General features: G+C 63.5%; 54 protein-coding genes, 1 pseudogene and 1 riboswitch (2 of these 56 running past the window's edge). Of the genes and pseudogenes, 33 read left to right on the forward strand and 22 right to left on the reverse strand.

Annotation, left to right across the window (positions count from 1 at the left end; genetic code table 11):
- The 5 genes from QAZ22_RS17290 to QAZ22_RS17310 all read right to left on the reverse strand — a co-directional run.
- Positions 1–525: the start of an MFS transporter gene (locus QAZ22_RS17290; protein WP_278201972.1), read on the reverse strand. 918 nt of this gene lie to the left of the window's left edge; 525 of the gene's 1,443 nt are visible here — the first part of the coding sequence; the start codon lies at positions 523–525; its stop codon lies off the left edge, out of view.
- Between the two features lie 147 nt (positions 526–672).
- The gene (locus QAZ22_RS17295) at positions 673–1,260 is read right to left on the reverse strand and encodes a sarcosine oxidase subunit gamma (protein WP_278201973.1); all 588 of its coding nucleotides are present in this window, start codon (positions 1,258–1,260) and stop codon (positions 673–675) included.
- Entirely contained in the window at positions 1,253–4,246 is a 2,994-nt protein-coding gene (locus QAZ22_RS17300) for a sarcosine oxidase subunit alpha (RefSeq protein ID WP_278201974.1), read from the reverse strand. The genes QAZ22_RS17295 and QAZ22_RS17300 overlap by 8 nt, the downstream gene beginning before the upstream one ends.
- Positions 4,243–4,536, reverse strand: a complete 294-nt coding sequence (locus QAZ22_RS17305) for a sarcosine oxidase subunit delta (RefSeq protein WP_278201975.1) — start codon at positions 4,534–4,536, stop codon at positions 4,243–4,245. Before QAZ22_RS17305 ends, QAZ22_RS17300 begins: the two co-directional genes overlap by 4 nt.
- Positions 4,537–4,548: 12 nt before the next feature.
- The gene (locus tag QAZ22_RS17310) at positions 4,549–5,808 is read right to left on the reverse strand and encodes a sarcosine oxidase subunit beta (RefSeq protein WP_278201976.1); all 1,260 of its coding nucleotides are present in this window, start codon (positions 5,806–5,808) and stop codon (positions 4,549–4,551) included.
- A gap of 205 nt (positions 5,809–6,013) precedes the next feature.
- Here QAZ22_RS17310 and QAZ22_RS17315 point away from each other — a divergent pair, with 205 nt between their 5' ends.
- The 22 genes from QAZ22_RS17315 (at position 6,014) to QAZ22_RS17420 (ending at position 30,321) form a co-directional block, all read left to right on the forward strand.
- Positions 6,014–8,500 (forward strand): mechanosensitive ion channel family protein, encoded by a 2,487-nt coding sequence (locus QAZ22_RS17315; protein ID WP_278201977.1) that lies wholly within the window; start codon positions 6,014–6,016, stop codon positions 8,498–8,500.
- A gap of 154 nt (positions 8,501–8,654) precedes the next feature.
- A complete protein-coding gene (locus QAZ22_RS17320) occupies positions 8,655–8,918 on the forward strand; it encodes a hypothetical protein (protein ID WP_278072907.1) in 264 nt (87 codons plus the stop codon).
- 198 nt (positions 8,919–9,116) lie between these two features.
- Positions 9,117–10,556: a UbiA family prenyltransferase gene (locus QAZ22_RS17325; RefSeq protein ID WP_278201978.1), complete on the forward strand. Its 1,440-nt coding sequence runs from the start codon at positions 9,117–9,119 to the stop codon at positions 10,554–10,556.
- Complete coding sequence (locus QAZ22_RS17330) at positions 10,553–11,911, forward strand: FAD-binding oxidoreductase (RefSeq protein ID WP_278201980.1); 1,359 nt, start codon at positions 10,553–10,555, stop codon at positions 11,909–11,911. The genes QAZ22_RS17325 and QAZ22_RS17330 overlap by 4 nt, the downstream gene beginning before the upstream one ends.
- 125 nt (positions 11,912–12,036) lie before the next feature.
- Positions 12,037–12,471: an EamA family transporter gene (locus tag QAZ22_RS17335; protein ID WP_278201981.1), complete on the forward strand. Its 435-nt coding sequence runs from the start codon at positions 12,037–12,039 to the stop codon at positions 12,469–12,471.
- A complete protein-coding gene (locus tag QAZ22_RS17340; protein WP_278201982.1) occupies positions 12,468–13,475 on the forward strand; it encodes an NAD(P)-dependent oxidoreductase in 1,008 nt (335 codons plus the stop codon). The genes QAZ22_RS17335 and QAZ22_RS17340 overlap by 4 nt, the downstream gene beginning before the upstream one ends.
- 22 nt (positions 13,476–13,497) lie before the next feature.
- Positions 13,498–14,967, forward strand: coding sequence for an aspartate aminotransferase family protein (locus QAZ22_RS17345; RefSeq protein ID WP_278201983.1), 1,470 nt, complete (start codon positions 13,498–13,500; stop codon positions 14,965–14,967).
- An 8-nt stretch (positions 14,968–14,975) separates the two neighbouring features.
- A complete protein-coding gene (locus tag QAZ22_RS17350; protein ID WP_278201984.1) occupies positions 14,976–16,208 on the forward strand; it encodes a hypothetical protein in 1,233 nt (410 codons plus the stop codon).
- Positions 16,205–16,960, forward strand: coding sequence for an FkbM family methyltransferase (locus tag QAZ22_RS17355; protein ID WP_278201985.1), 756 nt, complete (start codon positions 16,205–16,207; stop codon positions 16,958–16,960). Before QAZ22_RS17350 ends, QAZ22_RS17355 begins: the two co-directional genes overlap by 4 nt.
- Positions 16,961–17,052: 92 nt before the next feature.
- Positions 17,053–17,169: riboswitch (TPP riboswitch) on the forward strand.
- Between the two features lie 104 nt (positions 17,170–17,273).
- Entirely contained in the window at positions 17,274–19,118 is a 1,845-nt protein-coding gene (thiC, locus tag QAZ22_RS17360) for a phosphomethylpyrimidine synthase ThiC (RefSeq protein ID WP_278201986.1), read from the forward strand.
- A 3-nt stretch (positions 19,119–19,121) separates the two neighbouring features.
- Complete coding sequence (thiO, locus tag QAZ22_RS17365) at positions 19,122–20,129, forward strand: glycine oxidase ThiO (protein WP_278201987.1); 1,008 nt, start codon at positions 19,122–19,124, stop codon at positions 20,127–20,129.
- Positions 20,098–20,295, forward strand: a complete 198-nt coding sequence (gene thiS / locus QAZ22_RS17370; RefSeq protein ID WP_278072910.1) for a sulfur carrier protein ThiS — start codon at positions 20,098–20,100, stop codon at positions 20,293–20,295. The genes thiO and thiS overlap by 32 nt, the downstream gene beginning before the upstream one ends.
- 3 nt (positions 20,296–20,298) lie before the next feature.
- On the forward strand, positions 20,299–21,072 hold the full coding sequence (locus QAZ22_RS17375) for a thiazole synthase (protein WP_278201988.1): 774 nt from the start codon (positions 20,299–20,301) through the stop codon (positions 21,070–21,072).
- Positions 21,069–21,674: a thiamine phosphate synthase gene (locus QAZ22_RS17380; protein ID WP_278201989.1), complete on the forward strand. Its 606-nt coding sequence runs from the start codon at positions 21,069–21,071 to the stop codon at positions 21,672–21,674. Before QAZ22_RS17375 ends, QAZ22_RS17380 begins: the two co-directional genes overlap by 4 nt.
- The gene (locus QAZ22_RS17385) at positions 21,665–22,444 is read left to right on the forward strand and encodes a hydroxymethylpyrimidine/phosphomethylpyrimidine kinase (protein ID WP_278201990.1); all 780 of its coding nucleotides are present in this window, start codon (positions 21,665–21,667) and stop codon (positions 22,442–22,444) included. Before QAZ22_RS17380 ends, QAZ22_RS17385 begins: the two co-directional genes overlap by 10 nt.
- Positions 22,445–22,589: 145 nt before the next feature.
- Positions 22,590–25,151 (forward strand): FAD-dependent oxidoreductase, encoded by a 2,562-nt coding sequence (locus QAZ22_RS17390; protein ID WP_278201991.1) that lies wholly within the window; start codon positions 22,590–22,592, stop codon positions 25,149–25,151.
- 88 nt (positions 25,152–25,239) lie between these two features.
- The gene (locus tag QAZ22_RS17395) at positions 25,240–26,088 is read left to right on the forward strand and encodes a DUF1194 domain-containing protein (protein WP_278201992.1); all 849 of its coding nucleotides are present in this window, start codon (positions 25,240–25,242) and stop codon (positions 26,086–26,088) included.
- Between the two features lie 142 nt (positions 26,089–26,230).
- Entirely contained in the window at positions 26,231–26,851 is a 621-nt protein-coding gene (locus tag QAZ22_RS17400) for a class I SAM-dependent methyltransferase (protein ID WP_278201993.1), read from the forward strand.
- 278 nt (positions 26,852–27,129) lie between these two features.
- A complete protein-coding gene (locus tag QAZ22_RS17405; protein ID WP_278201994.1) occupies positions 27,130–27,471 on the forward strand; it encodes a beta/gamma crystallin-related protein in 342 nt (113 codons plus the stop codon).
- A gap of 168 nt (positions 27,472–27,639) precedes the next feature.
- Entirely contained in the window at positions 27,640–28,590 is a 951-nt protein-coding gene (locus QAZ22_RS17410; RefSeq protein ID WP_278201995.1) for an ABC transporter substrate-binding protein, read from the forward strand.
- Positions 28,591–28,756: 166 nt separating this feature from the next.
- Positions 28,757–29,533 carry an ABC transporter permease gene (locus tag QAZ22_RS17415; protein ID WP_278201996.1) on the forward strand — a complete coding sequence of 259 codons (777 nt, stop codon included), beginning with the start codon at positions 28,757–28,759 and terminating at the stop codon, positions 29,531–29,533.
- The gene (locus QAZ22_RS17420) at positions 29,530–30,321 is read left to right on the forward strand and encodes an ABC transporter ATP-binding protein (protein WP_278201997.1); all 792 of its coding nucleotides are present in this window, start codon (positions 29,530–29,532) and stop codon (positions 30,319–30,321) included. The genes QAZ22_RS17415 and QAZ22_RS17420 overlap by 4 nt, the downstream gene beginning before the upstream one ends.
- A 13-nt stretch (positions 30,322–30,334) precedes the next feature.
- On the opposite strand, the gene QAZ22_RS17425 is transcribed toward QAZ22_RS17420, so the two are convergent.
- The 3 genes from QAZ22_RS17425 to QAZ22_RS17435 form a co-directional block, all read right to left on the reverse strand.
- Positions 30,335–31,336 (reverse strand): GlxA family transcriptional regulator, encoded by a 1,002-nt coding sequence (locus QAZ22_RS17425; protein ID WP_278072920.1) that lies wholly within the window; start codon positions 31,334–31,336, stop codon positions 30,335–30,337.
- Positions 31,337–31,614: 278 nt separating this feature from the next.
- On the reverse strand, positions 31,615–31,749 hold the full coding sequence (locus tag QAZ22_RS17430; RefSeq protein WP_082980636.1) for a hypothetical protein: 135 nt from the start codon (positions 31,747–31,749) through the stop codon (positions 31,615–31,617).
- 337 nt (positions 31,750–32,086) lie between these two features.
- Complete coding sequence (locus tag QAZ22_RS17435) at positions 32,087–32,272, reverse strand: hypothetical protein (protein WP_126093284.1); 186 nt, start codon at positions 32,270–32,272, stop codon at positions 32,087–32,089.
- 220 nt (positions 32,273–32,492) lie between these two features.
- Between QAZ22_RS17435 and QAZ22_RS17440 the strand changes: the two genes are divergently transcribed.
- Positions 32,493–33,392 (forward strand): LysR substrate-binding domain-containing protein, encoded by a 900-nt coding sequence (locus QAZ22_RS17440; RefSeq protein ID WP_278201998.1) that lies wholly within the window; start codon positions 32,493–32,495, stop codon positions 33,390–33,392.
- A 2-nt stretch (positions 33,393–33,394) separates the two neighbouring features.
- Here the strand turns inward: QAZ22_RS17440 and QAZ22_RS17445 are convergent, their stop codons facing one another.
- The 9 genes and pseudogenes from QAZ22_RS17445 to QAZ22_RS17485 all read right to left on the reverse strand — a co-directional run bounded on the left by QAZ22_RS17445 (position 33,395) and on the right by QAZ22_RS17485 (position 41,743).
- Positions 33,395–34,360: an alpha/beta hydrolase gene (locus tag QAZ22_RS17445; protein WP_278201999.1), complete on the reverse strand. Its 966-nt coding sequence runs from the start codon at positions 34,358–34,360 to the stop codon at positions 33,395–33,397.
- A gap of 244 nt (positions 34,361–34,604) precedes the next feature.
- On the reverse strand, positions 34,605–34,790 hold the full coding sequence (locus QAZ22_RS17450; RefSeq protein ID WP_278202000.1) for a hypothetical protein: 186 nt from the start codon (positions 34,788–34,790) through the stop codon (positions 34,605–34,607).
- A 184-nt stretch (positions 34,791–34,974) separates the two neighbouring features.
- Positions 34,975–37,148, reverse strand: a pseudogene (locus QAZ22_RS17455) (ASKHA domain-containing protein).
- Positions 37,087–38,061 carry a methyltetrahydrofolate cobalamin methyltransferase gene (locus QAZ22_RS17460; RefSeq protein ID WP_278072923.1) on the reverse strand — a complete coding sequence of 325 codons (975 nt, stop codon included), beginning with the start codon at positions 38,059–38,061 and terminating at the stop codon, positions 37,087–37,089. Before QAZ22_RS17460 ends, QAZ22_RS17455 begins: the two are co-directional and overlap by 62 nt.
- A gap of 143 nt (positions 38,062–38,204) precedes the next feature.
- Complete coding sequence (locus QAZ22_RS17465) at positions 38,205–39,296, reverse strand: methylenetetrahydrofolate reductase (RefSeq protein ID WP_278072924.1); 1,092 nt, start codon at positions 39,294–39,296, stop codon at positions 38,205–38,207.
- Positions 39,293–39,892 (reverse strand): methylenetetrahydrofolate reductase C-terminal domain-containing protein, encoded by a 600-nt coding sequence (locus QAZ22_RS17470; RefSeq protein ID WP_278202001.1) that lies wholly within the window; start codon positions 39,890–39,892, stop codon positions 39,293–39,295. Before QAZ22_RS17470 ends, QAZ22_RS17465 begins: the two co-directional genes overlap by 4 nt.
- Positions 39,885–40,187 (reverse strand): virulence factor, encoded by a 303-nt coding sequence (locus tag QAZ22_RS17475; protein ID WP_041003951.1) that lies wholly within the window; start codon positions 40,185–40,187, stop codon positions 39,885–39,887. The genes QAZ22_RS17470 and QAZ22_RS17475 overlap by 8 nt, the downstream gene beginning before the upstream one ends.
- Before the next feature lie 134 nt (positions 40,188–40,321).
- On the reverse strand, positions 40,322–41,104 hold the full coding sequence (locus QAZ22_RS17480; RefSeq protein ID WP_278202002.1) for a formyl transferase: 783 nt from the start codon (positions 41,102–41,104) through the stop codon (positions 40,322–40,324).
- Positions 41,105–41,167: 63 nt separating this feature from the next.
- Positions 41,168–41,743: a DUF4893 domain-containing protein gene (locus QAZ22_RS17485; protein WP_278202003.1), complete on the reverse strand. Its 576-nt coding sequence runs from the start codon at positions 41,741–41,743 to the stop codon at positions 41,168–41,170.
- Positions 41,744–41,863: 120 nt separating this feature from the next.
- Here QAZ22_RS17485 and QAZ22_RS17490 point away from each other — a divergent pair, with 120 nt between their 5' ends.
- Complete coding sequence (locus QAZ22_RS17490) at positions 41,864–42,778, forward strand: NAD(P)-dependent oxidoreductase (protein ID WP_278202004.1); 915 nt, start codon at positions 41,864–41,866, stop codon at positions 42,776–42,778.
- 5 nt (positions 42,779–42,783) lie between these two features.
- Here QAZ22_RS17490 and QAZ22_RS17495 read toward each other — a convergent pair whose 3' ends face one another.
- Positions 42,784–43,413 carry a DUF1638 domain-containing protein gene (locus tag QAZ22_RS17495; protein ID WP_278202005.1) on the reverse strand — a complete coding sequence of 210 codons (630 nt, stop codon included), beginning with the start codon at positions 43,411–43,413 and terminating at the stop codon, positions 42,784–42,786.
- 52 nt (positions 43,414–43,465) lie between these two features.
- On the opposite strand from QAZ22_RS17495, the gene QAZ22_RS17500 reads away from it, so the two are divergent.
- A complete protein-coding gene (locus QAZ22_RS17500; RefSeq protein ID WP_081296086.1) occupies positions 43,466–43,603 on the forward strand; it encodes an entericidin A/B family lipoprotein in 138 nt (45 codons plus the stop codon).
- 81 nt (positions 43,604–43,684) lie between these two features.
- Here QAZ22_RS17500 and QAZ22_RS17505 read toward each other — a convergent pair whose 3' ends face one another.
- Positions 43,685–44,383: a B12-binding domain-containing protein gene (locus QAZ22_RS17505; protein ID WP_278072931.1), complete on the reverse strand. Its 699-nt coding sequence runs from the start codon at positions 44,381–44,383 to the stop codon at positions 43,685–43,687.
- Between the two features lie 270 nt (positions 44,384–44,653).
- On the opposite strand from QAZ22_RS17505, the gene QAZ22_RS17510 reads away from it, so the two are divergent.
- From QAZ22_RS17510 to QAZ22_RS17530, 5 genes are all read left to right on the forward strand, one after another.
- A complete protein-coding gene (locus tag QAZ22_RS17510) occupies positions 44,654–46,228 on the forward strand; it encodes a trimethylamine methyltransferase family protein (protein WP_278072932.1) in 1,575 nt (524 codons plus the stop codon).
- Between the two features lie 89 nt (positions 46,229–46,317).
- Complete coding sequence (locus tag QAZ22_RS17515; protein ID WP_278202006.1) at positions 46,318–47,007, forward strand: 4Fe-4S dicluster domain-containing protein; 690 nt, start codon at positions 46,318–46,320, stop codon at positions 47,005–47,007.
- Between the two features lie 103 nt (positions 47,008–47,110).
- On the forward strand, positions 47,111–47,842 hold the full coding sequence (locus QAZ22_RS17520) for a dienelactone hydrolase family protein (protein ID WP_278202007.1): 732 nt from the start codon (positions 47,111–47,113) through the stop codon (positions 47,840–47,842).
- Positions 47,843–48,021: 179 nt separating this feature from the next.
- Positions 48,022–48,585 (forward strand): RNA polymerase sigma factor, encoded by a 564-nt coding sequence (locus QAZ22_RS17525; RefSeq protein ID WP_278202008.1) that lies wholly within the window; start codon positions 48,022–48,024, stop codon positions 48,583–48,585.
- Positions 48,586–48,587: 2 nt separating this feature from the next.
- On the forward strand, positions 48,588–50,729 hold the full coding sequence (locus QAZ22_RS17530) for a VWA domain-containing protein (RefSeq protein ID WP_278202009.1): 2,142 nt from the start codon (positions 48,588–48,590) through the stop codon (positions 50,727–50,729).
- A gap of 155 nt (positions 50,730–50,884) precedes the next feature.
- Here the strand turns inward: QAZ22_RS17530 and QAZ22_RS17535 are convergent, their stop codons facing one another.
- Entirely contained in the window at positions 50,885–52,345 is a 1,461-nt protein-coding gene (locus QAZ22_RS17535; RefSeq protein ID WP_278202010.1) for a winged helix-turn-helix domain-containing protein, read from the reverse strand.
- A 169-nt stretch (positions 52,346–52,514) separates the two neighbouring features.
- Between QAZ22_RS17535 and QAZ22_RS17540 the strand changes: the two genes are divergently transcribed.
- Both QAZ22_RS17540 and QAZ22_RS17545 read left to right on the forward strand, forming a co-directional pair.
- On the forward strand, positions 52,515–52,733 hold the full coding sequence (locus tag QAZ22_RS17540; protein ID WP_278202012.1) for a hypothetical protein: 219 nt from the start codon (positions 52,515–52,517) through the stop codon (positions 52,731–52,733).
- A gap of 177 nt (positions 52,734–52,910) precedes the next feature.
- Positions 52,911–53,189, forward strand: coding sequence for a hypothetical protein (locus tag QAZ22_RS17545; protein ID WP_278202013.1), 279 nt, complete (start codon positions 52,911–52,913; stop codon positions 53,187–53,189).
- Between the two features lie 9 nt (positions 53,190–53,198).
- Here QAZ22_RS17545 and bmt read toward each other — a convergent pair whose 3' ends face one another.
- On the reverse strand, positions 53,199–54,221 hold the full coding sequence (bmt, locus tag QAZ22_RS17550; RefSeq protein WP_278207870.1) for a betaine--homocysteine S-methyltransferase: 1,023 nt from the start codon (positions 54,219–54,221) through the stop codon (positions 53,199–53,201).
- A gap of 115 nt (positions 54,222–54,336) precedes the next feature.
- Positions 54,337–55,194, reverse strand: coding sequence for a helix-turn-helix transcriptional regulator (locus tag QAZ22_RS17555; RefSeq protein WP_278202015.1), 858 nt, complete (start codon positions 55,192–55,194; stop codon positions 54,337–54,339).
- A 229-nt stretch (positions 55,195–55,423) separates the two neighbouring features.
- Between QAZ22_RS17555 and QAZ22_RS17560 the strand changes: the two genes are divergently transcribed.
- Positions 55,424–56,425 carry the 5' portion of a fatty acid desaturase gene (locus QAZ22_RS17560; protein ID WP_278202016.1) on the forward strand. The gene runs 9 nt beyond the window's last position, so the window shows 1,002 of its 1,011 coding nt (coding positions 1–1,002); the start codon lies at positions 55,424–55,426; its stop codon lies beyond the right edge, outside the window.

Consider the following 56,425-nt stretch of genomic DNA (forward strand, 5'->3'; position numbering starts at 1 on the left):
CCACGACACGTAGGTGGTCAGCGCGCCGCCGACGAGCGGCCCGACCAGGGGGCCTGACTGGCCGGCGAGCGAGATATACATGTTGATCTTGAGCGTGCGGTCGCGCGGGAAGCTCGACAGGATCACGACCTGGCCGAGCGTGCCCATCAGCGCGCCGCCGAAACCCTGCAGCGCGCGCGAGCCGACCAGCATCCAGATGTTTTCCGACAGGCCGCAGAGCGCCGAGGCGCTGGCGAAGACGAGCAGCGCAAAGCAGTAGACGTTGCGCAGCCCGAAGCGATCGGCCAGCCAGCCGCCGAGAGGCATCGTGATGATCAGGCTCGCGACATAGACGGTGATCAAAAGACCGAGCTGGCTCGGCGGACGGTTCAGGCTTTGGCCGATGCCTGGCAGCGCGGTCACAATGACGTTCTGGTCGAGGCTGGTCATGAACACGCCGCAGGCAACGGTTGCCGGCAACAGCAGCGACGGGTCGCCCGCCGGAGCAAAGCGGGTCGTGGCTGTCGCCGTAGTCTCTGCGGTCATGGAAGGAATTGTCGAACTGGTTGCCTGAGCGGGCTCCGACCAGAGCCCGTTCCTTATCTATCGTCTTCGCTGGTCCAAGGCTCAAGCAGCAGTTGTAGCCGTCGATAGTGAGGCACCTGCTGGACCAGTCGACTGGTCCTATTTGCTCTACTGAACCTCGTAGCCGACTTCCTCGCCGGCGTGGCACAAGGCTTTCCAGAACGACCGAGCAAACGATCGGAAGACGTAGATGTCGAACTGATCCGCGCCGGTGCGCTGGATCTGGGCGAAAACATCGTGATGGTTGGTCGAGCGGCCTGCGCCCAACGGGAAGGCCGGCAAGGCAAAATCGATGGCGAAGAATTTCGCCAGCACCCATTCCGCTTTCGGTCCGGCGACGCGGATCGCCGTGCGGCCGTGCGACAGGTCGGTGAGCGTGCCGACCGAAGGCGTGATCACTCCCGTAAACGCGGCGGCCAAGCCCTCCGCCTCGTCGACCACGGTGAACTTGCCCGGCGCGAAGCCGAACGCCGACTTCGCGCCATTGCTGACGCCGCCGCCGGCGCCGTCCGGAAGGGCAAGGCCCGTCACCTTGTATATGCCCGACATCAGGCGCTTCTCCTCGCCTGGCCACGCGGCAAGCTGCAGGATCGAGCCTGGCCGCGTTTCGGACAGGATGACATCGACGCCATGTTCGAAATTGCCATGCGAGCCTGGATGGTAGACGGGCTCCAGCGGCGATTGACGTTCAAGCATGCATGCGGCTCCCGTCCGGATCGTAGAAATGGTTGGAGACGATCTCGACCGGCCCGAACCGGTTGCGCAGCGGGTCGGAAACGAAGGCGCGCGTGCCGTGGCGCGCCTTGCCGCCCCTGACCAGCGCCAGAGCGATGTATTTGCCGAGCGCCGGCGAATAGCAGCAGGCGGTGATGTGGCCGATCGAATCGTGCGGGTTCTCTTGGTCCAGTTCATCGACGATATGTCCGCCACCGTTGAGCGCGCGGTTGTCGAGAGCGATCACGCCGACCAGTTCCAGCCGGTCCGGAGCGATCAGCCCCTCGCGGTCCATCATGGCGGAACCGATGAAGGGTTTCTTCTTCGACAGCATCCAGTCGAGATGGAGGTCGCGCGCGGTGGTGCGGCCGTCGATCTCGGCGCCGGTGACGTGACCCTTCTCGATGCGCATGGTGCCCAGCGCCTCGAGCCCGTAGGTGACAAGGCCGAACGGCTTGCCGGCCTCGATGAGCGCTTCCCACACCCGTGTGCCGTAACCGGCGCCGGAATAGACCTCGAAGGCCATTTCGCCGGAGAAAGAGAGGCGGCAGATCATCACCGGCACGCCGGCGATCTGGCCATGGACGATGCCCATGAAGGGAAGCGTGGCGTTGTCGACGGCTGTGCCTTTGACACAAGAGGCAAGGATGGCGCGGGCCTTCGGGCCGCCGATCGCGGCACCAGCCCATTCGTCGGTGACCGAGGTGACGGTGACCTTCAGTTCCGGCCAGATGACGTCGAGGAAATATTCCAGATGCTGCATCACCTTGCCGGCATTGGCGGTGGTGGTGGTCATCAGGAATTCCTGCTCCCCGAGCCGCCAGGTGGTGCCGTCGTCGAAGGCAAGACCGTCCTCGCGCAGCATCAGGCCGTAGCGGGCCTTGCCGACGGCGAGGGTGGAAAACATATTGGTGTAGACGCGGTCGAGGAATTCGGCCGCGTCCGGTCCTTGCACGGCGATCTTGCCGAGTGTCGAGACATCGACGATGCCGGCGCTCTCGCGTGTCGCCTGGGCTTCGCGTACGTAGGCCTGCTCTACGGTCTCGCCGGCGAGGCCGTAGATCATCGGGCGATACCAGAGTCCGGCCGCATACATGGTCGCGCCGTTGGCGATGTGCCAGTCATGCATCGGCGTCAGCCGCTCCGGCTTCAAATCGCCGAAGCGCTCGGCCGCCAGCGAGCCGATCGAGACCGCCGTGTAGGGCGGGCGGAAGCGTGTCGTGCCGACTTCCGGTATCGGTTTGCCGAGCGCCTCGGCCATGATGGCTAAGCCCGGCACGTTGGAGTTCTTGCCCTGGTCGGTCGCCATGCCGAGCGTGGTGTAGCGTTTCAGATGCTCGACCGAAACGAAGCCCTCGCGATGCGCGAGCCGAACGTCCTCGGCGGTCACGTCGTGCTGGAAGTCGACGAAACTCTTGCCCTTGGCCTTGATCTCGAAGACCGGCGCCGGGTCGGGATCGCCAGGAACAGCCTCGACAACGGGCAGGGGCGCCGAGGACGGCGTTCCGCCGGCGGCCTGGAGGCCGGCCGCGCGGCCCTCGGCGATGGCTTCGGCAGTGGAAAAACTGCCGGTGAAGGCGCCGGCGCCGATCCAGCGCTGCGTCGGCTGCGGCGGCAGGAAGGCCTGCCTGGCAGTGTCCCATATGGCCTTTGCACCGGCCTGGCTGGCGAGATGGATTGTCGGCGACCATCCGCCCGACATAGCCAGGCAGTCGGCATGGATGCTGCGTTCTTCGCCGCTGAGCGCACCGCTCATCATGTCGAAGCGTTGCACCTTGAGGCCGGTGAGCGCCTTGCCGCCTTCGGTCGCGATTACGGCATGGCCCGCAAACAATTCGGCCTCGGCTTCGCTCGCCAGCCTGCGCATCTCGTTCGAGACGTCGCCGCGGACATCGATGACGGCGACGACGGCAGCGCCTGCCTTCTTCAGGGCGACCGCCGAGCGATAGGCGCTGTCGTTGTTGGTGAACATTGCGATCCGTTCGCCAGGCAGCACGCCATATTCGTTGGCGTAGCGTTCGGCCGCATGTGCCAGCATGACACCCGGACGATCGTTGCCCGGAAACACCAGCGGCCGCTCGAAGGAGCCGGTGGCGAGAACCGCTGTCTTGGCGCGGATCGCCCAGTAGCGCTGGCGCGGCTCGCCTTTCGCCGGCACTTCCTTATGGTCGGTCACCCGTTCGAGGGCGGCCAAAGTGTTGCCGTCGTAGTAGCCCCAGACGGTCGTGCGCGGCAGCAGGCGGACATTGTCGTTGCCTTCGAGCTGGCCGACGACGCGCGCCGCCCAGTCGGCGGCCGGCGCGCCGTCGATGGTTTCGCCAGACCAGTTGGCCGAGCCGCCGAACTTTGCCTCGAGATCGGCCAGGATCACGCGCGCACCCTGGTCGGCGGCGGCCTTCGCTGCCATCAGGCCGGCCGGGCCGGAGCCGACGACCAGCACGTCGCAAAAGGCGTTCATGCGCTCGTAGCGCGCAGTGTCGGGCGCAACACCCGCCTTGCCGAGGCCGGCGGCGCGACGGATGAAATGCTCGCAGAACATCCAGAACCGCGTGCCCTTCAGCGGGCCGAATACCGGTCCCATGAAGGTCTTGTAGTAAAAACCGGCCGACAGGATCTTGCCGCCGAGCTGGTTGAGCGCGCCGATATCCAAAGCGAGCGAGGGGGAGCGGTTCTGGCTGACAGCGACCAGCCCGTCATAGATCTCGACCATGGTGGCGGGGATGTTGGGCTCGCGCACTTCACCGCGCAGCACCGTCAACAGGGCATTCGGCTCCTCGACGCCGGCGGCGAGCAGGCCGCGCGGGCGGTGGTACTTGAACGAACGACCGAACAGCGTCACGCCATTGGCGAGCAGCGCCGAAGCCAGCGTGTCGCCGGCATGGCCGGTATAGGGCGCGCCGTCGAAGGTGAAGCGGATGGTGCGCAGCCGGTCGATGCGGCCGCCGGTTTCCGTGCGGCGAGGGCTCACTGGTTGCCTCCCGCTTTATGGCCCGCGGATTTGTGTCCGCCACGGGCGAACGCCGTACTCAGGATTTCATGGGTCAGGGTATTGCGCACGACCCGCAGATGCGCGCGGCAGCCGCCGGAATGCTGCCAGATCTCATTGTGGTCTCCGGCCGGGTTCAACCGGTCGTAGACATAGGCATTCCAGGCATCGAGATCCTGCGAGGCCGGCTGCGGCCGCTCGCGGTTGCCGTCGCCCTGGTAGGTGAATTCGACGACGTCGCGCGGGCCGCAATAGGGACAAGTGATCAGCATATGATTGAAACCCTAATGCAGCCGCGGATTCGCGCCCTGGCCTTTGTCGTCGATGATCAGGCCACGATAAAAACGGTCGAGCGTGAAGGGGGCGTTGAACTCGTGCGGCTCGTCCTTGGCGATGGTCCAGGCGAAGCACCAGCCCGAGGCTGGCGTAGCCTTGAAGCCGCCGTAGCACCAACCGCAATTGAGATACATGCCGGGCAGCGGGCCGGTGGTGATGATCGGCGAGCCGTCCATCGTCATGTCGCAAAGCCCACCCCAGGAACGCAGCATGCGCACCCGCGCAAGGCCCGGGAACAGCGCCAGCATCTCGCTCATCACCTCATCGACGATCGGCAGGCTGCCGCGCTGGGCGTAGCTGTTGTAGCCGTCGAGGTCGCCGCCATAGACGAGGCCGCCCTTGTCGGACTGCGAGATGTAGAAGTGGCCCATGCCGAAGGTGAGAACGGTGTCGACGATCGGCTTCAGCGATTCCGAGACGAAGGCCTGCAGAACGTGGCTTTCGATCGGCATGTGCGAAATGCCGGCAAGCTGCATGACATGGCCGGTGCTGCCGGCGACGGCAAGCGCCACTTTCCTGGCGCGGATATCGCCGCGTGTCGTCGTCACGCCAATGACCTGGTCGCCGTCGCGCAGGAAGCCGGTGACCTCGCAATTCTCGATGATGTCGACGCCGCGCCGGTCGGCGCCGCGCGCATAACCCCAGGCGACCGCGTCGTGCCGGGCGGTGCCGGCACGTGGCTGCATCAGCCCGCCAAGGACGGGAAAGCGCGCCGAGCCCGAGACGTCCAGCGCGGGGACTAGCCGCTTGATCTGGTTGACGGTCATCAACTCGGCATCGACGCCGAGATGGCGCATCGCGTTGCCGCGCCTTGCATAGTCGTCGAGCTGGGCCGGCGTGTGCGCGAGATTGAGGCAGCCGCGCTGCGAGAACATGACGTTGTAGTTGAGGTCGTGCGAGAGGTTCTCCCACAGCTTCATCGAATGCTCGTAGAAGCGGGTGTTTTGCGGCAAAAGATAGTTGGAGCGCACCGCCGTGGTGTTGCGGCCGACATTGCCCGAGCCCAGCCAGCCTTTTTCCAGCACCGCGACATTGGTGATGCCGTGTTCCTTGGCAAGGTAATAGGCGGTCGAGAGTCCGTGGCCGCCGCCACCGATGACGATCACATCATAGGACGCCTTCGGGTCCGGCTTGCGCCACGCCGGCTTCCAGTCCTTGTTGCCGTTCAGCGCGTTCTTGAGCAGCGAAAAGGCCGAATATTCCGCCATTCTTCCTGTCGTCCTGTTGGTGCGAGGCGGCACACTATAGAGCAGCCCACAACCGCAAAGCCAAGATTGCGCCATCGCTTTTCGACAGGCCGACTTCGATCCATGCCATCGCTCCACGGATCGGGACGGCTTGCCGCCTGATATGGCGGTCTTTATCAAGGATGGAATTTTCGAAGATTTTTCGGCCGCGAGTCGCCCGTCCGTCATGATTTCCCGACTGCTACGCCTGATCCTGGTCGCCATCGTCGTCGTCGCGACGCAGCCGTCGTCCCACGCCATGGCGCAGGCGATTGGCCAGGGCTCCGCACAGCTCATCGCCGATCAAACCAAGGCCATGCAGGACCTGACGGCCAAGACCGACGGCCTGGAGAAGAAGATAAGCGATCCCGATGAAGACGATGCCGGGCTCGTCGATATCCGCCTGCAGCTCGAGGATATATCGCGAGCGGCGCTGAACAGCGCGCTGGCGTTCCGTTCGCGCCTCAACGACATCAACGATCGCGTCGAGGTTCTGGGGCCGCCACCCGCGCAAGGACAGCAAGAGCCCGCGATCGTCGCCAATGAGCGCGCGGCGCTCACGGCCGAGAAGGCCGAGATCAACGCGGTGGTCGCCAGCGCGCAGAACCTGTCGATCCGCATCAGCGGCCTGGTCGACAATATCGCCATCAAGCGCAGCGAGCTTTTCCGCAGCGTTCTGACGAAACGCTACGAATTGACCGATGTGCTGAGCCCGCAGGGCTTTTCCGACGCGCATGACCAGTTCACCGGCCTCTACAAGGCAGTGGCGTCCTGGCTGACCTTCGCGTTCAAGTTCAAATTTCAGGCAATCCTTGCCGCGACGCTGATGGCGCTGGCGCTGGCGGCCGTGCTCCTGATAGGCGGGCGGCGGCTGTTCGGCCGCATTTTCGAGCCCAATCCATCCGTGGAGGATCCATCCTACCTCAGCCGGCTGTCCGTGGCGTTCTGGTCGACGCTGCTGCCGACTGCGGCGCTCGGCGCGTTCTTGGCCTCCGCAGTGTTCTTCTTCAACTATTACAACGTGCTGCGCGGCGATATCGGCACATTCCTCAATGCGCTGCTCGCCGTAATCGCAGTGGTGTTCTGCGTCAACCGGCTGACCAATGCGGCGCTCGAGCCGCGGCTGCCTAACTGGCGGCTCATTCCAGTTGCAACCGGCCCTGCGCGCTGGCTGGTGAGGCTGACCACCGCCATGGCCGTGGTTCTCGGCATCAATTACTTCCTGTCGGTCGTCAACGAGAAGATGGGTTCCCCGCTTTCGCTGACGATCGCCAGGGGTTTTGTCGCCACCATCATCGTCGGCGTCATCCTGATCCTGATGGGGCTGCTGAGACCATTCAGGACGGCTGACGGCGCATGGCGTCCTTGGCCGGCATGGCTTCGCTTCATCGCGATCGGGCTCGGCCTGTTCACCATCGCTGCGGCGCTGCTCGGTTATATCGGCCTCGCGCTGTTCGTCTCGTCCCAGGTCGTGGTCACCGGCACCATCCTGGTCACCGCCTATATCGGCTTCCTGTCGGCGCGGGCGATCGGCGAGGAGGGCGGGTTCGCTGATACGTCGGTCGGGCGATGGCTGTCCGCCAATTCCAGCTACGAGGACACCGCGCTCGATCAGCTCGGCCTGGTGGCCAGCATCGCAATCAACCTGATGATCGTGCTGGTGTTCCTGCCGCTGATCCTTCTGATGTGGGGCTTCCAGCCCGGCGACATCGAGGCCTGGGCCTACAAGCTGGCAACGGGCGTCACCATCGGCTCCGTCACCATCTCGGTGCTCGGCATCCTCACCGGCATCGTCGTCTTCGTCATCGGCTATTTCCTCACGCGCTGGTTCCAGGGCTGGCTCGACGGGTCGGTGATGGCGCGCGGCAAGGTCGACACCGGCGTGCGCAACTCGATCCGGCTGGCCGTGGGCTATGCAGGCGTGGCGCTCGCGGCACTTATCGGCATATCGGCGGCTGGTATCGATCTTTCCAATCTGGCGCTCGTTGCCGGTGCGCTGTCACTTGGTATCGGCTTCGGCCTGCAGAACGTGGTCTCGAACTTCGTCTCCGGCCTGATCCTGCTTGCCGAACGCCCGTTCAAGGTGGGCGACTGGATCGTCGCCGGCGACATCAGCGGCACGGTGAAGAAGATCAGCGTGCGTGCGACGGAAATCGAGACGTTCCAGCGGCAGTCGGTGATCCTGCCCAATTCGAACCTCATCAACAATGCGGTCGGCAATTGGACGCATCGCAACAAGCTCGGCCGCGTCGACATCAGGGTCGGCGTCGCCTATGGCAGCGACGTCAAGCGGGTGCACACGCTTCTGCTCGATATCGCCCGCGCCCATCCGATGGTGCTCAAGAACCCCGAGCCCTTCGTGCTCTTCGCCAATTTCGGGACGGCCGCGCTCGAATTCGAAATCCGCGTGTTCGTGGCCGACGTGATGAACGGCAGCATCGTCCAGAACGACATACGCTTCGCGATCTTCGATATCTTCGAGGACGAGCACATCGAGATCCCGTCGACGCCGCGCGCCGTGGTCGAGACAACGAAGCACGAGTCGTGGCCGATCGACGACGACAAGATCGAGGCGGAATTTGCCGAGCGCGAGCGGCTGGAAGCGGAAGCAGCGGCCGAACGCGAACGGCTCGCCAAGATGAAGCGAAGGGGCCGCAAGCCCGATCCAGGCTAGACGTTGCGCCATTTTCCGGTCGGTGAAACCAATTGCGGCATGAATGCGGCATTCAGTTGCGGTTCAGCTTGCATCTCATATAAGCTCTCATGCAAAGGGCGAGAATGCCTTGCGAAAATGCAACAGAGGCGGTGTGGAAACACCGGAAATTGCAATGTGGAAGTCTGTCGTTACCGCCATCGCTTTCTTGGCCCTGGGCGGTTCGGCTTTTGCCGCCAGCGCGGTCAACAAGGACGCTCAGACGCGGACGTTGATCGTGACCGAAGGCGGCGGCAAGACCGAGCTGGCGCTGGCCGCCGGCGAGACGGTGGAGTTCTGCCCGAATGGCTGCTTCGTCACCCTGCCCAATGGTGACCTCGAAGCGCTGACCGGTTCAGAAACGGTCGAGATCTCGGGCGGCGTTGCCCGGATCAAGTAAAATCCTTAGACGCGATCGGCGAAGGCCGGGCGAACGCCCGGCCTTTTATCGTTTCCGGTAGCCGCTGCTTAACGATAACACCGGAAATACCCCCGCACAGCGCGCCGCAACCGGGCGTTTTAACGTTCGCTCCGTCATGCCCCGTTATATCCATCGCGTAGGCGCCGAAATGCGGCGCGGGGTGAGCAGGGCGGGGCAATGGACGCGCGGTCGGACGGGAACGCAATTCCGCTTGCGGTCGATCTCGACGGCACGCTGATTGCAACGGACCTTCTGTGGGAAGGCCTGTTCATCCTGCTCAAGAAGAATCCGCTCTATCTCTTTGTCCTGCCGCTCTGGCTGACCGGCGGTCCGGCGCGGCTCAAGCAGGAAATCGCAGCGCGCATCGACATCGATCCGGCATCGCTGCCTTACCGGGTTGAATTGCTCGAGCGGCTTCGCGGCGAACACGAGGACGGCCGCAGGATCGTGCTGGCGACGGGCACGCCGCGCAAATTCGCCGAGGCGATCGCGGCGTATCTCGGCATCTTCGAGCGCGTGCTGGCGACCGACGGACCGCACAATTTGACTTCGGCCAGGAAGCGCGCCTCGCTGGTCGCCGCCTATGGCGATGCCGGTTTCGACTATGCCGGCAACAGCCGCCATGATCTCAATGTGTTCGATGCCGCGCGCAACGCCATCGTGGTGGCGCCGGACCGCAGCGCGCAGCGCTGGCAGGCGGCGCGCGGCGCCGAGACGATGCCGGCGCCGAAGCGAACGCTCAAGACCTACGTCAAGATGCTGAGGGCGCATCAGTGGCTGAAGAATTCACTGATCGCGGTGCCGATGGTGCTGTCGCACGAGTATTTCAACATCGGCATGATCTGGCAGTGCCTCCTGGCCTTCGTTTCGTTCAGCGCCGTGGCCTCCGCCATCTACATCGTCAACGACTTCTTCGACCTCGCGCTCGACCGTAAGCATCCGACCAAGCGCAACCGCCCGTTCGCCAGCGGTGTTCTGTCGATCCCGTTCGGCCTCGGCGCCGTCTTTGTGCTGCTCGCGATCGGCATCGCCACCGGCTGCCTGCTGCCGATCGAGTTCCTCGGCGCGCTCGGCGGCTATATGGTCGTCACCACGGCCTATTCGCTGTCTTTCAAGCGCATGCTGTTGATCGACGTGCTGACGCTCGCCGGCCTCTACACCATTCGCGTGCTGGCGGGAGCGGCGGCTACGGGCGTCGATGTCTCCTTCTGGCTGCTCGCCTTCTCGATCTTCTTCTTCCTGTCGCTGGCGCTGGTGAAGCGTTTCGTCGAATTGCGCACGACCGCCATCCCGGTCGGCGAGCGCATCGCCGGCCGCGGCTACCGCACCGAGGACCAGGAGATCGTCGCCCAGGCGGGCATGGCCTCGGCCTTCTCCTCGGCGCTGGTGCTGGCGCTCTACATGGACAGTGTCGCGGTGCGGGAGCTTTATCCGCACCCGTGGGTAATGTGGCCCTTGGCGCCGATCGTGCTTTATCTCACCATGCGCGTCTGGATCCTCGCGCGCCGCGACGAGATGCATGACGACCCGGTCGTCTTCATCATCCGCGACTGGCGTAGCCAGATCGTGGTGGCCATCGGCGCCGTGCTTCTGATCGCAGGAGGCTGGGGCTGGTGAGCGCCGGCGGCGAATATTTCGGCAGCTTCGGGCTGGCGACGCCGCCGGCGCGCCGGGCGATCCCGGCGGAAGAAGCCATCGCGCTGTTGAAAAGCGGCACGGCCAAGCCGGGCTCGCTTCTCGGCTACGGCAATGGCCGCTCCTATGGCGACAGCTGCCAGAACGACGCCGGCATGGTAGTCGACATGCGGCCGCTCGGCCACATTCGCGGCTTCAACGCCGAGACCGGCGTGCTCAAGGCCGATGCCGGCGTGCTGCTTTGCGACATCATCGCCCATGCCGCGCCTTACGGCTTCTTTCCGGCCGTGGTTCCCGGCACGCAGTTCGTCACCCTTGGCGGCGCCATCGCCAATGATGTGCATGGCAAGAACCACCACCGGCGCGGCACGTTCGGCTGTCATGTCGAATCCTTGACCTTACTGCGGTCCGACGGCCGGACCTATCGCTGCTCCGAGACCGACAACGCCCATCTGTTCAGGGCGACGGTCGGCGGCATGGGGCTGACCGGACTGATCTTGTCGGCGTCGATCCGGCTGATGCGTGTGCCCTCGCTCGACATCGTCGAGAAAACGACGCGGTTCCGCGATCTCGCCGAATTCTTCGATCTTGCCGACGCCGCCGACCAGGCCAATGAATATGCCGTTGCCTGGATCGATCAGCTCGCCGGCGGCCACGGGCGAGGGCGCGGCCTGCTGTTCACCGGCAACCATGCCGAGCACGGCTCGCATGCCGCCATGCGCGCAGGCAGTCGGCTCTCGGTGCCCGTGCAGCCGCCCTTCAACGTGCTCAACCGGCCGTTCCTGGCTGCCTTCAACGCTGCCTATCGATGGAAGAAGGGTCGCACGCCGGCTGCGCGCCAGGCGGGTTACCAGGGCTTCTTCTTTCCGCTCGACGGTGTGCGCGACTGGAATCGGCTCTATGGCCCGCGCGGGCTTTTCCAGCACCAGTGCGTGGTGCCTGAGGCCATGGCGCGGCGCACCGTGCCGGCACTGCTCGAAGCGGCGCGGCATGCCGGGCAAGGCTCGTTCCTGACCGTGCTGAAGCGGTTTGGCGCCGTCGGTTCGCCGGCGCTGCTCTCGTTTCCGCGGCCGGGCTATACGCTGACGCTCGATTTCCCCAACAGGGGCGAAAGGACGCTGCGGCTGTTAGCCGAACTCGACCGCATCACGATCGAGGCCGGTGGCGCCGTCAACCCCTATAAGGATGCCCGCATGAGGCCCGAAACCTTCGCGGCGTCCTTCCCGGAATGGCAACGGCTGGAGGCGCTTCGCGACCCGGCCTTCCTGTCGGATTTCTGGGCGCGCACAGCGAAAAAACTGGAGGCTCGGCGAGAGGCCGTGGTGGCCGCAGAATAGGTCGAATTTGAGTAAATCTTGGTAAATGAAGCGTTCATATCCGGGTTTTTACTAAAAATATACATGTGATTTCACGAAATATTTGCAGGTTTGTAGTAGGACCGCCCAAGGGCGGGGTGGCAACAATGAAATACATCTTCTTCATTCTCTTCACGGTCATGACCAATGCCGCTGCTCAGCTCATGCTGAAGCAGGGCATGATGTCGATGGGGCCGATCTCTTTCGACAACATCAATCCGCTCGTCAAGCTGCTGCAGATCGTCTTCAGCCCCTGGGTCTTCCTCGGCCTCTGCACCTTCGTCATCTCGATGGCCTCGCATCTCTACGTGCTGTCGAAGGTCGAGCTCAGCTTCGCCTATCCGTTCCTCAGCCTCGCCTATGTCGCGGTCGCCGTCTTTGCCTATTTCGTCTTCCGCGAGGACCTCAATGGCTGGCGCATCGCCGGTATCGCCTGCATTTGCGTCGGAACGATTTTGATCGCTCAAAGTGGCCGCGGGCACGAGAACCAGACCGCTTCCATCACTTCCGACAAGATCGGCACAAACGAGATCCTTCGATGAGACATGTGATTTTCGGCGGCGACGGTTTCGTCGGCCGGCATCTTGCTCCCAAGCTTGCTGCGGACGGCGAGAACGTCGTCGTTGCCGACATCGTCAAGAGCGACCTGCCGCACTATCGTTCGGTGCGCTTCATCACTTGCGATGTGACCGATCCGGCTTCGGTCGCGGCAGTGGGCCTCAAGGCGGGCGACATGGTCTACAACCTGTCGGCCAAGATGCTGTCGCCGATCCAGGTGCGCGCCAATCGGCACGACTTCTTCTTCCCGGTGAATTTCCACGGCACAGAGCACATCATCCAGGCGATGGACAAGGCCGGCGCCTCGAAGCTGGTCCATTACACGACCGACATGATCTACGGCCATACCGTGGTGCTGCCGATGACCGAGGACCATCCGGTCGCGCCGCTCGGCGAATATGGCCTGTCGAAGCTGAAGACCGAGGAGCTCGCCGCCGAATGGCGCAGGCGCGGCATGTCGATCTCGCTGTTCAGGCCGCGCCTGATCATCGGACCCGGCCGTCTCGGCATCCTGGAGAAACTGTTCAAGCTGATCGACTGGAACCTGCCGGTGCCGATGATCGGCTCAGGCAGGAATCCCTATCAGTTCATCTCGGTGTTCGATTGCGCGGAAGCCGCGCACGCAGCCTGGAAGGCCGGCGTGCCGAACGAGGCTTACAATCTGGGCTCGCTCAATCCGCCGCCGGTCAGAAAACTGCTCGGCGACCTGATCAGGCATGCCGGCTCCAAGTCGATCCTGCTGCCGACGCCGGGCTGGGCGGTCAAGCGCACGCTCGACCTGCTCGATCTCATGAACATGCCGATCATGGATCCGGAGCAGTATCTGATCGCCGACGAGGAATGCGTGCTCGACGTGTCCAAGGCCGAGCGTCAGCTCGGCTGGGTGCCGCAATATCGCGACGAGGACATGCTGATCGCCGCCTACAGCGAATACCGCGCCAAGAAGGACGGCCACGCCGTCGCCACCGAACACGTACCTGCCGAATAAGGCGACGAAGGGGGATTTCGAGATGACCGTCATTGCCAAGCCGGAACCCGGCGTGCACGCGCTGCTCGAAGCGCCGGCGCTGCTGCCCGCCACCGTCGCCAAGCCCGAGCTGATCAGCGTCGAGCAGGCCAAGGCGATGGACGTCGCCCGCATCACGGACCTGTTCAAGGCCCACCTCAACCCGGGCCAGCTGCATTTCATGAAGCTGCTCGGCTTCCACAAGGTCAAGATCGAGCGCGCCGAAGGCATGTTCTACATCGACCAGAACGGCCGCAAGATCCTCGACTTCTTCGGCGGCTTCGGCTCGCTGGCCTTCGGCCACAACCATCCGCGCATCCTCGAGGCCCGCAAGAAGTTCCAGGAGGAGAAGCGCCAGGAGATCGCCATCGCCTTCATGTCGCAATATGCGGCGGCGCTCGCGCACAACATCGCCAAGTGCTCGCCCGGCGATCTCGACATGGTGTTCCTCGGCTCCTCCGGCTCGGAGGCCATGGAAGCGGCGGTGAAGCTTGCCGAACGCGCCGCAGGCCCGAAGCGGCCGAAGGTCGTCTATGCCGAGAACTCCTTCCACGGCAAGACCAAGGGCGTGCTGGCGATCACCGACGGCCAGCTCTACCGCGCCGAGTTCAAGGTGGCGGACAATGCCGTGCGCGTGCCCTTCGCCGATATCGCGGCGGTCGAACGCCTGTTCAAAAGCGATCCGGAGATCGGCGTCATCGTGCTGGAAACCATCCAGGGCGGCGGCGGCATCATCCAGGCGCCGGCCGACTACTGGCGAAAGCTGCGCGCGCTTTGCGACCAGCATGGCGTGCTGTGGGTGGCCGACGAGGTGCAGTGCGGTTACGGCCGTTCCGGCCGTTTCTACGCCTTCGAGCACTACGGCGTCGTGCCGGACGTGACGGCGCTGGCGAAATCGCTCGGCGGCGGCAAGGCCGCGGTCGGCGCCATGATCGCCAGGCGCGATGTCTACATGAAAGCCTATGGCACGCCGAAGACGGCAATGATCCACGCCATGGCGACCTTCGGCGGCATGGGCGAGGCCTGCATCACCGCGATCGAGGCGCTGAACGTGCTCTATGACGAAGGGCTGATCGACAATGCTGCGTCGACCGGCGACTACCTTTTGCAGCGGCTGCAGACGCTGAAGGCGAAATATCCGAAGATCATCAAAGGTGTGCGCGGCAAGGGTCTTATGATCGGGCTCGAGTTCCACGATTTCTCGCAGACCTTGCCGATGGTGCTGCGTCCTGTGGTGAGTGTGCTCGACGACAAGCTGAAGGGTTCGCTCTCGGGCTTCGTCGGCTCGCTCTTGCTGCGCGACTACGACGTGCTCGTCGCCTTCACCGAGTATAATCGCAACGTCATTCGGCTCGAGCCGCCGCTGATCTGCCAGCGCGAGCATGTCGACCGCTTCGTCGACGCCTTCGACAGCCTCCTGTCGCGCGGCATCGTGGCGATCGTGAAGGATTTCGTGAAAAGCCAGGTCCGCTGAGACAGACGATGCTGACCAGGCCACCCGTCGCTCCCGCCAATCCGCTCGACCGGCTGACCGGCGCCGGTCTTGCCTGGGGCGAGGGGACTTACGCGAGATGGGCAGCCCCGATCGGCGCGGCGACCTTCTCGCTCTACATCCTGCTGACCGCCGTGACGGCCTGGTTCATGCCCGACGTCAATTGGGACATGCTGCCTTATCTGGCGATCGCCGAGGAGGGCCGCTATCCCGATCCGCAGGCGCTGCATGATTATGCCTACAGCACGATCAAGGCCGGCGTGTCGGCCGGCGACTACAAGACGCTGACCGACGATGGCGGCGGCTTCCGCAACCACATGGCGGAGAATGCCGCCGACTTCCACTCGCTGCTCGGCATGTACCGGATCAAGTTCCTCTATGCCGAAATCCTGTCGAGCCTCAGCCATGTCGTGGCGCCGGTTAAAGCGATGCGTCTGGTGCAGGTCTTCTCGGTGCTCTTGTTCGGCGCCGTCACGCTCATTTGGCTGCGCGCGGAAGGCGCGCTGGCGCTGGCGCCGGTCGCCGGCGCCATCCTGATCATGGCCGATTTCGGCGATGCGGCGCGGGCCTCGACGCCTGACCTTCTCTGCTCGGCGCTGTTCCTCGGCGGGCTGTTTGCCTATGTCCGCAAACACGAGGCAGCGACGGCTATCCTGCTTTTCCTGGCGTTCATGGCACGGCCGGACAACATTGTGTTCCTCGCCATCTTCGCCGTGCTGCTCGTGGCATTCCGGCAGAAGGCGTGGGGGGCGCTGGCCGGTTTCGCCGCCTCCTTCATCGCCTATTTCGCCATCTCGCACTGGGCCCAGCATCCCGGCTGGTGGCCGCATCTGTGGTTCTCCAGCATCGAGCAGCACTACAATATGGACAGCTTCGAACCGCCATTCTCGGTGGCCGCCTATCTCAAGGCCTTCGCCGCCTCGGTGGTGCGCGCCATTACCGTAGACAGCTGGGTCGGGATCTCGGTGCTCGCGCTCGCGGGCTGGTATGGGCTCGACCGTACAGGCTTCCGGTTCGACCGCCGCGCCGGCATCCTGCTTGCGGCGCTCGTGCTCGGCGTGCTCGCCAAGTTCACGGTCTTCCCGATCCACGACACGCGCATCTATTTCCCCAATCTTCTGCCGCCCTTCCTGATGCTCGCCGCGCCACTGATGGCGCTGTGGACCTCGGCGAGGCAAGGCCGGCACCGCGAGGCGCAGCAAGTTGCCGGAGACAAGTCATGAGCTCGGCTTCCAACCTAGCGCGCGTTCTGCTGTCGCTCGGATTGCCGGCCGGGCTGCTCGACCGCGGACCCGCGCTGCACGGGACGAAGTTCCTGGCCAAGGCGGCGCTCAAGGCGCGGTTCGGCGGCGGACGACCGTTCCAGATGGTCAATGTCGGGGCTTGCGACGGCGCGCTGTTCGATGACGTGACGCCTTGGCTGCACCGTATCAAGGGTGCTCGGGCGATGCTGGTCGAGCCGATCCCCTACAACCAGAAGCGGCTGCGCGCCAACTATCCGGATACGAGCCGCTTCGTCATCGAGCCGGTGGCGGTGACCAGGACAAAGGGCACCATCACCGTCCACACTTTCGACGCAGCCGCGCTCGAGGCCGGCACGCTGCCGATCGAGTTCATCGGCTGCTCCTCGGTCACCGACACCAATCTGATGTCCGGCAAGAACGCCTGGGGCGAGGCGGACGCCAACTTCAACAAGTTCGCGCCGCATCTGAAAGACATCGAGGTGCTGTCGGAGACATTGCAGACGCTGCTCGACCGCAATCGCATCACCCATATCGACGCTTTCCTGGTCGATTGCGAAGGCGCCGACTGGATGGTGTTCGACCAGCTCGACCTCCAGCGCTATCGCCCCGGCATGATCAAGATCGAGGTCGGCGCGCTGCCGGCTGCCGAGATCGGCCAGGTCGTCATCAAGCTCAAGACCGCAGGCTATCAGGTCGGCTTCCAGGCCGAGGACATTTGGGCTTTCGCCTGAGTTTTCGCTACCGAGCTTCCATGCACGATGGCGTTGAGCCGCAATGCCGGCCAAACGCGCTTGACAAGATGGCGCTGGCCCGTTCAACCTAAGCCATTCACCAGGGGAGTCCCGGCAAGGGGCTGAGATACTGCTGGCTTTTGCGGCGCAGTGACCCGTTGAACCTGATCCAGTTCATACTGGCGTAGGGACGGTGCAAGCGCTTTGCGGGCGTTCATGCCCGAAGACCTGTCTCAGGCAGGCAGACCGAAGCGTCTTTTCATCCTTCCGGCACAGAACTGGGTCTCCAATGCAACGAGCAAAGGAGCCTCAAATGAATGCCCTGACCCCCACCGTATCGACTGGACCGCTGCCGGCGTCGCGGAAGATCCACAAATCCGGCGCCATCCACCCGCAGATCAGGGTGCCGATGCGCGAGATCGCCGTTCACCCGACTGCCGGTGAACCGCCGGTGACGGTCTACGATCCGTCAGGCCCCTATACCGACCCCGCAATCGAAACCGATATCGAGAGGGGGCTTGCCCGCCTTCGGCAAGACTGGATCGTGGCGCGTGGCGATGTCGAATCCTATGACGGCCGCCATGTCAGGCCGGAGGACAATGGATTTGCGACAGGAGAGCGCCTGACGCGGGAGTTTCCGATCCGCAACCGTCCGCTGCGGGCCAAGGCCGGCAAGGCGGTAACGCAGCTTGCCTATGCGCGCGCCGGGATCATCACGCCCGAAATGGAGTTCGTTGCCATCCGCGAAAACCTCGGCCGCGAGATGATGCGGAGCGGGCTGCAACGGGACGGCGAGGCGTTCGGCGCATCGATACCGGACTTCGTCACACCGGAATTCGTACGCGACGAGGTGGCGCGCGGCCGCGCGATCATCCCCGCCAACATCAACCATCCCGAGAGCGAGCCGATGATCATCGGCCGCAATTTCCTGGTGAAGATCAATGCCAATATCGGCAATTCCGCCGTCACCTCTTCGATGGCCGAAGAGGTCGAGAAGATGGTCTGGGCGATCCGCTGGGGTGCCGACACGGTCATGGACCTGTCGACCGGCCGCAACATCCACAACATCCGCGAATGGATCGTGCGCAACTCGCCGGTGCCGATCGGCACGGTGCCGCTCTACCAGGCGCTGGAGAAGGTGGGCGGTGTCGCCGAGGATCTGAGTTGGGAAGTCTATCGCGACACGCTGGTCGAGCAGGCCGAGCAGGGCGTCGACTACTTCACCATTCATGCCGGCGTGCGGCTGCATTACATCCCGCTCACCGTCGGCCGGGTTACCGGCATCGTCAGCAGGGGCGGCTCGATCATGGCGAAATGGTGCCTGCACCATCACCGTGAAAGCTTTCTCTATGAGCATTTCGCGGAGATATGCGACATCGCCAGAGCCTATGACGTCTCTTTCTCGCTTGGCGACGGCCTTCGTCCCGGCTCGATCGCCGATGCCAATGACCAAGCCCAATTCGCCGAGCTGGAGACGCTTGGCGAATTGACGAAGATCGCCTGGGCAAAGGACTGCCAGGTGATGATCGAGGGCCCCGGCCATGTTCCCATGCACAAGATCAAGCAGAACATGGACAAGCAGCTCGCCGTCTGCGGCGAGGCGCCTTTCTACACGCTAGGACCGCTGACCACGGACATAGCGCCGGGCTACGACCACATCACGTCCGGCATCGGCGCCGCCATGATCGGCTGGTTCGGCACGGCCATGCTCTGCTACGTGACGCCGAAGGAACATCTCGGCCTGCCGGATCGCAATGACGTCAAGACCGGCGTCATCACCTACAAGATCGCGGCGCACGCCGCCGACCTCGCCAAGGGGCATCCCGCGGCGAAGATCCGCGACGACGCGCTTTCGCGGGCACGGTTCGAGTTCCGCTGGGAAGACCAGTTCAACCTGTCGCTCGATCCCGAAACCGCGCGCTCGATGCACGACGAGACCTTGCCCAAGGAAGCGCACAAGGTGGCGCATTTCTGCTCGATGTGCGGACCGAAATTCTGCTCCATGCGCATCTCCCACGACATTCGCGCCGAAGCGCAGAAGGAGGGGATGGCGGCGATGGCGCAGAAATACCGCGCAGGCGGCGATCTCTACATGCCGGTCGAAACGCCCGGGGCGGAAGAACAAGCTTTGGCGCAGGACGATCAGGGGACGGACTGAACCGTGCGCCGTGTCCTTGTCAAAGGCGCCGGTGTGGCAGGCCTCACCGTCGCCCATGAATTGGCCGCGCGAGGTGCGTCGGTCACGGTTGCCGAAATTCGGAGCCAGATAGGCGGCAATGCCTCCTGGGTCGCCGGCGGCATGCTTGCCCCCTGGTGCGAACGCGAAAGCGCCGAAGAGACGGTTGTCACTCTCGGCAGAACTTCGGCCGACTGGTGGGAAAGGGTGCTGCCCGGGCTCGTGACGAGGGCCGGCACTCTCGTCCTCGCCCATGTGCGCGACGCCTTCGAGCTTGCCCGCTTTGCGGCCCGTACCCGCAATCACGAGCCCGTCGACGAAGAGGCGATCGCCGCCCTCGAACCCGATCTTGCCGGTCGCTTCCGCAAGGGCCTGTTCTTCGCCGGCGAAGCTCATCTCGATCCGCGTCGGGTTCTCGAAGCCCTCGCCAGCAAGCTGCGTGCGATGGGCGTCGTCTTCCTTTTCGAGGTGGACGAAGTGGCCCTTTCCGGCTTCGATCAGGTGATCGACTGCACGGGCATCGCGCGGGGCGAAGACGATTTGCGCGGCGTGCGCGGCGAGATGCTGATCCTCCACACGCGGGAGGTCTCGCTCACCCGGCCGGTTCGTCTCCTCCATCCGCGTCATCCGATCTATGTCGTGCCGCGGGCCGATCATCACTTCATGGTCGGCGCGACCATGATCGAAAGCGACCATGACGGGCCGATCACAGCCCGTTCGCTGATGGAGCTCCTCAATGCGGCCTACGCGCTTCATCCGGCGTTCGGTGAGGCCGAAATCGTCGAGACAGGAGTGGGCGTGCGCCCCGCCTATCCCGACAATCTGCCGCGGGTGAAGCGTCGGAAGGACGGCGCGATCACGATAAACGGCCTCTACCGGCACGGTTTCCTGCTCTCACCGGCCATGGCCGAGCAGGCTGCCGGCCTTCTCTTCAATTCATCTGCCGACCTGGAGTCCGAAAATGAAGCTGATCGTCAATGGCGAAGCGCTTGAGGTCAGGGCGACGACGCTCGCCGCTCTTTTGAAGGAGCTCGACTATGAAGGCGGCTGGCTCGCCACCGCGCTGAACGGCGATGTCGTGCCCGCGGCCGAACGGGCGGAATTGCGGGTGAACGAAGGCGACCGGATCGAAATCCTGTCGCCCATGCAGGGAGGCTAGCCGATGTTCGATCTTCTCGGGACAAAGTTGGCTTCGCGCCTGCTGCTGGGCACCGCCCAATATCCTTCGCCGGCGATCCTTGCCGAAGCGGTCAAGGCGTCGGGCACCTCGGCGGTCACCGTTTCGCTGCGCCGGGAAATGGCCGGCGGCAGGGCCGGCGAGCAATTCTGGTCGCTGATCCGCTCGCTCGGCGTGAGGGTGCTGCCCAACACCGCCGGCTGCCATTCCATCAAGGAAGCCGTGACGACCGCGAAGATGGCGCGCGAGGTCTTCGGCACGTCCTGGATCAAGCTCGAAGTGATCGGCAACCACGACACGCTGCAGCCCGATGTGTTCGGCTTGGTCGAGGCCGCGCGCATCCTTTGCGAGGACGGATTCAGCGTGTTCCCCTATACCACCGACGACCTTGTCGTCGCCGAGCGGCTGCTGGAGGCAGGTTGCAAGGTTCTGATGCCGTGGTGCGCGCCGATCGGCTCGGCGCTCGGGCCGGTCAACATCATGGCGCTGCGATCGATGCGCGGGCACTTCCCCGACGTGCCGTTGATCGTCGATGCAGGTCTCGGACGACCGTCGCACGCGGCAGCCGTGATGGAGCTCGGCTTTGACGCCGTACTCCTCAACACGGCGGTCGCCAAGGCTGGCGATCCGGTGGGCATGGCGCGCGCTTTCAGCAAGGCGGTCGATGCCGGCCGCGAAGCCTATGGTTCGGGACTGCTCGAGCCGCGCGACGTCGCCGTGCCATCGACGCCTACAATCGGCAGGGCGGTTTTCTCATGAAGCTCGATCCCTTCTACCTGATCGTCGACAGCGCCGCCTGGATCGAGCGCCTGGTGCCGCTCGGCGTCAGGCTGGTGCAGCTCCGCATCAAGAACATGGACGAGGGCGGGCTGCGTGCGGAAATCCGCAAGGCAAAAACCTTGTGCGCACGGCACGATTGCCAGCTCATCGTCAACGATCATTGGCGGCTGGCGATCGAGGAGCGCTGCGACTTCGTCCATCTCGGCCAGGAGGATCTGCAGGCCGCCGACCTCCCGGAGATACGGACGGCCGGCATCAAGCTCGGACTGAGCACGCACGATCATGCCGAACTGCAGACGGCCATGGCAGCCAGGCCCGACTACGTCGCGCTGGGTCCCGTCTATCCGACCATCCTGAAGAAGATGAAATGGGCGCCGCAGGGGCTCGAAAGGGTTCGCGCCTGGAAGGGCGCCGTCGCACCCACTCCACTGGTCGCCATCGGCGGCCTCAATCCCGAGCGGCTCGATGGCATTTTCGAGGCCGGCGCCGACAGCGCCGCGGTGGTGACGGACATAACCTTGAACCCGGATCCCGAGGCGCGCACCAGGGAATGGATCGAAAAGACCGACCCATGGCGCTGAACCGAGACCCGCACGTGCTCGTCGTCGGCGGATCGGATTCCAGCGGGGGCGCCGGAATTGCGCGCGATATCGAGACGATCTCTTCAATCGGCTTGCGCAGTTGCGTTGCCGTCACCGCGGTGACGGTGCAGACACACCAATCCGTTACGGCAATCCACCATATGCAACCCGGCCTGGTTGCCGATCAGATGCGCGCGGCGCTGAGGGCCAACAAAGTGTCGGCGATAAAGATCGGCATGCTTTCAACGGGACGCGTCATCGCGGCGGTTGCCGCCGTGCTGCGCGAAAATCCGCGGATACCGACAGTTCTCGATCCGGTGCTGGCTTCCTCGTCGGGCAGGCAGTTGCTGGAGCCGGGTGCGATCGGAGCCTTGAAGCGCGATCTCATGCCGCTCTGCTGTCTTGCCACGCCGAACCTCATCGAGCTGGCGATCCTGACCGGTTCGGATTTGGCTGTGGACGACGATGATGCGCTGCGGCAGGGAGGGCGATTGCTTGCGGAAGGGCTGCGGGCGCTGCTCATCAAGGGCGGCCACGCGACGGGGTCCAAATCAACGGATATCCTGTTGAATTCTGGACGAGAGCCTATCCACTTCGACATGCCCAGGCTCGCCGGATCGATGCGCGGGACGGGCTGCATGCTGGCAAGCGCGATCGCCGCGCATGTGGCCGGCGCAAAACCGCTCGAGGACAGCGTGCGCGAAGGCAAGCGGTTTGTCTTCGAGAAGCTTGTGCGAGGTATCGAGCGCGAATTCGGCCCCGGCGCATAAGGAAATCCTCACCGGTGACACCCCGGACGAGGCGCGTTCGGCTGTCAGGGTCGCTCGGCCTTTTCCCAATGTCGCAAACAGGCTTCAATCACCCCACCGCTCGGCCCTATAGTCCGCCCGCTTTACCACTTTGGAGTCGCGGGCAATGGCAGAGTTTCCGAAAAAGGCGAAGGTCGTCATCGTCGGTCTTGGCGGTATCGTCGGCGCGTCGGTCGCCCATCACCTGATCGAGCGCGGCTGGGACGACATCGTCGGCATCGACAAGTCGGGCATCCCGACCGATATCGGCTCGACCGCGCATGCCTCCGACTTCTGCTACACGACCAGCCACGACTTCCTGTCCTGCTGGACGACGCTCTACTCCATCGATTTCTACGAGAAGATGGGCCACTACGCCCGCATCGGCGGCCTCGAAGTCGCCCGCGTCGGCGATGATGGCCGCATGGACGAGATCAAGCGCAAGATCGCTTCCGCCAAGGCTTTCGGCACCCGCGCGCGCCTGATCGAGCCGGCCGAGATCAAGGAGAAGTTCCCGCTGATCGAGGAGCATCTGGTGCAGGGCGGCCTCTGGGATCCCGACGCCGGCCTCGTCATCCCGCGCTCGCAGACGGTCGCCGGCAAGCTGGTCGATCAAGGCGTAGCCTCCGGCAAGCTCCAGGCTTTCGCCAATACCTCGGCCAAGGAGCTGATCGTCGAGAATGGCCGCATCAAGGGTGTGGTGACCGAGCGCGGCACGATCGAAGCCGACTATGTTGTCGTCTGCACCGGCATCTGGGGGCGGCTCACCGCGGCACTGGTCGGCGAGGACCTGCCGGTCATGCCAATCGACCATCCGCTGACCTTCTTCGGCCCCTACAACGAGTTCGCCGGCACCGGCAAGGAGATCGGCTGGCCGCTGCTGCGCGACCAGGGCAACTCCGCCTATATGCGCGACACCGGCGATCCGAAGACCGCCGAAGGCGGGCAGATCGAATGGGGCTATTACGAGGAGACCAATCCGCGCCTCTGCCATCCGCGCGACCTCTTGGAGAAGGACCAGGCGCGGCTGTCGCCGTCGCAGCGCGACCTCGATATGGAGCAGATCATGGCGCCGCTGGAGCGCGCCATGGAGCTGACGCCGATCCTCGGCGAGCTCGGTTACAATGAAGGCCACTCCTTCAACGGCCTGCTGCAGGTGACCACCGATGGCGGCCCGTCCATGGGCGAAAGCCAGAAGGTGAGGGGGCTGTGGTATGCCGTCGCCATCTGGGTCAAGGACGGCCCGGGCATGGGCAAGCTGATCGCCGACTGGATGACCGACGGCCGCACGTCGATCGACCATCACGCCATCGACTATTCGCGCTTCTACCCGCACCAGATGAAGGAGCAGTTCATCTGGGATCGCTGCACCGAGACCGCGATGAAGGTCTACAATCCGGCCGTGCATCCGCGCGAACCCTTCTCCAAGGGCCGCAACATCCGCCGCTCGCCGTTCTGGGAGCGTGAGAAGGAGCTCGGCGGCTATTTCATGGAGCTGGGCGGCTGGGAGCGCGCGCACGGCTATGCCGCCAACGAGCATCTGCTCGAGAAATACGGCAACCGCGTGCCGGTACGCGAGAACGAATGGGACAACCGCCATTTCTGGCGCGTCTCCAATGCCGAGCACCTGGCGATGAGCGAGGATTGCGGCATCGTCAACCTCTCGCATTTCTCGATGTACGACGTCGAAGGGCCGGCCCATGTCGCGCTGCTGGAATGGCTGTGCGCGGCCAAGATCGGCGGCGACAACAATATCGGCAAGGGCATCTATACTCACTTCCTCGACGAGGAAGGCATGGTGCGCGCCGACTTCACGGTGATCCGCATGGCCGACCGCTGCCGGGTGATCGACGGCGCCGACGCCGGGCCGCGCGACTTCCGCTACATGCAGCGCACCGCGCAGGACAAAGGCTTCGAAGTCACCGTCACCGACGTGACCGAGAAATATGTCACCATCGGCATTTGGGGGCCGAACGCGCGCACGACGCTCCAGAAGGTGGTCGAGGACCCGAATGGGCTGACGCCGGAGAATTTTCCCTTCGCGGCGATCAAGCCGATCAGGATCGGCGGCAAGGATGTCACCGCCTTCCGCATCTCCTATGTCGGCGAGCAGGGCTGGGAACTGCATATGCGCTACGAGGATGGGCTCGCCGTCTGGGACGCGCTGCGCTCCACCGGCGTCATGCCGTTCGGCGTCGAGACCTACGCCAATACGCGCCGTATGGAGAAGAGCCTGCGGCTGCAGAATGCAGACCTCTTGACCGAGTACAATCTGCTCGAGGCCGATCTCGCCCGCCCGAAGGTCAAGGAGAACGACTTCTGCGGCAAGGCCAAACATCTGGAGTATCGCGCCCGCGAGCATCAACCGGCGATGCTCTGCACGCTGGTGATGACCGAGAACACCGATTCCAAGGGCGTCGCGCGCTATCCGGTCGGCACCATGCCGGTGCAGGATCCGGCGACCGGCGAGACGCTGGTCGACGAGCTCGGCCGCCGCTCCTTCACCACCTCGGTCGCCTATGGCCCGACCATCGGCAAGAACATCGCGCTCGCCTACCTGCCCTGGGCCTACTGCCAGGAAGGCCGCAGGCTGCAGGTGGAGTATTTCGGCGAGACCTATCCGGTGGAAGTCGCAGGCGTCGGCTACAAGCCGCTCTACGATCCGGAGAACCTCAAGCCGAGAAGCTGAGCCTGTGTTCGCCTGAACAGGCAAAAGGCCCGATCGACGCCGGGCCTTTTTACTTTGTTCATGCCCAATTATCGCTTACCGTCACGTCATGTCCGCTTCCCGTCGAACAGGGCATTGGCTTTCGGGCGCCGCCGCGCTGGCGCTGCTCCTCGGCCTGACCGCGCGATCCACCGCCGTCGAACCGGTCGATGTCGAGCTGGTGCTGGCGGTCGATGTGTCGCTCTCCATGTCGCCGGCCGAACTCGAGATCCAGCGCCACGGCTATGCGGCCGCGCTGACGCATGACAACGTGCTCAAGGCCATCGCCGACGGCGCCTACGGCAAGATCGCGGTCACCTATGTCGAGTGGGCCGGCACCCGATGGCAGCGGGTCGTCGTGCCGTGGACGGTGATCGCCAATCGCTCCGATGCAGAGAGGGTCGTGGCCCAGCTCAATGCCAGTCCGCCGGACAGCGCGCGGCGCACCTCGATCTCGGGCGCGCTTGAATTCGGCAGCGACCTTTTCGCCGAAAGCGGCTTTCAGGGCACCAAGCGCGTCATCGATGTTTCGGGCGACGGACCCAACAACCAGGGTGCCCCGGTCGACATCACGCGCGACGAGGTGGTGAGGCAAGGCATCACCATCAATGGACTGCCGCTGATGACCAGGGGCGGTTTCAGCGGCGCCTTCGACGTCGCCAATCTCGACCGCTACTACAGCGACTGCGTTATCGGCGGGCCGGGCGCCTTCATGATTCCGGTCAACGACTGGACGCAATTCCCCGAGGCAATCCGCCGCAAGCTGGTGCTGGAACTTGCCGGTCCGGCATCGCGGCAATGGGCGGCCGAAGAGGCGGCTCACCCGCCTGTCGTGCAGGCCGACGACAGGCCGGCCGCCGATTGCTTGGCCGGCGAGAAGATGTGGCGCAACCGCGGTTGGATGCTGGACAACCGCTAACAGCAATTCGTAGCGTTTCAGATCGAACTTCTGTTATGGCTGGAAAGCAAATCGCCCACGATGTCACCAGCAGCAGTGCGAAGGCGCAACGGGCTGAGGGTCTCTCGCTTATCGGAGCCTCTTGTCTTGGAGGAGCGCTAGGATGAGCACCGACCGAGACACAGTGCGGTCCTATGATGCGGTTGCGGCGGAGTACGCTGCCGAGGCCGCGGCGATGCCCGGATGGGTCGCGACAGAGATCGATGCCTTCGTGACCGGACTGGGTGGCTCCGGCAGGGTGCTGGAGATCGGAAGCGGGGGCGGGCGGGATGCACTCGAACTTGAGAAGCGGGGGATCAGCGTCCGGCGCACCGACATTTCAAAGGGTTTTGTCGAACTGCTTCGCGAGAATGGCTTCGAAGCCGACCTGTTGGATCCGCTGACCGACGACCTGGCCGACCCGCAGCGCCCTAGCACGCCATATGACGGCGTCTGGGCCTGTGCCTGCCTGATTCACGTCGCGCGCGAGGATTTCGGCAAGGTCCTTGGACGGCTTGCCGAGGTGACCCGAACCGGTGGGCGACTGCACGCCTCGGTTCGAGACGGCGATGGCGAGGATGTATCCACACATGGTGCCGCGCCCCGCCGCTATGCCGAGACGTACTGGCGCGAACCTGCCCTGCGGTCCGCACTCACGGACGCCGGCTGGGTCGTCAGCGGGATACGTCGGTGCATGGGAAGGCCTGATGATTGGTGGCTGAGTGCTCGGGCGAGTCGGGCGTGACGCGCACAGAGTTCTGGGCCCGCATGGAGGCGGATATCACGTCCGCATGCGGCACCAAAGCGGGGTCAGCTCGAAGTTCCGGTCCGGGTCGAGAGCCGAAATCAACTACCAAACAATTCCGGGAGAAGCGCAGCGGTTTTCCGTCTGGAACGTTATAGCAGGGCCGAGGTTGGCGGCTGGACGATCAGGCGCGAGCTTGCCTCCGCGCGCGGCACGATGGCAAAGTGCTCCTGGGGCCGGCGGCATCGCTCGAAGTCATTGAACGAGGAAGAACGACAATGAAACGCCTGCTCATTCCGACCGTGTTTGCGTCTCTGCTTTGCACCGGCAGCGCCAGCGCTCAATTCTACGGCGAGGCCGCCTGCGTGCTGTTCGAGAATGCGAACTTCCGCGGACGCTCGCTCGAAATGGGTCCCGATGACGCCACCAGTTTCGGGGGCGGGTTCTGGAACGACCGCGTCTCCTCGGTGCTTGTGCGCCCGGGCTGCACGCTCGTCGCCTACGAGCATTCCGGGATGCGCGGCCGCTCGATCGAGCTCGACCGCAGGGTTCGCAATTTCGGAGGTTCCGGCTGGAACGACCGCATCTCATCGGCCGAGTGCTATTGCGACCGATATTGAAGCCGACAGCCCGGGCGGCGACCGCAACCGGTGAGGCGCGCAGGGCTTTTCAGGAGTTTTCCGGGCTCTGAGTTGGGACCATGGTCGATGACCGGTCCTGCTTCATTGACAAGCCTTTTGGGCTCTGTGAGACAATTTCGCCTCACCAGACAAAAAAGGGGAACCAAAATGAACAGGATCAGCATTTTCGCGGCGGCACTGACGGCTATCGTCGGATTGTCGGCGCCGGCGATGGCCGCGACGTCGCTCACCATCGGCATCAGCGGCTGGACCGGCTTCGCGCCGCTGACTTTGGCCAAGCAGGCCGGGCTTTTCGAGAAACATGGGCTCGATGTCACGCTGAAGAAGGTTCCGCAGGCGAGCCGTCCGCTGGCGATTGCGAGCGGCGATCTGCAATGCGCGGCGACCACGGTCGAGACCTGGATGGTGTGGAACGCCAGCGGCGTCGCCACCAAGCAGATATTCCAACTCGACAAGTCCTATGGCGCGGACGGCATCGTGGTACGCAACGACATCAAGACGGTCGCCGACCTCAAGGGCAAGAACGTCGCGTCCTCGGCCCCCGGCACGTCGCCCTATTTCCTGCTTGCCTGGGTGCTCAACAAGAACGGCATGTCGACCAAGGACGTGACGGTCGTCAATCTGGAGCCGGATGCGGCCGCACAAGCCTTCCTCGCCGGGCAGAACGACGCCGCCGTCACCTACGAGCCCTTCATTTCGGCGGTGCGCGACAAGGCCGACCAAGGCCATATCCTGGCGACCACGCTCGACTATCCGATGGTGATGGACACTGTCGGCTGCACGCCGGACTTCCTCAAGGCCAATCCCGATGCCGCCAAGGCGCTGGCCGACAGCTATTTCGACGCGCTCGAAATGATCAAGAAGGATCCGCAGAAGTCCTACGAAATCATGGGCGCCGACGTAAAACAGTCGGCCAAGGAATTCGAGGATTCCGCCAAATACCTGAAATGGGCTGATCGGGAAGCGAACAAGCAATTCTTCACCAAGGACTTCCAGGATTTTTCCAAGACGGCGGCGGAACTGCTGCTGCAGATGGGGCTGATCAAGGAAGCGCCCGATGTGACGACGCTTGCCGACACCAGCGCGGTGGCCAACTGACCGCGCATCTCCCGATCGACGGCGGCGACAAGCCGCCGTTCTTTCTCCTTGAAGCGCGTCACGATCTTTCAGGTTCGCTCCCTGCGCTTTAGGTTTTATTTTGCGCATGTCTTTGCCCCGAAACCGATTCCCACTTTCGTGAGACATGCTTTAAGGACAGTGCCTGATGCTGCGTCCCTTGCATCCCGTTCCGCCGGGCGCCCGAACCGTGCTCGGCATCGCCTTCTTCGTGCTCTTCGTGGCGTTCTGGGCGTGGATCACGCTTGGCGGCCATGTGAACCGGATATTCCTTGCCGACCCGCTGTCGATGCTGAAGGACGGCTGGCGGCTGCTTGTCGAGGACCGTTTCTGGCTCGACATCCTGATCACCATCTGGCGCGTCTTCGGCGGCTTCGTGCTGGCCTCGATCATTGCCGTGCCGATCGGCATAGCCATGGGTGCCTGGAAGCCCGTCGAGGCGTTTCTGGAGCCGTTCGTGTCCTTCGCCCGCTACCTGCCGGCGTCCGCCTTCATACCGCTGCTCATCCTGTGGGCCGGCATCGGTGAACTGGAAAAGCTGCTGGTGATCTTCGTCGGCTCGGTCTTCCAGGTCATCCTGATCATCGCGGTCAAGGTCGGCGGCACTCGTCGTGACTTGGTCGAAGCCGCCTATACGCTAGGGGCGACCGACAACGGCATCGTCAAGCGGGTGATCATGCCGGCCAACGCGCCCGAGATCGCCGAGACGCTGCGGCTGGTGCTCGGCTGGGCATGGACCTATGTCATCGTCGCCGAGCTGATCGGCTCGTCGTCGGGCATCGGCTACATGATCATCAACAGCCAGTCGCGGCTGGCGACGGGGCAGATCATCTTCGGCATCATCGTCATCGGGCTGATCGGGCTCTTGTCCGATTTCGCCTTCAAGGCGCTCAACCGCTGGCTCTATCCATGGAGCCTAGCGTGAGCAAGCTTCTGATCGAAGGCGTTTCCCGGACCTTTGCCGGGGTGGGCGGCGGACAGCCGGTGCAAGCGCTCCAGCCTGTCGACCTCGCGGTCGCGGCCAATGATTTCATCACCATCCTCGGCCCGTCCGGCTGCGGAAAATCGACCTTGCTCAGGATCGTCGCCGGGCTGGAGGCGCCAAGCGCCGGCCGCGTGCTGCTCGACGGCAAAGCCGTCACGCGTCCGGGCCCGGATCGCGGCATGGTGTTCCAGTCCTACACGCTGTTCCCCTGGCTGACGGTCGCTGAAAACATCGGCTTCGGCCTGCGCGAGCGGAACATGCCCGAGCGCGAGCGCAACGACATCGTTGCATCCTATGTCGATCTCGTCGGGCTGAAGGGCTTCGAGAACCATTGGCCGAAGCAGCTTTCGGGCGGCATGCAGCAGCGCACGGCGATCGCGCGCGCGCTCGCCAACGACCCTGCAATCCTTTTGCTCGACGAGCCGTTCGGCGCGCTGGACAACCAGACGCGCGCCCTGATGCAGGAATTGCTGCTGGGCATCTGGGAGCGGCGCAAGAAGACGGTGCTGTTTGTCACCCACGACATCGAGGAAGCGATCTTCATGGCTTCGCGCGTGATCGTAATGAGCGCGCGTCCCGGCCGCATCAAATCCGATGTATCGGTCGACCTGCCGCACCCACGCCACTACACGCTGAAGACCAGCCCGGAATTCTCCACGCTGAAGGCGCAACTGACCGAAGACATCCGCATCGAGGCGATGCGGACGGCGCAGACCCAATCCGTTTAGGTTTTGGACGGCCTCAAGCCGCCAAAAGTTGCTTGCGGTCGACGCGTTCCTGCTGCGGCGAGCGCGCGTAGAGCTCGCGGTAGCATTTGGAGAAGTGCGAGGCGGAGACGAAGCCGCAGGCCACTGCCACTTCCACCACCGGCATCGACGACTGGATGAGCAGATGCCTGGCGCGGTCGAGCCGGATTTCCAGATAATAGCGGGCAGGTGAGCGACCCATCTCGGTGCGGAACAGGCGCTCGATCTGCCGGCGCGACAGGTCGACATGGTCGGCAATCTCGATCAGCGACAGCGGCTCGGCGAGGTTGGCCTCCATCAGTTCGATGATGGTCAGCACCTTGGAATTCTGCACGCCGAGACGGGCTCGCAGCGGCAGGCGCTGGCGGTCGGTCGGGCTGCGCACGCGGTCGGTCAGAACCTGCTCGCAGACGCGGTTGACGAGGCTCTCGTCGAAATCGTCGCCGATCAGCTTCAGCATCATGTCGAGCGCCGCGGTGCCGCCAGCGCAAGTATAGACATTCTGATCGATCTCGAAGAGGTCGGCAAAGACATTGGCTTTCGGGAATGCTTCGGAGAAGCCCGGCAGGTTCTCCCAATGGATGGCGCAGCGCTTGTTTGACAACAGGCCTGCGGCTGCCAGGACATGCGCGCCGGTGCAAAGCCCGCCGACCGCGACGCCGCGGTTGTATTCCTCGCGCAGCCAGGCGAAGGCCGACTTGTTGTGGTAGCGCTCGACATTGATGCCGCTGCAGACGATCGCCATGTTCGGCCTGTCCGGCCCGGCCATCTTCTTGCGCTCTTCCTCGAGCGAGGTGTTGACGGCGCATTCGACGCCGTTCGAGGCGCGCACTGGTTTGCCGTCGATGCTGGCCAAACGCCAGCTATAGGCCTCGTAGCCGAGCATCCGGTTGGCCGAGCGCAGCGGGTCGAGCGCCGTCGCGAAGGCGATCATGGTGAAGTCGGGGATAAGGAAGAATACAAACGATCTCTTGATCGGGTGCTTTACGGCATTCACGGGTAAACCTCACGCGGCCATGACGCGAACAGAATGTCGCTAATAGCATAGCGACATCAGGAAAAATCATTCTTGTCAATCGGGTAGGCGGCTAAGTGAAGATTAAATTTGCGACACGGGTCGCAAATGGGCAATCGCCGATGGCGCGCGCCTCTGCGGCTACCACCTCAGATACCCAATGAAGGCGCCGTCAAAATAAAAACGCCGCCTCGGCGAAGCCGGGCGGCGTCGAATTCCATACACGACGACGGCATCAGGTGCCGTCGGCGACAGCTGTCTCAGGCAACGAAGCCGAGGCGAGCGGCAGCCATGGCGCCCGTCTGGCCGGGCATGGTCTTGGCGAGGCGCTGACGCTCGAGGGCGGTCGTCAGGTTCATTTCGCGACGAGGGAACAGGCGGGCAAAGAGCTTCATCATCATCTCCATTTGGTTGCTCAGACGGGTCGCCTTCGCTTAATGGAGTGGGGCAGCTCGTTTTTGCTGCGGTCGATATAGGCTTGCTTGAGCAAAAACTAAATCGCAAAAGCGAAGCGCTTGACATGAAAAGCGACACGGATTGCGACATATTTGGGCAAAATGCCCGAAATCTACTATTGGTTACAACGCGTTAAATGGAAATCTGCCGTGCTATGCGAGTGGTTCATATGCGTCATGCGGCAGCCGCATGGCTGAAAAAACCGTTTGAGTGCAAACAAAAAGGCCTGCCGGTCTGACGCCACGGCAGGCCCTTCGGTACTCGATACACACTTAGCTACTTCGCTCCGGCCCAGGTTCCGACGCCGAGGCGCACACCGGTCTTGGCATCGGCGGCTTCCGGCCAGCCAATATCCTTCTGCAGCTCGATCGGCAGCGAATGGATTGCGCGTTCGGTCTGGTAGCGGGCGCGGGCGGCGCTGAACTCGGTCGCGAGCCGACCGATAGACGACAGGATAGACATTTTCTTTCTCCTCGATTCGGGCAGAGAGGCGCCCGGCAAATGCATTACGTCAGGTCTGTTTCAGCTTCATTTCACGTCGATTGCAGGTCCGTGTCGTGGTCGTCTAATGGCTGCTTTTGGCAGCATCCTGCATCGATCGGTTGACTATGCGCCCGAAGTGATGTTCAATCAAACGAAATGGGATGATCGTTTGCATCAGAAAAATTGAAGGCAAGCCGTAATGAACGCCCCACTTAACCACCCCCTTCCACTGCTCGACCTCGACGTGCTGCGCACTTTCGTGGCGATCGCCGAGACCGGCAGCTTCACCACCGCCGCCAATGCCGTGTTTCGCACTCCCTCGGCCGTCTCCATGCAGATCAAGAAGCTGGAGGACATCCTCGGCCGTTCCGTCTTCGCGCGCGACGCGCGTTCAGTGACGTTGACCACTGATGGCGAGATGCTGCTCGGCTATGCCCGGCGGCTGCTGTCGATCAACCGCGAGGTGGTGTCGAAGTTCATCATTCCCGACATTGTCGGCGTCGTGCGGCTGGGTTCCCCGGACGACTATGGCGAACGTATCCTGCCGCATGTGCTGAAGCGCTTCGCGCAGTCGCATCCGTCGATCGCCGTCGATGTCACCATCGACCAGAGCATCAATCTGCGCCGCCGCATGGACGACCGCGCGCTCGACCTCACGCTGCTCACCAATTCCTACAAGACCAGCGCGCTCGGCGCCGAGGTGCTTTTGACCGAACCAATCGTCTGGGCCGGCGCCAAGGGCGGCTGCGCGCATCTGCGCGAACCGCTGCCGGTGTCGCTGTGGGAAGAAGGCTGCGCATGGCGGGCGGGGGCGCTGGAAGCGCTCGGCCGCGAGGGCCGCAACTACCGCGTCGCCTATATGAGCGCCCACACCGCCGGCCAGCGCGCGGCGATCATGGCGGATCTCGCCGTGGCGCCGCTGCCGAAGTCGTTCCTCGGCGACGAGATGGTGGAGCTCGGCCAGAAGGACGGCATGCCCGATATCGGCACCTACAATCTCGCCATGGTGGTGGCGCCCGACGCCAGCGCGCCGGTGAAGGCCGTCGCCGATCACATCCGCGCGACGTTCGAGCTGTTCCGGGAAACCGGCAAGTTCTAAGGCTATTCGGCCGCCGGCGCGGTGCTGGCTGCGATCGTGGCTCTTGTCCTGCGCCGTGCGCCGAGGCGGCGTGGCATCGGGTCGCCAGTGAGGAAGTCGACGATGCTGTCGCGCGCGCGTCGCGCTTCCGGCATCTCGATCAGCGGCCAGACATGGAACATGCCTTCCTCGTAAACGACGTCGACTTCGACGCCGGCAAGGCGTGCCCTTTCCGCGAAGATCAGATTGTCGGGGCTGAGCAGGTCGCGCGAGCCTGTGAGCAGGAGCGTCTTCGGCAGCACGGAGAGATCGCCGTAGAGCGGGCTGATGTGCCAGTCGGAGCGGTCGATGCCGGCGCTGTAGAGCCGAATCGCCTCGAGCCCGCCGGGAATACCGAGCCATGGATCGTTGCGTTCGGCCTCGAACACCTCCGGATTGGACAGCGACATGTCGAGGCCGGGCGAGATCAGCACGTGGCGCGACGGTGAGGGAAGGCCTTCCTCGGCGGCCATCATGGTGAGCACGACAGCCATGTTGCCGCCGGCGGAATCGCCCATGAAGATGATGTCCTCGGCGTCGGTTTCTTCGAGCATGCGCCGGTAGACGTCGCCGACCATCCCGAACATGTCGTGGAAATTGTGCTCCGGCGCGATCGGATAGATCGGCACGGTGACGCCGAAACCCAGCCGCTCCGCCATCTCGGCGATCAGCACCCAGTGATAGGACGTCATCTGAAAGACGAAGGCGCCGCCATGCAAATACAGGATGCGCCGGCTCTCGCCGGCTTTTGGCGCGATCTCATAGACCGGAAAGCCATCGACGCTTGTTTCGGAGATGTCGAGCCGAGCCTTCAGCAAGGCCGGCGGATGATAGTCTTCGGTCCTGCGGGCGTAGGCGATCCAGCGCTGCAGATTTTCGGGACTGGAAAAGGCCTTCTTGCGGCTGTGCCTGAGAATGAACGAAACGACGTGGCTTTTCAAACTGGGCATGTGAATACACGGACTTCGGCAGAGCCGACTAAGAGAGTTCCCCGCTATTCGAAGATTGTATCTCGGTTAAAAATGTCAAGGTTCGTCGCGGGCACATCGGCGTGATGCGACGCCCTGAATCCATAGCAGGCGCGTCACCGTCGCCCTGGCAGCAACGCGGTGCGCAGCCTGTTGTCGCCGATCGCCGAGGCCGCTCGCCGGCCCCGGCGCTTGCCGAGCAGCTTGCATTTGTCGGCGAAGGTCATCAGCGCGGCGTGCCCAGGAGCAGTTTGTGAAGGGCAGCCTGCGGGTCGCTCGGGGGCGAGGCCGGCCAGCCAATATCCTTCTGGACATGCACGGGCAGATCGTTGAGCGCGCGGATAGCCTTGTTCCTGGCATGGGCCTGCCTGATGGTCACGCCGAAGCGGCTGAGATTGTCGAACATCGACATTGTGGTTTCCTCCGGAAGGTCGCGCCGGCCTGAAGACATTTCACGCCAGCCCTTCGATGGCGGCTAAATGCACCCGACATGTTTCCAGCGGATTTCACGAAAACAGCGTTTCGGTTTCCGGATCTGGCGATCCGGAAACATTTGCATGCAAATGAAATCGAAGTGCGTTTGGCGAGAAGCAGGCCTATTCGCGGCCGCGGCGTGCCGCGCGCTCCTCGCGTGAGCGCCGGCGCGGGGTGGCATCGCCGGCAGCACCATCCTCACTCGTTGCCTTGCGCGGCGGCAGCTTCACAGCGGCCGCAAGCTTCGGGAACGGGTCGACCTTGTTCGGCAGCGCCATGGCGTAGACGAAGTGCTCCTGGAACTTCGGCTCCAACGCGGTCTCGATCTTCTCGATGCTGCTCACCGTCTCCTCGATCTCGCGGCGGTAGCCGCGATTGAGGAGCGCCATGCGCGCGCCGGCGCCGGCGGCGTTGCCGACAGCCTTGACCTTGTCGAGGTCGCAGTCGGGGATCAGCCCCAGCACCATGGCGTATTTCGGATCGATGAAGGAGCCGAAGGCGCCGGCGAAATGGATGCTGTCGACATGGTCGGTGTGCTGCTTTTCCATCAAAAGCTTGGTGCCGGCATAAAGAGCCGCCTTGGCAAGCTGGATGGCGCGCACGTCGTTCTGGGTGATGGTGATCTTCGGCTCGCCGTCCTTCAAAACGTAGGAGAAGGTACGGCCATTGGGGACGATGCGCGGCGAGCGCGCGGCCAGCGATCCATCGACGACGCCGTCCTCGGAAATGATGCCGGACAGATACATTTCGGCCACCACTTCGATGATTCCGGACCCGCAAATGCCGGTGACGCCAGTCGCCTGCACGCTCTCGGCGAAGCCGGGCTGATCGGACCAGAGTTCCGAACCGATGACGCGGTAGCGCGGCTCCAGCGTGTCAGGGTCGATGCGCACGCGCTCGATGGCGCCGGGCGCGGCGCGCTGGCCGCCGGAGATCTCCGCCCCTTCGAACGCCGGCCCGGTGGGAGAGGAGGCCGCCACCACGCGCGTGCTGTTGCCGAGCACGATCTCGGCATTGGTGCCGACATCGACGATCAGCATCATCTCGTCCTGGCGGTGCGGGCCTTCAGAGAGCGTGACAGCGGCGGCATCGGCGCCGACATGGCCGGCGATGCAAGGCAGCATATAGAGACGCGCGCCCTGGTTCAGCTTCAGGCCGAGGTCGGAGGCCTTGATGCGCACGGCGCCAGAGACGGCGAGCGCAAACGGCGCGCCGCCGAGCTCGGTCGGGTCGATGCCGAGGAACAGGTGGTGCATGATCGGATTGCCGACGAACACCGCGTCGAGGACGTCGTTGCGCTGGACGTTGCCTTCGGCGCAGACCTTGTCGACGAGGCCGGAAACGGCCTCGCGCACGGCGACCGTCATGCCTTCGCGGCCGTCGGGATTCATCATCACGTAGGAGACGCGGCTCATCAGATCCTCGCCGAAGCGGATCTGCGGATTAGAGGTGCCGGATGAGGCCGCGACACGGCCCGAGAGCAGCGATACCAGATGCATGGCAATCGTGGTCGAGCCGATATCGCAGGCAAGTCCGTAGGCCTCGTTCTTCAAGCCGGGCCACAGCGCGATGACGCGCGCGATATCGCTGTCGGCATCCTTGTGGATGGCGGCGGTGGCGGTCCAGTTGCCCTTGCGCAGGATGCCCTGCACCTGCGGCAGCAGATAGAAGTCGAATTCGAGGTTCTTGAGGCCCCAGTCCTTCATCAAGGCAATCTTGAGCCGGTCGAGGTCGCCGAGCGGCTTGTGCATGTCGGGTTCTTCGATCTCGACATAGCACATACGGATCGCCGTATCGCGGGCGATGACCCTGGTATCGGCGTCCTTGCGGATGGTCTGCGCGTTGATGACCGTATCCTGCGGCACGTCGATGACGAGGTCGCCGAGGATCTGCGCCGAGCAAGAGAGGCGACGGCGCTCCGGTAGGCCGCGCACGCGTTCGTAGCGCTCTTCCTTGGCGCCCTTCTGCGAAATGTGGTCGTTGGACGATATGATCTTGTGCTTGGCGAAATTGCCTTCCTGCACCTCGATCTGGCAGCGCCCGCAGGTGGCGCGACCGCCGCACACGCTCTCGACATAGACACCGAGCTGGCGCGCGGCGTCGAGCACCGGCGTGCCGACAGGGAACCGCCCGCGCTTGCCTGACGGCATGAACAGCACGAGCGGATCGGTTATGTTCGGGGGAGGGTTCATACGCGAATACCTCCCTCTGTCGAAAAAGTCACAATCTCTACCTTATGCCCTCGCCATGCGGGCTTCACGGCCGCCGCGGCGACGGCCGCCGGCAGCGGCGCCATCGCCGGGGGCGGTTACCGCCACCGGCGCGGCAACTGCATGACCGCCTTCGGCCGGTTTGTAGTCCTTGTAGGTGCGGATCCAGTTGGTGCAATTCTCGTCGGTACCGTTGAGAACGTTGGCGCCGCGTACGGCTTCCATTTCCTGCGGGCGGACCGGATTCATGATCGCCGACGTCATGCCGGCGCCGATCACCATCGGGATGAAGGCGGCGTTGATGCCGTGGCGGTGCGGCAGGCCGAAGGAGATGTTGGAGAGGCCGCAGGTGGTGTTGACCTTCAGCTCCTCGCGAAGGCGCCGCAGCAGCGCGAACACCTGGCGGCCGGCGTCGCCCAGCGCGCCGATCGGCATGACGAGCGGGTCGACGACGACGTCGTGCGCGGGAATGCCATGGTCGGCGCAGCGCTCGACGATCTTCTTGGCGACCGCGAAGCGGACATCCGGGTCCATCGAGATGCCGGTCTCGTCGTTGGAGATGGCGACGACCGGAACGTTGTATTTCTTGATCAGCGGCAGGATGGCTTCGAGCTTTTCTTCTTCGCCGGTGACGGAGTTGACCAGCGGACGCCCCTTGGCCACCTTGAGCGCAGCCTCGATCGCGGCGGTGACCGAAGAGTCGATGGACAGCGGCAGGTCGACGAGGTTCTGCACGATCTCCAGCGTCTGCACCAAAAGCGCCGGCTCGGTCGCATTGGGGTCGACGGCGGTGACGCCGGCATTGACGTCGAGCATGGTGGCTCCGCAGGCGGCCTGCTCCAGCGCATCCTTGATGACGGTCTCGAAGTTGCCGGCCACCATCTCGGCGGCCAGCTTCTTGCGGCCAGTCGGGTTGATGCGCTCGCCGATCACGCAGAAGGGCTGATCGAAGCCGATGACGATTTCTCGGGTGGCCGAGGCAACGATGGTGCGGGTCATGCGATCTCTCCGTCGGGATATAAAGAGTTCTTTATATCGTTATCTGATTTTGTTCAAGGCGGATGGTGCCAGCCGCGCTCTTGGACTCTAAGTTCATGTATGTCGTTGCCCCAAAACCGGTTCCCACTTTTGGGCGACATACATCAGTGCGCGGTCTTCACCATATCCACCTGGGTTTCGGTAATCTCGTCGTGCAGTATGTGGTCGAGCCGCTCGGCAACCAACTGATCGTCGCGGCGGATCTCCCGCTTCCAGGGCTGGCGGCCTTTCAGCACGCCCGATTCATCGACGATCTCGGCGACATACTCCTCCTGGCGATAGGCCATCACATGGACGCCGGCGACGCCCGGAATTTCCTTCACCTCGTTGATGATGTCGATGCAGAGCTGCTTGCCTTCCTTCTTCTGGTCCTGCGCGCCCTCGAGCCGCTTGATCACCGCATCGGGGATATGGATGCCCGGCACGTTGGAGCGGATCCATTTCGCCGTCTTGGCGGAGGCGAGCGGTCCGACGCCGCACAGGATGAAGACTTTTTCCGTATGCCCCAAGTCCCGCGCCTTCTGCATGAAGCTTTTGAACATCGGCACGTCGAAGCAATATTGCGTCTGGACGAATTGCGCGCCGGCGGCGATCTTCTTGCCGAGGTGGATCGGGCGGAAATCGTAAGGCGGTGCGAAGGGGTTGACGGCAGCACCGAGGAAGACCTGCGGCGGCGTCGTCAGCTTGCGGCCGGACAGGAACTTGCCGTTGTCGCGCATGATGCGGATGGTTTCGAGCAGCGACATGGAATCGAGATCGAACACCGGCTTGGCGCCCGGCTGGTCGCCGGCCTGAACGCCGTCGCCGGTGAGGCAGAGCATATTGGCGACGCCCATCGCCGCCCCGCCCAGCACGTCGCCCTGGATGGCGATGCGGTTCTTGTCGCGGCAGGCGATCTGCATGATCGGGGCGTAACCCATGCGGGTCAAAAGCGCGCAGATGCCGACCGACGACATGTGACAGTTGGCACCCGAGGCGTCGACCGCGTTGATGGCGTCGACCCAGCCGTCGAAGATCTTGGCGCGGTTGTAGACGTCTTCGGGATCGGCGCTGTCGGGCGGGTTGAGCTCGGTCGTCACCGCGAACTCGCCGCGGCGCAGCACGCGCTCCAGCCGGCCGCGCGAAGTGTGGCCCGGCAGGGGATCGAGCGGCAGGTGGATGCCCGCCGGATTCTCGTCGCGCTGGCGGGCGGTCATGCCGAAGCTCCGGGGTTCTGCACGTTCCGAGCCGTTTCACGCGCGGCGGCGGCCTGCGCGGTCACTCGCAGCCAGGCCGAGGTTTCGCGCAGCGACTGATCGACCGGCTTCTGCACGGTGAGGATCTTGTCGCCATGCACCATGTTGCGCGAACCTTCCCAGGCCTTGACCCAGACGCAGGGCATGTCCGGCTCGACCTCGCAATTGCCGTTGGCGCGCACGCCGCCGCAGGGGCCGTTGCGAAGCTGCTTGGGGCAATTCATCGGGCACGACATGCCGGTAGAGGAAAGCACGCACTGGCCGCACATGCGGCAGTCGAACATGAAGCCCTTGACGCGCTTCTCGACGAATTTCACCGGAGCTTCGACACGACCATAGCCGATGCCCTTCCACAGAGGATGCAAAAGCAGGAAGACGTCGGCGAACCTGCTGTAGAACCATTCGAGCAACCGCGAGTGCCGGATAGACCATAATCTCACGGCAAAAGTGCGCTGGACGCGCCGCTGCGGGGACACGTCCGCAGGCTTGTAATCGGACTTCGGCGCTGCCTTCTTGACCAATGTGGCCTGGGTAACCGCCGGCTGTTTCTCAGACATTTTCTTTCCCGCCAGCCTTGACCAGAGCGACCAGCCGCTCGCGGTCATATTTCGCGTCGAGTTCCTGATAGGCCTTCTCGACCTCGGCCTCGATGTCGTCGCCGACCGGAACCGGATCGGCCTTGCGCCATTCGGCCAGATAATCGTCGGTGCCGCCGGCCCCGGTGCGCATGGCGCACATGTCGATCGCCTCGGTGAAGCGCAGCGGCAATTCGCGCTTGGCGTTCTGCCGGCCCTTCTTGACGATGACCTGCGCAGGGATGTCGCGCCAATAGACGACGATCAGATCGGCCATGAATTCTCAACTCCTCGATGTTGGGAGCATTGCCGCATGCGCCGTTGGGCCGCTTGTTATGGGACGACGCGCGCGCCTTCAAAAGCGACGCTGTCGATGACGCAAAGCGAACGCTGGGAGCCGCAGCCGGCTGACTACCAGACGCGCTTCGTCAGGCCGGTCCAGAGATAGAACCAGATCGTCGGGTGAAACCACTGCTTCGAGGGCAGGCCGGGATCGATCGTCGCGAGCTTTCCGGCCAGTGCGTCGCTGACCGCCTCGACGCAGACGTCGCGCGAAAACGCGGCCTGCCGCAGCGCGTAGCTGGCGATGGTGTCGCCATGCTTCGGCTTGCCGCGCGCCTGCTTCAGCACGCCGCCGGTGTCGACGCCGGCATCGACCAGATGCACGGTGGTGCCGAAATTCCCTTGATCGCCGGAGGCAAGCGCCCAGTATCCGCCATTCATGCCGCGATATTTCGGCGCGATGCCGGCATGATAGTTGAGCACCGGGCAAGGCATCTTCGCGAGCGTGTCTTTCGACAGCAGCCGGCAGCCGGCGAGCAGCACGACGCCCGGCTTGAGGTTTGCAATCTCTTTGAGGCATTCCGGCCCGTTGGCCGACGGGACATGGATGATCGTATGGCCGGGGCGAGGCTCTGTCTCGAGCTTCTCCTCGGCTATCAGGCGCGCCGCATGGCCGGCGAGGAACCGCTTGCCGAGCCTGGTCAGCACCATGGTGCCGAGCTGGCCGATAGCGGAGACCCAGCCCTGGCGGCGGGCGCGGCCGAGCAGCAAACGTTTTTTGGATTCAGGGGTTTCGAGGATGACGCGGACGGGGCCGACGCGATCGGCGATGGCGTTGACGATCGCCCAGATATGCGGGCCACCCTCGGTGACGACCACGACCGGTCGCGGACTGGATTCCGACGCTGCCATGGCAAGCACCCCCTCTCAAGTCGGGCGCATGCTAGTGCGAGCGGGTTAACCCTTGGTGAGCCGTCAGCGCTTGAATTCCATGACGTCGAGCTTCGATTCGTAATAGGGCGCGGGCAACTCGATGCGCCATTCCGTCGCGCTGTTGCGGAAGGCGTAGCCGACCTGGTCGCTTTCGGGACCGCTGCCATAGGGCTTGGCCTTGTCGTCATTGACCGAGAACGAGCCGAGATAGATGGCGCGCTTCTCGCCATCGTCGAAGAAGCGGCCGGCGGTGCGCTGCGAGCCGCTGATCTTCTGCAGTCGCCAGCCTGAACCGTCGTCGCTCACCTTGCATTTGAACCAGCCATAGATGACGAGCGGGCTCAAGCCGCCGACCTTGATGGTGCGGCATTTCCAGTTGCCGGTCAGGTCCTTGTCGGAGAAAGCGACCAGCGGCTTGGCGAGCAGAGCATCGAGTTGCTTGACCTCGGCAGGATCGCCAGCCTTCGCTTCCTCGAGGGCCGCCTTGCGCGTCTCGCCATATTTGTCGAGCCGCGCCTTGTCGGCGGCGGTGATCAGCTTCTGCACCTCGCCATCGGCATGGGCCGGCAGGGCAAAGCCGACAAGGCAAAGGGCGGCAAGCAGCAGGCGAGGGGTCATGGATGATTCCCGGATCGGAGGCTGGAATAGCGGTTTCTCGGTCTGGCGCACAACTTACCCGTTCGCCGATCGTTGTCATCCGTGCTTAACAGCGTGACGTCGGAAATGACGGTTTGATCGATGCGTATCTTGCTCACAGGATCATCGGGCTGGCTGGGCAGCGCGCTGGCGCCGAGGCTGCGCGGCCTTGGCCATCAGGTGATCGGCCTCGACCCGGTTGCGTCGTCGCAGACCGAGGTGGTCGGCTCGGTTGCCGATCGCGAGCTCGTGCTGAGGACCGTCGGCGAGAAGGGCATCGAGGCCATCGTCCATAGCGGCGCGCTGCACAAACCGAACATCGAGCGCTATGAGAATTCGGACTTCGTCGCGACGAACGTGCAAGGCACGCTCAACCTGCTCGACGCGGCGGTGGCGCATGGAATCCAGCGTTTCGTCTTCACCTCGACGACATCGCTGATGATTTCACAGGCGATCCGCGCCGGCTTCCAGGGCGGCGCGCGCAAGGCCGCCTGGCTGACGGAGGAGATGTCGCCGGAGCCGCGCAACATCTACGGCGTCACGAAGCTTTCCGCCGAGCATCTCTGCCGCCTCTATTATATCGAGCACGGCCTGCCGGTGGTGGTGCTGCGCACGGCCCGCTTCTTTCCCGAGGCCGACGACATGGCGCATGCGATCGAGCAATCAGACGCCAATACGAAGGCGAACGAGTTGCTGTTCCGCCGGCTGACGGTAGAGGACGCGGCGGAAGCCCATGTCGCGGCGCTGGAGAAGGCGCCGAGCCTTGGCTTCGACATCTTCATCGTCTCGGCGCCGACACCGTTTCGGCCGCAGGATTGCGCCGAGCTGATCGCCGACGCGCCTTCCGCCGTGGCACGTTATTTTCCTGATTATCCCAGACTCTATGCGAGGAAAGGCTGGACGATGTTCTCCTCGATCGACCGCGTCTACGATCCGTCGCGAGCGAGGGAGAAGCTGGGCTTCGTCTGCAAGACGAGCTTTGCCGATGTGCTGGCGGCGCTCGAAGCGGAGGCGTGAGGCCGTCAGGCGCCGGACGCCGCCCGCGCCAGTTCGCCGGTCAGATCTCCATAGCCGGTCGAGCGGCGCTCATAGGCGAGGCCGAGCAGGGCAGCGGCTTTCTCGGCAACCTTGTCGAGCTCCGGATCGTCGGTCTGGGCGAGATAGATCAGCTTCTCGTAATTGCCGAAATAGTCCTTGATCAGCTCGGGATGCCGGTCGAGGCCGAGCGGCTTGATGAAGAAGGCATCGAACTGGCGGCAGAGGAAGTCGGTCATGTAGAACGACATCATGTCGCCGTCGGCGACCTTCGCATAGGCGTCCATGCCTTGGTAGAAGGCAAAGCAGTGCGGGCCGGCCATGCGCTCGACGCCGTGCTTTGCGATCACGCGGTCGAGCAAGCCGCCGGTGCCGCAGTCGGCATAGCCGACGAAGATATGCTGGTAGCCCTGCGCTTTGGCCTTCTCGATCGCCTTGTCCATCGCTGGCGCGATGCGGTCCGGATAGAAGTGGAACTCGGCCGGCAGGCAGGTCAGTTCGAGATGATCGAGCTTTAGCTGTTGCTTGACGGCCAAAATTTCGCGCGCAATCATCCCGCAGGCGATGACGAGCAGCCTGTCCGTTTGATTCGGTTCCGTTTTTTGCGTTTTGACCAAGTCTGACCGGCTTTCGCTGCGGGGCTAATATCTGTCGAGGGAGACACCGTTCATGAAACTGCTACGCATCGCGCCGATGGCCATCCTTGCCTGCGCGCTTGCACTCACCGCCTGCGCCAACACCATTCGGGGCGTCGGCAAGGATGTCAAATCGACGGCAAGGGCGGTCAAGGACACTGTCGCCAACTGATCGGCAGCCTTTCCATCATCTGGGAACAAAAAAGCCGCGCTGCAAGGCGCGGCTTTTTTCGATCCATCCTGATGCCTTGGGTCAGGCGGAAGCGCGCACGTTGTGCTTGCGCTTCATGAAGTCCTTGGCGGTCTCGACCGCCACGGCCGCGTCGCGGCAGTAGGCGTCGGCGCCGACGGCCTTGCCGAACTCCTCGTTGAGCGGGGCGCCGCCGACCAGCACGACATAGTCGTCGCGGATTCCCTTTTCCTTCATCGTGTCGATGACGACCTTCATGTAGGGCATGGTGGTGGTGAGCAGCGCCGACATGCCGATGATGTCGGGCTGATGCTGCTCGATCGCGTCCAGATATTTCTCGACCGCGTTGTTGATGCCGAGATCGATGACGTCGAAGCCGGCGCCTTCCATCATCATGCCGACGAGGTTCTTGCCGATGTCGTGGATGTCGCCCTTGACGGTGCCGATCACCATCTTGCCCTGCTTGGGCGCGCCCGTGGCAGCAAGCAGCGGGCGCAGGATGGCCATGCCGGCCTTCATGGCGTTGGCCGAGAGCAGCACTTCCGGAACGAACAGGATGCCGTCGCGGAAATCCTCGCCGACGATGCGCATGCCTTCGACCAGGGCTTCGGTCAGCACCGTATAGGGCTGCCAGCCGCGCTCTAGAAGGATATGCGTGCCTTCCTCGATCTCTTCCTTCAGCCCGTCATAGAGGTCGTCGTGCATCTGCTGCACGAGTTCCTCGTCGGAAAGCTCGGAAAGGATGATCTCGTCGTCGGACATTTTTTCTCGGGCTCCTTGCTGCTCGGAATGCTTGCTGCAGCTTATAAATCGATGCGCCAATACCTAACCCGCGAGGGCAAGGTAGCCATAGCTGATTTGCGACTTCCCGCAAAAGGAAAGCGACTGAAAAGTTGGCGCTTTTCTTGTCGATTTTGCGACAGGCGTTGGCGCTGGCGGGCCGTTTCCAGTAGGGTGCATGGCTACGATCCGGCAAGAAGCGGCGACAAACCGGCCGCGAGCCAATTCAGGTCAAATCTAGGATGGACGATCATGAGCGATAACGCGTCAGTCGAGCAGGAAGCGTCGGGCGGAAGACGCGGACGCGGCGCCAGCGGCGGCGCGGCGGCCAGACGCGCGGCACGCGCCGGCGGCGGCCCGGGCACCCAGCTCACTTATATCAAGCGCAAGATCAACGTCTACGAGGTCCTCGACGAGGAAGGCCTGGCGCTGATCGAGAAGAACACCGACACCGTGCTGGAAGAAATCGGCATCATCTTCCGCGACGACGCCGAGGCGCTCGCACTGTGGAAAGAGGCCGGCGCCGACGTGAAGGGCGAGCGCGTGCATTTCCCCAAGGGGCTCTGCCGCTCGCTCTTGAAGACCGCGCCCTCGATCTACACCCAGCATGCGCGCAACCCCGAGCGCTCGGTGCAAATCGGCGGCAAGGCGACTGTGTTCGCGCCGGTCTACGGCCCGCCCTTCGTGCGTGACCTCGACGGCAATCGCCGTTACGCCACACTCGAGGATTTCCAGAATTTCGTGAAGCTCGCCTATATGGCGCCGTCGATCCATCACTCGGGCGGCACGGTGTGCGAGCCGGTTGACGTGCCGGTCAACAAGCGACACCTGGATATGGTCTACAGCCACATCCGCTACTCGGACAAACCGTTCATGGGCTCGGTGACCGCGCCGGAACGCGCCGAGGACACGGTGGCGATGGCCAAGATCGTGTTCGGCGACGACTTCGTCGAGAACAACACCGTGCTGACTAGCCTGATCAACGCCAACTCGCCGATGGTGTTCGACGAGACGATGCTCGGCGCGCTGAAGGTCTATTCGCGCCATAACCAGGCCTGCATCGTCACGCCCTTCATCCTGGCCGGCGCCATGAGCCCGGTGACGGTCGCCGGAACGCTGACGCAGATCCTGGCCGAGGTGCTGGCGGGCGCCTCATTCACGCAGCTGATCAGGCCCGGCGCGCCGGTGCTGTTCGGCACGTTCGCCTCGTCGATCTCGATGCAGTCCGGCGCGCCGACCTTCGGTACGCCGGAGCCGTCGCTGGTCTCCTACGGCGCGGCGCAGCTCGCCCGCCGGCTCGGCCTGCCGTTCCGCACCGGCGGCTCGCTCTGCGCCTCGAAGATCCCGGATGCGCAGGCGGCGTATGAGAGCGCCAACACACTGAACTCGACGATCCTTGCCGGCACCAATTTCGTGCTGCATTCGGCAGGCTGGCTCGAGGGCGGTTTGGCCTCCTGCTACGAAAAATTCATGATGGACATCGACCAGCTCGGCATGACCCAAAAATTCTCCGAAGGCGTCGACCTGTCGGAGAATGGTCAGGCGATGGATGCCATCCGCCAAGTCGGTCCAGGCAGCCACTACCTCGGCTGTGACCACACGCAGGCGAATTTCCAGACCGCCTTCTACCGGTCCAACATCGCCGACAACAATTCCTACGAGCAGTGGCTGGCCGAAGGCGAGAAGACGGCGCCGCAGCGCGCCAACGAGCTCGCCCGCCGCTGGCTGGAAAGCTACGAGGCTCCGCATCTCGATCCGGCGATCGACGAGGCGCTGAAAGACTTCATCGCCAAGAAGAAAGCCTCGATGGCCGACGCCTTCACTTGAAAGGAGCCCGAGTCAGGCCGGGCTAAAGTCGCCAACATCATCCACAAGGAAGTCTGGCGGAGCGCGTTCTCCGACCCGGACCGGAAGGGATGATTCTTTCGCGCGGCACGATTGAAGGGGTCGCGGCCGCGCTTGCCGCCCATGGCCTGATCCCTCGCGGCGGCTTCCACTTCGCAAGCGACGAAGCCGCGCCTGCCGGGCTTTCGGGTGCGCCCGCAAAGTCCGCCCTCCTGGTCGGACAGGCGGGCGCCGCACCCTGGCCGCATTTCCAGCGCTGGCTCGAGGGGCAATCGCAACCCATCGCCGATCCGCTCGACACGTGGTCGCGCGAAGTGATCGGCAGGGTCGCGCAACAGTTCGCCGCCCGCGCCGTGTCGCCCTCCGATCGGCCCTATCTGCCATTCCAGCAATGGGCGATGCGGGCCGAAGGGCTGAGGCCGTCGCCGCTCGGCATCCTCATGCATCCCAAATACGGGCTCTGGCATGCCTACCGCGGCGCGCTGCTGTTCGAGGAGGAGGTTTTCCTCCCCGAGCCTCACGAATCGATTCATCTTTGCGACACATGCCTCGAAAAACCCTGCATGAAATCCTGTCCGGTCGATGCCTATTCCGAGCAGGGTTTTGCCCATGATGCCTGTCTCGGCCATGTGCGTGGTCCCAGCGGCGAGCCTTGCCGCACCGGCGGCTGCCTGGACCGCAAAGCATGTCCCTACGGCACGGACTATCGCTATCCGCCGGAGGTTCAGGCCTTTCACATGGCAGCGTTTGCGCGCCTTTAGGATCAAAGCCGCCAGCACGAAATCTTGAACGGCGGGCTCCGGGATTGTCTTGCCGGAGCGCTCCAGCCGGATATCTATCCCGCGACCGTCGACGGAGAGCATCATGGCCCGAAAAGACATCGAGATCGAAACCGAGGACGGCAAGGCAAAGGCCCGGCTTTTCCGACCGGCTGCCACGGCCAGAGCCGGCGTCGTCCTCTACATGGATATTTTCGGTCCGCGCCCTGCTCTCGACGAGATGGCCGAACGCCTGGCGGGGCACGGCTATGGCGTGCTGGTGCCCGACTTGTTCTACCGCAGTGCGCCCTACGGACCGTTCGATCCCAAGACCGCTTTTGGCGAGGAAAGGACGAAGGCTGAACTGACGGCGTTGAGAAGTGCGACGACGCAGGACATGACGACCAGTGACGGCGAGGCCTTCCTCGATGCTCTGGCGGCCGAAGGCTTTGCCGGACCTGTCGGCGTCGTCGGCTATTGCATGGGCGGCGCGCGGGCGTTGAACGCTGCGGCGGCTTATCGTGGCCGCATAGCCGCCGCAGCCAGCTTCCATGGCGGCAATCTGGCAAGCGACGCGCCCGACAGTCCGCACCTCAAAGCGGCGTCGATCAAGGCGCGCGTCTATATCGGCGTCGCCGGCGTCGACGGCAGCTTTCCGCCGGAGCAGTCGGCGCGGCTGGCCGAGGCCTTGCGCGTGGCGGAGGTCGACCACGTGATCGAGAACTATGTCGGTATGGCGCATGGCTGGTGCGTACCGGACCATGGCGTCTTCGACAAAGCCGGCGCCGAGCGGCACTGGAAGCGACTGACCACGTTCTTTGGTGAAACACTCGGATAGGCTTCGCCTTCAGATTGCGAAGATGGCGCGCTTGGCGCGAACCTTCGGATGTTCGCCCTGCCCCTCATCCGTCCTCCGGACACCTTCTCCCCCTGATTGGCGGGAAGGAAGTTATGCCTTCGCAAAAAAATCTTTCCATCGCCCCAAGGATTGGCCATTAGCCTTCGTCCAACAGGCAAATGACGGCGATGATGCTGGACGACAGCGAAGCCTCCGATGCCGAATTGATCGGGCGGGCGAAGGGCGGAGACAGGGGGGCTTTCGGCAAACTGCTCGAAAGGCACTATGGCTTCGTCTATCGCGCCGCCTATCGCTGGTGCGGCCGGAAGGCCGACGCCGAGGACATCGCCCAGGATGTCTGCGTGCGGCTCGGCCGGGCGATCCGCGACTATCAGGGCAACGGCGCCTTCACGACATGGCTCTACGCCATGACGCTGAACGCGTCGCGCGACATGATGCGCAAGCGCGCCCGCGACGCCGCCAAGACAGAAGCCTTTGGCACCTATGCGCTGATTGCGGGGGAGGGCTCGGCGGAAAGCCAGGACCCCATCGAGGCGCTGTGGGCAGCGGTACGCATGCTGCCCGATAAGCAGCGCGATGCGGTTCTGCTCGTCTATGGCGAGGGCATCAGCCACGCTGCGGCGGCGGACGTGATGGCGATCTCGGAGGCGACGGTTTCCTGGCACATCCATGAAGCGAAGAAACGGCTGAAGGTGCTGATGCGTTCAGCCGGGGAAGTGTGACCATGGTCGATGACAACGAACTGGAAAGGCTGCGCGATCTGGCAGTTCCGGCGCCTGACGGCGAGGCGAAGGCGCGCGCGTTTGCCGCGGCGATGCACGCCTTCGACGGCCAAGAAAATATTTCGACCGTCCCCCAAGGAACGCCGGCAGGTCTTCGTCTCACGGAGCGAGCAAGAACGCTCTGGAGAGAGATCATGCAACGGAAACTCATTGCCACGCCGGCCATCACCGCGCTGGTCGCGCTGCCTATCGCCGGATATGCCGCTTTTGAGATGTTGAAGGAGCAGCCGCCAGTCATCGGCGGCAACGAAGGCAAGGTGACCGAGACGGTGGCCGACAAGCCGGTGGCGCAGAAGCCTGCGAGCAATGGGCTGGCGACCAACGAACCGCTGGCGGCCGCGCCCGCCAAGGAGAAGAAGACCGACGGCGATAGCGAGGATCGCCTCAAGGATGAGGCGCAGATCGCGCCGGCGGCGCCGAAGCCGGCGACCGAGGTGGACAGTCTGCTCAAGCAGGAGGTTGCGCCGGAAGCTATGCCGGCACCGCCGCCCGCGCCGGCGGAGAGCGGCCAGCTTGCAGCCGGCGGACGCGCCAATGCGCAAGCACCCGCAGCCACCATGCGGTCTGCCGAGATGCCTGCCGGCAGGGCCGCCGTTTCCAAGCTGATGGTGCAGCCTTCGCCCATGCCGGCCGACCAGATGCAGCCGCAGGAGGAAAACCGCGACCGCATCGAGACCTTCAAGACCAATCCGGTGCATGCAACCGCCCAGGATCCGGTCTCGACCTTCTCGATCGATGTCGACACCGCCTCCTATTCCTTCGTCAGGCGTTCGCTGAAGGAAGGTATTCTGCCCGACCCGGACACTGTCCGAGTAGAGGAGATGATCAACTACTTCCCCTATGACTGGAAGGGTCCGGATTCAGCTTCGACGCCGTTCAACTCGACCGTCACCGTCATGCCGACGCCCTGGAACCAGCGCACCAAGCTGATGCATGTCGCCATCAAGGGCTTTGACGTGAAGCCGGCCGAGCAGCCCAAGGCCAATCTGGTGTTCCTGATCGACGTGTCGGGCTCTATGGACGAGCCGGACAAGCTGCCGCTGCTGAAGTCCGCCTTCCGGCTGCTGGTCAGCAAGCTGAAGCCCGACGACACCGTCTCCATCGTCACCTACGCCGGCAATGCCGGCACGGTGCTGATGCCGACCAAGGCGGTGGAGAAGCAGAAGGTCCTTGCGGCCATCGACAATCTCGAGCCCGGCGGATCGACGGCCGGCGAGGCGGGCATCAAGGAGGCCTACAAGCTTGCACAGCAGTCCTTCGTCAAGGACGGCGTCAACCGCGTGATGCTCGCCACGGACGGCGATTTCAATGTCGGCCAGACCGATGACGACGATCTCGAGCAGCTGATCGAGAAGGAGCGCAAGACCGGCGTGTTCCTCTCGGTGTTCGGCTTCGGCCGCGGCAATCTCAACGACCAGATGATGCAGACCATCGCCCAGAACGGCAATGGCACGGCGGCCTATATCGACACGCTTGCCGAGGCCGAGAAGGCGCTGGTCGAGGACGCATCCTCGACGCTGTTCACCATCGCCAAGGACGTCAAGATCCAGGTCGAGTTCAACCCGGCCAAGGTCTCGGAATATCGCCTTGTCGGTTATGAGACCCGCGCGTTGAAGCGCGAGGATTTCAACAACGACCGCGTCGATGCCGGAGACATCGGCTCCAGTCACTCGGTGACGGCGATCTATGAGATCACACCCAAGGGCAGCGGCGCCGAGCAGGTCGATCCTCTGCGCTATGGCGAAGCGAAGGTCGACAATGGCGGCGTCGCCAATGCCGACGAATATGCCTTCGTCAAGATCCGCTACAAGCTGCCGAACGAGGACGTCTCCAAGCTGATCACCACGCCGGTGACCGCCGCCAACGAGGTATCGTCCTTCGACCAGGCAGGAAGCGACCAGCGCTTCTCGGTCGCGGTCGCCGCCTTCGGGCAGAAGCTGCGCGACGAGGACCAGACGGCGAATTTCGGCTACGACCGCATCCTGGAGATCGCCAACGCGGCCAGAGGCGCCGATCCGTTCGGCTATAGAGCCGAATTCCTGTCGCTGGTGCGTTTGGCCTCGTCGCTGGGAACCAGGCCGTGAACCCCTTGGGTGCAGGGCGGACGGCTTGCCGTGTCCGCCCTGCACCTATAGCGAACAAATTCTGCAGCGCAACCGAATGACGCAACGAACTGCAGGCAGGTATCGATGCCTCGCTGGGCAGCTATTGCACGTAACTGGTCGCAGCCCGGCGAATCCTATAGCTCTTCATCGACGCGCCGCAGGATTGCGCGATAACGGTTGCATACGTCGGGATCCTCATAGAAGTCCACTTCCGTATCTACGATGTCGTCCAGGCTTAGTCCGCGATAATGCGCCTTTACCTTTGCCAGGACGTCTTGCGCTTGCCTGATTTCGCCGAGTTCGGAATGGCAGATGATAAGACGAATGAGCGACCACGGTGTCACAGTCGCCATTTTCGCATAGCAGGCCGCCGCCTCGCGATATCGCCCGGCCGTCGTCAGCAGGACGCCACGGAAGTCGTCATACCATCCCACGGCGTATGGGTCGCGGCGCTGGGCTTCGGTTATTTCATCAAGCCCTTGCTCCGGCCTGTTCGTATGATTGAGGAAAATAGCGCGGATACTGAGAATGAATGGGTCGTTCGGATTGAGCGCAACCGCCCGGTCAAGGCTGAATTCAGCCTGCTTGAATTGGCGCAGGTACAAGTGAGCGAAGCCGGTGGCGAGATGCCCATAGGCTTCGTCGGGATCAAGGTCCAATGCTGTTCTGGCGATCTCCAGTCCGGAATGCAAATGACCGGGATTGTTGTAGTCCCAATAGTATTTGATGGACTCCACAAAGCTCAGCATGGCGTGGGCGGCGGCAAACTGCGGATCGAGCTTCACCGCCTGGCGCAGAAAGGGTTCTGCTTCAAGCACGGTTTCATAGACGGCCGCGAGTTGCAGCGCCCGCAGGTAGAACTCATAGGCCGACATATTGTTGGTCGGCCTGGCCCTGGCGCGCGACGCAATCGCGGTTCTGGCCTGGCGGGCCAGACGGGCTGCGATCATCCGGGTGATTTCGTCCTGGATGGCGAAAATGTCGTCGAGTTCCCGGTCGTAGTGCTCGCCCCAGACATGAGCCATCGCGGGCGCATCGGTCAGCTGTACGGTGATCCGTACCCGGTTGTTGATCTTGCGCACGCTGCCTTCGACAACGTACTGGACGCCAAGTTTCCTTGCCACCTCCGCCAGATCATTCGCCTTGCCACGGAACTGACGGGAGGAGTTCCGTGCAGTAACCAGGAACTCCTTGAACTTGCCGAGCTCAGCGATGATGTCTTCGGTAATTCCGTCGCTGAAATAGTCTTGCTCCGGGTCGCCGCTCAGGTTGTCGAAGGGAAGTACGGCGATGGACGGTCTGGACGGCGCCGTAGCCTCCGCCGCAGCCGCGAAGGGCCTGGGACCGGCATATTTATAACCGCGCCCATGCACGGTCACGATCATCTCGGCAGGCAGCAGCTTTCGAAGCGCCGAAATGTGGACCTGCAGCGTGTTCTCCTCCACCACCAGGCCCGGCCAGACCGTAGCGAAAAGTTCGGTCTTGCCGATCACTTCATCCGGCTTATCGAGCAGCATGGCTAGGATGTCGAAGGAGCGGGCCGAAAGCTCAACCGGCCCATTTGGCCCCAGCAACTGCCGTTCGGCGCGCTTCAAACGATAGTTCCCAAATTCCAAGTCCATTGGCCAAGAACCCGTCCCCTCGCGGCCAAGATAGTCGAAGATGACCCTGAAGGCGAACTTCAGGGCTGTTCAGGACTCTTCAGGTCCGCACCAAGGACCTGAGCGGGAAGCGGTGTCATCCTCACCATTGCGGGAGGACACCATGGCTGACATCCCCACCACCGCCCCGACTGCCCGCCGACGCCTCAATCTGCCGCGGCTAGTCTTTCCAAGGCTCGCAATCGGCGTATCGCTCAATGCCATGTCCAGCTTGATGGGCGAAGCGCTCAAACTGGCCTACGTGGACCCCTACGCCAGTGTTCGCCGCCAGGCGCCGGCCGCCCCGGACGACGATCTCGAAGGCCGAGATCCCGTCTGGTGACCTGCAAGGTCCTCACCGAGCGGTGGTTCAGCAGGAGCTTCCGGGTCAGCCGCGGGATATCTGGCTTGGGGCAGACCTGCCGGCCTCGCCGATCGTTAAATTGCGTGGCTTTTCCGGAACCTAGTCGCAATGACCTTCTGTTAGTCGAAACTGATAGAGGACTTTGAGGGGCTGGAATTGCATATCACCGGGAACGTGTCGTCGGCTGCGGGCAATCTTCAGGCGCGAGCGCCGTCCGCTCCATCGGCTGAATCCGCGCGTATCAGGAACGATGTCGATGCTGCCCGCAACACGGCGCTCTCCGCGCTGAACAACGACCGCTTCCGCGTGATGCTGGAGCAGATCAGCGACCCGCGGGCGTCCGGCACGTTGATGACGATGAGCGCCGACAGCAACAACACCGCCGGTACCGACCTCAATACGGTGCTGTCGCGCTACGACGAAAACAGCCAATAGAAAGGAGCGTCAGGCGCGGCTGCGCCGGCGTTCGCGACGGCCTTCGCCAGCCTCGGCCGAACCGGCCGAGGCGATCTTGTTGCGCATCGGACCGATGCGCTCGACGATGGTCTCGACGGTCGGGCGCACGGACTTGGTGTGACCGTCGAGCGCCTTGCGCATCGCGGCGAGGTGAGCGAACGAGGTGCCGCAGCAGCCGCCGACGATTTTCGCGCCGGCATCGACCGCCAGCCGGACATAATCGGCCATCAGCTCGGGCGTGCCGGAATAGTGGATCTCGCTGCCGCGGAATTCCGGAATGCCGCAATTGCCCTTGACGATCACGGTGGCTTCCGGCTTGGCGTCGGTCATGTCGAGCAGCGAGGCCAGGATGTCGGCCGCGCCGACACCGCAATTGGCACCGACGCCGAGCGGAGTCTGAGACAGCCCATCGGCAACGCTGTGGATGTCCTTCGGCAACAGCCCCATCATGGTGCGGCCGGCCGTGTCGAAGGAGCCGGTGTAGGTATAGGGCAGGCCGACGCGGATCGCCGCTTCGGCCGCGGCGCGGATCTCGTCCGGCGCCGACATGGTCTCGATCCAGGCGACTTCGGCGCCGCCGGCCTTGAGACCCTCGATCTGCTCGGCAAAGGCATCGACCGCGTCCTCATAGGTCATGGCGCCGAGCGGCATCAGCAGCTCGCCGGTCGGGCCGATGGAACCGGCGACGATCACCTTGCGGCCGGCCTTGTCGGCGACCGAGCGGGCGATTTCGGCGGCGCGCTTGTTCAATTCGCCAACACGGTCCTGGGCATGATGCAGCTTCAGCCGGTGACGGGTGCCGCCGAAGGAATTGGTCAGGATGATGTCGGCACCGGCGTCGACGAAATTCTGGTGGAGTGTGGCGATGGTTTCGGGCGAGGTCTCGTTGAGCAGCTCGGGCGCTTCGCCGGCCTCCAGTCCCATCGCGAACAAATTGGTGCCGGTGGCGCCGTCGGCCAAAAGCACGCCCTTTTCGGCAATCAGTGCGTCGATCGGATTGGTCGCGGTCATGGCTTTGGCTTTCATATCCTGAATTCGAATAACGATATAAAGAAGTCTTTATATCTAGTCAATGAATTTGCAGGTCGCGACAGCACCCTTGCGGCCACCTTCGCGATGGCAGCGTTCAGACAGAGCCGGAGGGGAACGACATACCGGCCAGCCTCTGCGTGAAGCTCGCCGCCTCATGCGCGTTGATGTCGGCGGCGCGGATCAGATTGTCGAAATGGCTGGTCAGGGTGCGGACCGGCTGGGTGGCGTTCAACACCAGATACATGTCGCCGACATAGATCGCGGCGCGATAGGGACCGAAGATCGTGTAGGGGATAGAATAGCGCATGCGGCCGTCGTAGAGGAACAGCCGGAAGGTCGGGTAAAGGTCGTCGAGGAGCGTTGCCATGTGCAGCAATTGCCTGCGACGCTCGGCTTCCGGAAAACGGTCCCATATGCCCAGACCGCGCGCGAAGATCTCCAGTGTATGGCGCGGCATGCAGACTTCCATGTCGGTCTCGGGCCGCCTGTTGTAGTCGATGCGGTACTGCGTTTCGCCGGCCTGCGCCTCGCGGCTCTTGTTGGCGATGCCCGCCTCGTACTCGACCAGCGCCTCGGTGCGTAAAAGATCCGGAATGCCCGCCGGGACGTAGCGGATCTTCGTGCCGGCCGCCTCGGCATGCCATTTGGCAAGCAGCGTGCGGTCGAAGCCGTCCGGCGCCTCTTCGATCTCCAGGCTTTCTCTTATTTCGCCGGTGACGCCTTCGTCCTGGCTCAAGCCCAGCAGCCAGTCGAGCGACACCTTGAACTCGGCGGCTATGTTGAGAAGCGTCTCGGCGCGAGGCAGGCGGGTCGAGGCGCCTGACAGCAGTTGCGACAGCGCCGAACGGTCGATGCCGACAGCCGTCGCGAAGGCCGACTGGTTCAAGTCGGAGCGTGTCAAGAGCAATTTCAAACGCTCCCGGAAGATCGTCGACAGATCACGCTTGTCCATGCCGCAGCTCCTGCCTGAGGGAGGAAAAATTTGCGCCAGTACAGCATTCGGCTGCTGCGAAGGCGTAAATGAATCTCCGAATTTGTTTACAATCTATAACATTTGCCGCCAAAAATGCGCAATCGCAACAGTTTGTGCGCTTTGTCGCGTTGCGACAACGAAAGGCTCCTGACACAATGTTGTCAGGAATCAAACTGGTTCCGGCGACTGGAAGGCAGTGGTCGATAGCATGACTGGCATAAGCAAGAGACGCAGCACCAAACCGGCCGTGGAATGGCCGACCGTATTCCTCGCACTCTTCTGTTACGGCGCCTGGCTCGCCACGGGTTTCCTGCTTTGGCCTTCCTATCCGCTGCTGGCGCTCGCCGTCCTGGCCGTGATACTGGCACTGCAGTCCTCGCTCATGCACGAAGTTTCGCATGGCCACCCGACCCGCAACGCCAGGATCAACGAAGCCTTCGTCTTCCTGCCGGTCGGCTTCGTATGGCCGTTCCGCCGCTTCAAAACGATCCACCTTCGCCATCATGCCGACGAGCGGCTGACCGATCCGCTGGACGATCCGGAAAGCTATTACCAGGCGCTCTGGATGCATGAGGAACTGCCGCCGGCGATGAAGTTCCTGCTCAAGATCAACAACACCATGGTCGGCCGCTTCATTCTCGGCCCGTGGCTGTCGTCGATCGGCTTCTTCATCGATGACGCCAGGCAGATTGCCGCCGGCGACAAGACGATCCGCAACGCCTGGCTGCTGCATGCCATCGGCCTTGTCGTGGTTGTGCCGATCGTGACGTTGGCCTTCGGCATCCCGCTCTGGCTCTACATACTGGTGCCGGTGTGGTTCGGCCAATCGCTGATCTCGGTGCGCACCTATGCCGAGCACCAGTGGTCGGAACATCCGGAGGGGCGCACGATCATCGTCGAGCGGTCGCCGCTGTCGTTCCTGTTCCTCAACAACAACCTGCATTTCGTGCATCACAAGAGCCCGACGGTCGCCTGGTACAAGCTGCCGAAGATGTTTCGCGATCGCCGCGAAGAATGGCTGCGGATGAACAACGGATATGTCTATCCGAGTTATTTCGCGCTGATCAAATCCTTCGCCTTCAAGGCCAAGGAGCCGGTGGTGCACCCGGTGCTGCGCCGTACACCGGAGCCCGGCCGTGCCTTCAAGCCGCGCATCAGGGCGCGTAATGTGAATGGACTTGGAACGGCTCCAGTGCCGGCCGAGCCGCCC

Origin of the sequence: Mesorhizobium sp. WSM4906, from assembly GCF_029674625.1 — a bacterium.
Classification (GTDB): domain Bacteria; phylum Pseudomonadota; class Alphaproteobacteria; order Rhizobiales; family Rhizobiaceae; genus Mesorhizobium.

Bases quoted from the DNA above. Each gene is read 5' to 3' on its own strand.
- QAZ22_RS17295 (WP_278201973.1), bottom strand. From the start codon at position 1,260: ATGCTTGAACGTCAATCGCCGCTGGAGCCCGTCTACCATCCAGGCTCG.
- QAZ22_RS17305 (WP_278201975.1), bottom strand. From the start codon at position 4,536: ATGCTGATCACTTGTCCCTATTGCGGCCCGCGCGACGTCGTCGAATTC.
- QAZ22_RS17310 (WP_278201976.1), bottom strand. From the start codon at position 5,808: ATGGCGGAATATTCGGCCTTTTCGCTGCTCAAGAACGCGCTGAACGGC.
- QAZ22_RS17315 (WP_278201977.1), top strand. From the start codon at position 6,014: ATGATTTCCCGACTGCTACGCCTGATCCTGGTCGCCATCGTCGTCGTC.
- QAZ22_RS17320 (WP_278072907.1), top strand. From the start codon at position 8,655: ATGTGGAAGTCTGTCGTTACCGCCATCGCTTTCTTGGCCCTGGGCGGT.
- QAZ22_RS17325 (WP_278201978.1), top strand. From the start codon at position 9,117: ATGGACGCGCGGTCGGACGGGAACGCAATTCCGCTTGCGGTCGATCTC.
- QAZ22_RS17335 (WP_278201981.1), top strand. From the start codon at position 12,037: ATGAAATACATCTTCTTCATTCTCTTCACGGTCATGACCAATGCCGCT.
- QAZ22_RS17340 (WP_278201982.1), top strand. From the start codon at position 12,468: ATGAGACATGTGATTTTCGGCGGCGACGGTTTCGTCGGCCGGCATCTT.
- QAZ22_RS17345 (WP_278201983.1), top strand. From the start codon at position 13,498: ATGACCGTCATTGCCAAGCCGGAACCCGGCGTGCACGCGCTGCTCGAA.
- QAZ22_RS17350 (WP_278201984.1), top strand. From the start codon at position 14,976: ATGCTGACCAGGCCACCCGTCGCTCCCGCCAATCCGCTCGACCGGCTG.
- QAZ22_RS17355 (WP_278201985.1), top strand. From the start codon at position 16,205: ATGAGCTCGGCTTCCAACCTAGCGCGCGTTCTGCTGTCGCTCGGATTG.
- thiC (WP_278201986.1), top strand. From the start codon at position 17,274: ATGAATGCCCTGACCCCCACCGTATCGACTGGACCGCTGCCGGCGTCG.
- thiS (WP_278072910.1), top strand. From the start codon at position 20,098: ATGAAGCTGATCGTCAATGGCGAAGCGCTTGAGGTCAGGGCGACGACG.
- QAZ22_RS17375 (WP_278201988.1), top strand. From the start codon at position 20,299: ATGTTCGATCTTCTCGGGACAAAGTTGGCTTCGCGCCTGCTGCTGGGC.
- QAZ22_RS17380 (WP_278201989.1), top strand. From the start codon at position 21,069: ATGAAGCTCGATCCCTTCTACCTGATCGTCGACAGCGCCGCCTGGATC.
- QAZ22_RS17385 (WP_278201990.1), top strand. From the start codon at position 21,665: ATGGCGCTGAACCGAGACCCGCACGTGCTCGTCGTCGGCGGATCGGAT.
- QAZ22_RS17390 (WP_278201991.1), top strand. From the start codon at position 22,590: ATGGCAGAGTTTCCGAAAAAGGCGAAGGTCGTCATCGTCGGTCTTGGC.
- QAZ22_RS17395 (WP_278201992.1), top strand. From the start codon at position 25,240: ATGTCCGCTTCCCGTCGAACAGGGCATTGGCTTTCGGGCGCCGCCGCG.
- QAZ22_RS17400 (WP_278201993.1), top strand. From the start codon at position 26,231: ATGAGCACCGACCGAGACACAGTGCGGTCCTATGATGCGGTTGCGGCG.
- QAZ22_RS17405 (WP_278201994.1), top strand. From the start codon at position 27,130: ATGAAACGCCTGCTCATTCCGACCGTGTTTGCGTCTCTGCTTTGCACC.
- QAZ22_RS17410 (WP_278201995.1), top strand. From the start codon at position 27,640: ATGAACAGGATCAGCATTTTCGCGGCGGCACTGACGGCTATCGTCGGA.
- QAZ22_RS17415 (WP_278201996.1), top strand. From the start codon at position 28,757: ATGCTGCGTCCCTTGCATCCCGTTCCGCCGGGCGCCCGAACCGTGCTC.
- QAZ22_RS17430 (WP_082980636.1), bottom strand. From the start codon at position 31,749: ATGAAGCTCTTTGCCCGCCTGTTCCCTCGTCGCGAAATGAACCTGACG.
- QAZ22_RS17435 (WP_126093284.1), bottom strand. From the start codon at position 32,272: ATGTCTATCCTGTCGTCTATCGGTCGGCTCGCGACCGAGTTCAGCGCC.
- QAZ22_RS17440 (WP_278201998.1), top strand. From the start codon at position 32,493: ATGAACGCCCCACTTAACCACCCCCTTCCACTGCTCGACCTCGACGTG.
- QAZ22_RS17445 (WP_278201999.1), bottom strand. From the start codon at position 34,360: ATGCCCAGTTTGAAAAGCCACGTCGTTTCGTTCATTCTCAGGCACAGC.
- QAZ22_RS17450 (WP_278202000.1), bottom strand. From the start codon at position 34,790: ATGTCGATGTTCGACAATCTCAGCCGCTTCGGCGTGACCATCAGGCAG.
- QAZ22_RS17460 (WP_278072923.1), bottom strand. From the start codon at position 38,061: ATGACCCGCACCATCGTTGCCTCGGCCACCCGAGAAATCGTCATCGGC.
- QAZ22_RS17465 (WP_278072924.1), bottom strand. From the start codon at position 39,296: ATGACCGCCCGCCAGCGCGACGAGAATCCGGCGGGCATCCACCTGCCG.
- QAZ22_RS17470 (WP_278202001.1), bottom strand. From the start codon at position 39,892: ATGTCTGAGAAACAGCCGGCGGTTACCCAGGCCACATTGGTCAAGAAG.
- QAZ22_RS17475 (WP_041003951.1), bottom strand. From the start codon at position 40,187: ATGGCCGATCTGATCGTCGTCTATTGGCGCGACATCCCTGCGCAGGTC.
- QAZ22_RS17480 (WP_278202002.1), bottom strand. From the start codon at position 41,104: ATGGCAGCGTCGGAATCCAGTCCGCGACCGGTCGTGGTCGTCACCGAG.
- QAZ22_RS17485 (WP_278202003.1), bottom strand. From the start codon at position 41,743: ATGACCCCTCGCCTGCTGCTTGCCGCCCTTTGCCTTGTCGGCTTTGCC.
- QAZ22_RS17490 (WP_278202004.1), top strand. From the start codon at position 41,864: ATGCGTATCTTGCTCACAGGATCATCGGGCTGGCTGGGCAGCGCGCTG.
- QAZ22_RS17500 (WP_081296086.1), top strand. From the start codon at position 43,466: ATGAAACTGCTACGCATCGCGCCGATGGCCATCCTTGCCTGCGCGCTT.
- QAZ22_RS17505 (WP_278072931.1), bottom strand. From the start codon at position 44,383: ATGTCCGACGACGAGATCATCCTTTCCGAGCTTTCCGACGAGGAACTC.
- QAZ22_RS17510 (WP_278072932.1), top strand. From the start codon at position 44,654: ATGAGCGATAACGCGTCAGTCGAGCAGGAAGCGTCGGGCGGAAGACGC.
- QAZ22_RS17515 (WP_278202006.1), top strand. From the start codon at position 46,318: ATGATTCTTTCGCGCGGCACGATTGAAGGGGTCGCGGCCGCGCTTGCC.
- QAZ22_RS17520 (WP_278202007.1), top strand. From the start codon at position 47,111: ATGGCCCGAAAAGACATCGAGATCGAAACCGAGGACGGCAAGGCAAAG.
- QAZ22_RS17525 (WP_278202008.1), top strand. From the start codon at position 48,022: ATGACGGCGATGATGCTGGACGACAGCGAAGCCTCCGATGCCGAATTG.
- QAZ22_RS17530 (WP_278202009.1), top strand. From the start codon at position 48,588: ATGGTCGATGACAACGAACTGGAAAGGCTGCGCGATCTGGCAGTTCCG.
- QAZ22_RS17540 (WP_278202012.1), top strand. From the start codon at position 52,515: ATGGCTGACATCCCCACCACCGCCCCGACTGCCCGCCGACGCCTCAAT.
- bmt (WP_278207870.1), bottom strand. From the start codon at position 54,221: ATGACCGCGACCAATCCGATCGACGCACTGATTGCCGAAAAGGGCGTG.
- QAZ22_RS17555 (WP_278202015.1), bottom strand. From the start codon at position 55,194: ATGGACAAGCGTGATCTGTCGACGATCTTCCGGGAGCGTTTGAAATTG.